This is a genomic window from Chitinophaga sp. HK235, assembly GCF_018255755.1.
GTDB lineage: Bacteria > Bacteroidota > Bacteroidia > Chitinophagales > Chitinophagaceae > Chitinophaga.
On the sequence record NZ_CP073766.1, the window covers coordinates 1,730,145 to 1,787,815 of the forward strand.

At 49.7% G+C, this 57,671-nt stretch carries 10 protein-coding genes (1 of these 10 only partly in view); 1 reads left to right on the forward strand and 9 read right to left on the reverse strand.

Features of this window, described 5'->3' with window-relative positions; genetic code table 11:
- The 9 genes from KD145_RS05565 to KD145_RS05605 form a co-directional block, all read right to left on the reverse strand.
- Positions 1 to 10,574 carry the 5' portion of a non-ribosomal peptide synthase/polyketide synthase gene (locus KD145_RS05565; RefSeq protein ID WP_212004915.1) on the reverse strand. It extends 7,708 nt beyond the left edge of the window, so 10,574 of the gene's 18,282 nt are visible here — the first part of the coding sequence; the start codon lies at positions 10,572 to 10,574; its stop codon lies beyond the left edge, outside the window.
- Between the two features lie 48 nt (positions 10,575 to 10,622).
- Positions 10,623 to 26,366 (reverse strand): non-ribosomal peptide synthase/polyketide synthase, encoded by a 15,744-nt coding sequence (locus KD145_RS05570; RefSeq protein ID WP_212004916.1) that lies wholly within the window; start codon positions 26,364 to 26,366, stop codon positions 10,623 to 10,625.
- A 46-nt stretch (positions 26,367 to 26,412) separates the two neighbouring features.
- The gene (locus KD145_RS05575) at positions 26,413 to 46,491 is read right to left on the reverse strand and encodes a non-ribosomal peptide synthase/polyketide synthase (RefSeq protein ID WP_212004917.1); all 20,079 of its coding nucleotides are present in this window, start codon (positions 46,489 to 46,491) and stop codon (positions 26,413 to 26,415) included.
- Between the two features lie 61 nt (positions 46,492 to 46,552).
- Complete coding sequence (locus KD145_RS05580; protein ID WP_212004918.1) at positions 46,553 to 49,711, reverse strand: non-ribosomal peptide synthetase; 3,159 nt, start codon at positions 49,709 to 49,711, stop codon at positions 46,553 to 46,555.
- Positions 49,712 to 49,826: 115 nt separating this feature from the next.
- The gene (locus KD145_RS05585) at positions 49,827 to 50,795 is read right to left on the reverse strand and encodes a 2,3-diaminopropionate biosynthesis protein SbnB (RefSeq protein WP_212004919.1); all 969 of its coding nucleotides are present in this window, start codon (positions 50,793 to 50,795) and stop codon (positions 49,827 to 49,829) included.
- Positions 50,796 to 50,822: 27 nt separating this feature from the next.
- Positions 50,823 to 51,791, reverse strand: coding sequence for a pyridoxal-phosphate dependent enzyme (locus KD145_RS05590; protein ID WP_212004920.1), 969 nt, complete (start codon positions 51,789 to 51,791; stop codon positions 50,823 to 50,825).
- Positions 51,792 to 51,925: 134 nt separating this feature from the next.
- Entirely contained in the window at positions 51,926 to 53,551 is a 1,626-nt protein-coding gene (locus KD145_RS05595) for an MBL fold metallo-hydrolase (RefSeq protein ID WP_212004921.1), read from the reverse strand.
- Entirely contained in the window at positions 53,548 to 54,270 is a 723-nt protein-coding gene (locus KD145_RS05600; protein ID WP_212004922.1) for a thioesterase II family protein, read from the reverse strand. Before KD145_RS05600 ends, KD145_RS05595 begins: the two co-directional genes overlap by 4 nt.
- A gap of 282 nt (positions 54,271 to 54,552) precedes the next feature.
- The gene (locus KD145_RS05605; RefSeq protein WP_212004923.1) at positions 54,553 to 55,071 is read right to left on the reverse strand and encodes a UpxY family transcription antiterminator; all 519 of its coding nucleotides are present in this window, start codon (positions 55,069 to 55,071) and stop codon (positions 54,553 to 54,555) included.
- A gap of 744 nt (positions 55,072 to 55,815) precedes the next feature.
- Here KD145_RS05605 and KD145_RS05610 point away from each other — a divergent pair.
- Entirely contained in the window at positions 55,816 to 57,588 is a 1,773-nt protein-coding gene (locus KD145_RS05610) for an ABC transporter ATP-binding protein (protein WP_212004924.1), read from the forward strand.
- The last annotated feature ends 83 nt before the right edge of the window (positions 57,589 to 57,671 follow it).

The following is a 57,671-nucleotide window of genomic DNA, read 5'->3' on the forward strand; positions in this document are numbered from 1 at the left end:
ATCTCACCCAGTTCTATACGGTAACCACGCACTTTCACCTGTTCATCCATCCTGCCGAGATATTCGATGGTACCATCTTCCAGCCAGCGACCCAGGTCACCGGTGCGGTACATCCGGTCTTCCGGTATATCGCTGAACGGATCAGCCACAAACTTGGATGCTGTAAGCTCGGAGCGGTTCAGATAACCAGCAGCCAGACTATCACCGGTCAGACAGATCTCGCCCGGTACTCCTACAGGACAGAGACGGTCTTGCCGGTTGAGGATATATACCCTGGTATTGCTGACAGGGCGGCCAATGACAGGTGTACGGTCTTTATTACCGGCTACCAGTTCATAACTGGTGGCTACCACCGTATTTTCCGTAGGACCGTAGTTGTTGACCACCTTATAGGCCAGCCCGCTGACATCTGTTGCCGGCAGCTGGTCACCACCGGTCAGCAGGTATTGCAGCGGAATAATTTTGTTGGCTGAAGCCTGAATAAATTCCTGTACCTGTGCTGTAGAGATGAATGCATGGGTGATGCCTTCCCTGCGATGCAGGGCTATCAATTCAGGCATCAGCAGGCGGGTATCATCATCCGGCAGGTATACAGAAGCGCCGGCGGCCAGATACGGCCACACTTCCCATCCAAAGGCATCAAAGCCTACACCAGACACCGCGGTAGCCTTGCTATGGAAAGTAACCTTAAATGCTGACTGATGCCAGTGTATCAGGTTATTCAATCCTCTGTGGGGCACCATCACTCCTTTAGGCAGACCAGTAGATCCGGAAGTATAGATCAGGTAAGCCAGATCATTGGGCCGCACCACAGGCAATGTGCCTTCGGGCACATGTTTGTTGATCAGCTCCCGGTCTCCATCCATCCGGACAACAGTCATATTATCCAACACCGGCAGATTACTACCGTGAATGCTGTCGGTGATCATCACCGACGCGCCGGTATCTTCCAGCATATAACGGATACGGGCCAACGGATAAGCCGGATCTACTGGCACATAGGCAGCCCCTGCCTTCATGATAGCCAGCATGGCCAGTATCATTTCCGGCGAGCGGTCCAGGCAAACAGGCACCCAGGTACCTGCTGTCACACCTTTACGCTGAAGGTAATGTGCCAGTTGTGTAGCACGTTCCTGCAATGTTTTATAGGTGAGCGTTGTCTGACCGGAAGCCAGCGCCGTAGCATGCGGGCGCATGGTCACCTGTGTATCAAACAACGATACTATCGTTTCCCTTACAGGATAAGCACTGACAGTATTATTAAATGCTTCCAGCAGATATTTTTCTTCCGCATGGCTCAGCATCCGCAGCTGGCCCACAGCGGTGTCCGGAGCATCGGCCACTGCGCGCAGCAACTGCTCAAAATGCATCAGCATACGGCTGATCGTTTCTTCACTGAACAGGTCTGTACAATATTCAATACTTCCCATCAGACCATCAGCGCCTTCTATCATGGAGCAGCTCAGATCGAAGCGGGAAGTGGTATGCGTCATGTCCTGCTGTTGTAATTCCAGCGGACCGAGTTTCAAAGCTTCTCCTTCTGGTGCGTTCTGTAGTACAAACATCACCTGGAACAGCGGCGTTCTGCTTACATCCCTGTCTTTCACCACTGCGTCCACTACTTTTTCAAAAGGTACTTCCTGGTGCTCATAGGCGCCAAGGGTGGTCTGCTTCACCTGCTGAAGTAAGGTAGTAAAGGAAGGATCATTTGACAGATCACTGCGCAGTGCAAGGGTATTGATAAAGAAGCCTATCAGTCCTTCTGTTTCCTGTCTTGTTCTGCCGGCAATAGGGATACCTATACAGATATCTTCCTGACCACTGTAACGATACAGTAATACCTTGAAGGCCGCCAGCAGCGTCATAAACAAGGTAGTGCCCTGTTGCTGCGACAAAACCTGTAAGGTCGCTGACAACTCACGGTCAAGCCTGAACGAATACATGGCACCTTTCGTGCTTTGTACAGCAGGTCTGGGGTAGTCTGTAGGCAGCTGCAAGGTAGCTGTGCCAGACAGCTTGTTTTTCCAGTAGCCCAGTTTTTCCTGTAATACTTCACCAGAGAGATATTCCCTTTGCCACAGCGCATAATCTGCATACTGGAGTTCCTGTGCAGGCAGGGATGACGTGCGATGTTCCGTATAGGCGGCATACAATTCCACCAGTTCGCGAACGATGATGCTGGTAGACCAGGCATCAGAGGCAATATGGTGCAGATTTACCACGAGTACATATTCATCCTGAGGCAGGATGATCAGGTGTGCGCGCAGCATGTAGTCATGCTGCAGATCAAAAGGCGCATTGATCAACCTGTTGATGTACTCCTGTAAAACGGCTTCATCTCCGGCTATAGGCGTACTGGAAATGATCTGCAGCTTCCAGCTGTCTGCGCTGAGTACGCGTTGCCATGCTTTTTCATCTTCATGTTCTATCACCGTACGCAGCACTTCATGTCTTTCAACAATTGTTTTGAGTGCTGCAGACAATGCCTCTTTGTCCAGCGTACCTTTCAAACGCAGTACAGATGGCACGTGATAATGCACGCTACCTTCCATCCTGTCTATAAACCACAGCCTTTCCTGGCTGAAGGACAGCGGAATACGGGCTGGTTTTTCCCTGCGTACAAGAGCAGGCACCTTCGCCTGCGGCGTACGGCTTATCAGCTGTGCAGCCAGTGCTGCTATAGTGGGATAATCAAATATATCACCGATAGAAACTTCTGCCGCCAGCTCCTTACGGATGGCGGAAATCAGGCGGATGGCCAGCAGGGAATGTCCTCCCAATGCAAAAAAATCATCATACAAACCTACCTGCTCTACTTCCAGCAATACCGACCAGATAGCAGCCAGTTTCTTTTCTGTGGCAGTCACCGGGGCTACATAACCCTGCTGTGTGTCCTGGCTGTCTTCAGGGTCTGGTAAAGCTTTCCGGTCTACCTTTCCATTGGCCATTAACGGGAACGCCTCTACGACAGACCATACAGCAGGATGCATATGGTCCGGCAGTTCCTTTTTGACATATGCCAGCATGGCTTCCTTGTCAAATACGCCGGCAGACAGCACGTAGGCCAGCAGGCGTTTTTCACCATTGCGGTCCGGCCTTGCCAGCACTACTGCCTGGGTGATAAGACCACTTCTCACCAATACATTTTCTATTTCACCCAGCTCCACGCGATATCCGCGGATCTTCACCTGATCATCGGCACGTCCCAGGAACAGGATGTTGCCATCGGGGAGGTATTTTACCAGGTCGCCGGTACGATACAGCAGCGTAGCGGATTCCGGCCGGAAAGGATCGGCCACAAAGCGGGTGCTGGTCAGTGTTTCCTGGTGCAGGTAACCTGCTGCCACTCCATCGCCGCCAATATACAATTCACCCGGAACACCGGCAGGACATAACTTACCGGAGGCAGACACCACGTAGATGCGTGTATTGGAGAATGGTTTTCCAATAGGTATCTGTTGTTCGTAAACAGCACCTGGCTGCACGATATGCATCAGTTTTCCTATAGTCGTTTCCGTTGGCCCGTAGTGGTTGACTACTGTACAGGTGCTTCCGGAGGTACGGATCATTTCTATGACACCAGTATCCAGTGCTTCTCCTCCAAACACCAGCAGCTCACGGGGCAACAGTAAATTACCCGGCAGTGATAAGGCTTTCCAGTGAGAAGGTACAATTTTGATACAGTCTATCGGATGTGCCTTAAAGTAGTTGCTGATCAGTTCAGCATCGTTGATAGCATCTTTTGTAAATACATGTAATGCTCCACCGGTGGCCAGCGCGCCGAAAATAACCGTATTCCCGAGGTCAGTGGCAATGCTGGACAACAATCCAAACGAATGGCAATCTGCCAGCGGCAGCGTATTTTTTAAGCCATATACATAGTCCATCAGGTTCTGATGGGTGACTATCACACCTTTGGGATTGCCGGTACTACCGGAAGTATAGATGACATATACGGGTTGTCCGGGCACATAGTGCCGTGGCAACCTTGTAGCAGGCATGGCTGCTATGGCCTGATCATCTGCATCCAGCGCGATCACCTGCTTTTGTACGTTCAGCGGCAATTTGCCGGTACAAGCCACACTACTCACTATCACACTGGCCTGGGTGTCTGCTATCATATAACTGATTCTCTCTTCCGGGAAATCAGGGTCCACCGGCACATAGGCGCCGCCGGCCTTCAAAATACCCAACAGGCCCACCAGCATGTCTGTAGAACGTTCTATACATAAAGGCACCAGCGTACCGGTGGTAACGCCTTTGCTGCGCAGATAATGCGCCAGGCGGGAAGCCCGGGTATCCAGCTGCTCATAGGTCAGTACAGCCGTGTCGCATCTTATAGCCACCTGTTCAGGCACACGGTCTGCCTGTTGCTCAAAAAGATCAGTAATAGTAGTATGTGCGGGATAATCAACGCTGGCAGTATTCAACAACGACTGTTTTTCCACTGAGGTCAGCAGATCAATGTCTTTCAGCGTAATCGTTTCTTCCACTGCGATCTGATGCAATACCTGTTTAAAATGCCCGGCAATCGCATCCAGATAATGATCATCCAGCAGGGCGGTATTGTAGGCAAACAACAGGCTTGTTTCTGCCGCGATACTGATGATAATCGTCAGCGGATAGTTGGTATGCGGATGTGATTCCACATGGCTTACTTTCAGTTTCCAGTCCTGAGCATTCACCACTTCACTGACAGGATAATTCTGGAAAGTGATAGAAGTATCAAACAGATCTCCCCCTAATCCTGCCCACTGCTGCACCTGGAGCAGGCTGTTGTATTGATATTCCCTGCTTTGCTGCTGGTCTGCCTGCAGCTGCTGCAGCCATGACACGACAGTTTTGCTTTCGGCTATTTCCGCATGCAGTGGCAGTGTATTGATATATAACCCCACTCCACTTTCCACACCGGCCAGGTTTTCAGGACGGCCTGATACTGTGACACCATAGGCTACATTGCGGCGGCCCGTATAGGCATATAACAGGAACGCCCACACGCCCTGCATGAGGGTATTGACCGTAATATGATTTTTTTGCGCGTAGTATGACAGCTGTTGCGTAAAGGCTGCGTCCAGCAACAGTTTTTTGCTGCTGTAGGCACCCACCCCTTTGGTACGGGCTGTAGTAGCGCCGATAAACGGCAGCAGCGTGGCTTCTTCCAGCCCATTCAGATACTGCTTCCAGTATTGTTCCGGCTGTTCATCGCCAAGACGATCCAGATAACGGATATAATCTTCGAAGCGGTCTTCTTTTGCCGGTGGTAACGGACTGCCGGTTACCACTGCTTCATAACCACTCAGCAATCCTTCTACCAGTATAGGCAGTGACCAGCCATCCAGCAGGATATGGTGAGATGTCCATAACATTCTGAAATGATTGTCTTTGAGACGAACCAAAGTCAGACGCATCAGGGGCGCTTCATTAAAATCAAATCCACGACGCAGGTCAGCTGCTTCAAATTTTTTAAACAGGCTGTTTTGTTCTTCCTTAGTATGATGCGAATAATCCAGTATTTCCACCGGCAGCGTTACTTTGTTGTATACGCATTGCACCGGTATGCTAAACTGATCGTAATAAAAGGCTGTGCGGAGAATGGTGTGTTTTTGCAGCAACAGGTCCCAGCTTTTCACAAAAGCTTCTACCTGCAGATCTTCCAGTTCCACTACCATTTGTTCTGTATAGGTACCACCTTCTTCTGCATACAGTCGGTGAAACAACATCCCTTCCTGTAATCCGCTCAGGCGGTACAATCCGCTGATCTGACCACGACGGGGAGCACCATTCCAGGAGGCATCCAGGAAGTTGTCCAGTTCTTCGTTGGAAATAACGGCACCCAACCCATAATCCGCGGGGGTGAAAACAGGTTCCGGTAGGGATGCGCAGTGTACGATCAGTCTTTCCAGATGCGATGCATAACTGGCTGCCAGCTGTGCTATGCTGTTTTCGTTAATATGTTTGCGGCTATAGCTCCAGTCCAGGAATAGTTTCCCTTCCTTTACGAGCCCGGTAATACTCAGCTTCTCGTGTAATGGGTATCCGGCTGCGATATCTTCACCGGAAGATTCCGATGCTCCACTGAAAAATCCGGCTTCATCTTTCAGGTTGTCTGATTGTCCGAGATAGTTAAAAACGATGTCCCATGGATCATTTCCTTGCAAGGCAGGTACTTTGTGGAGATATTTCAGCACACCGAAACCGATACCTTTATCCGTTATTTTACGCAGCTGTTCTTTGATGGATTTCAGTGTATGACCCGCAGGGCTGCCGGTTTCCACTTCCAGCAGTACCGGGAACAGATTGGTAAACCAACCTACAGTACGGCTGGTATCTATGCCTGCTGCAATATCTTCCCTGCCGTGCCCTTCCAGGCCAATCACAACGGAAGACGCACGGTTCCAGTCTGCCAGCGTCAACGCCAGCGCGCAAAGCAGGATATCATTGATTTCGGTATGGTAAGCTTTCGGTGCTTCTTTCAGCAAACGGTGAGTCAGATCAGGTGTCAGGTTGACACTATAATTTCCCATATCCGATGCCGTTACAGGTCCTTCGAATATATGATCGGTTTTCAGCGGCACTTTTTTCTGCATCACTTTTTCCCAGTAAGGCAGCTGTGCCTGTCCGCGCCGGGATTCACCGTATGTTACCAGTGCCTGTTGCCACTGGCGGTAGGAGCTGCTTTTCCTTAATGGCAACTCTTGTCCCTGCAGCAGCTGCTGCAGATCTTCCAATAAGATACGCCAGGACACCGCATCAATAGCCAGGTGATGTATGGCAATAAACAAACGGTTGGCAGCTTCCCCTTCAGGTGTCTGCACCAGTACAGCCCGCACCAGTATACCACTGGTGATATCGAGGCTTGCCTGGAACTCGTTGCAGGTGGCCGTTATAGCAGCCGGTAGCTGTTCCTGCGGAACCGTGCGGAGGTCTGCTACATCCAGCCTGCCTTCATAGGTACCATATTCCTGCTCCCACTGGCCTGCATTGTGATGATAAATAAAACGCAGCGCATCATGGTATGCCACCAGCTTTTTGAGGACCGGCGCCAATGTAGCGACGGTGACGCTTTTATCGATGCCCAGCAACACACTTTGGTTGAAATGGGAGATATCTTCCGATTCAATATTAAAGAACCATTGTTGAATAGGCAACAATCCGCTGGTGCCGGTCAGTACGCCCTGTTCACCGGTTACTGCACTGGCCTGCTTCGCCATCATATGTGCTGCCAGTCCGGCAATATGCTGATGAACAAACAGGTCTCTGGGCTGTAACTCATACCCCGCGTGCCGGAGGCGGCTTACTATCTGTATGGTGATAATGGAGTCACCACCCAGTTCAAAGAAATTATCGTATATACCTACCTGTTGTACGCCCAACAGATCTTTCCAGACACCTGCCAGCACTTCTTCCATCTTATTGCGAGGTGCCACATAAACAGTAGCAGCACTTTGCAACACCGGTTCCGGCAATGCTCTTTTATCAATCTTACCATTGGCAGTCAGCGGTAGTTGGTCCAGTACTGTCAATACAGCCGGCACCATGTATTCAGGCAAACGGCTTTTAATATCTGCCAGTACAGCATCCTTATCGAAGTCATTATCGGCGCCAACATAGGCCACCAGCCGTTTGTGGCCGGCAGCATCTGATTTCACCATCACAATCGCCTGCCTTACTCCTGTATAAGACAGTAACACGCTTTCAATTTCTCCGGGTTCAATGCGGTAACCCCTGATCTTCACCTGATCATCCACACGGCCGAGGTAAACGATATTACCATCCGGCTGCCAGCGCACCCGGTCTCCGGTGCGGTACAACCTGGCTCCAGGAACATCACTGAAAGGATCGGGGATAAATTTTTCTGCGGTCAGTTCAGGCCTGTCGAGGTAACCGAGTGACAGCCCATCACCACCCACATATAGTTCTCCGGCCACGCCCACCGGCACCAGCTGCTGTGCGGCATCCAGTACATAGGCCGTACGATTGTTCAGCGGCACTCCAATGGGTGTACTGGCGGTAAGCCCCTGACTGTTGATATGATAACTTAAAGAGAAGGTAGTGTTTTCCGTAGGGCCGTAGATGTTACTGATGCTGATGTCCGGATAGGCTTGCCGGAAACGCTCCACATGTTTTTCAGACATCTTCTCTCCTCCGGTAAGGATAGCCGAAAGCCTTGCAAACACAGTAACATCCGTATCTACCAGCTGATTAAACCAGCTGGTGGTAATAAACAGCACCGTTACTTCCTTGCTGTACAGTTCCTGTTTGAACACAGCACTGTCCAGCAAACTGTTTTCCGCACTCAATACCAGACGGCCGCCATTCAGCAGCATGCCCCAGTATTCAAAAGTGGTGGCATCAAAAGCCAGCGATCCTGCCGACAAGATCGCATCCGTATTCTTAAGGGAAACATAATTAGGCTGTAATACCAGGCTGGTGATATTCCGGTGGGTGACCAGCACGCCCTTGGGCTTGCCGGTAGAACCGGAAGTATACATCACATATGCCAGGTCCTGCGGCGAAGGCAGGTTATCAGGAGCCGCCACCGGCTGGCCTTCCAGCAATTCGGGCAGTCTGTCTAAAAATACCAGTTCTGTTTCCGGCCTTTCTGCTGTGAACCGCTCATTGAATGCGGTGGTGGTGAGCAACAGATTGCTCCGGCTTTCTTCCAGCATAAAGCTGAGCCTTTCCGCCGGATAAGCCGGATCTAAAGGCATATAAGCCGCACCAGCCTTCAGGACGGCCAGGATGCCTACCATCATTTCCATTGACCGTTCCATACAAACCGGCACCAGACTACCTTTCCGCACACCTTTACCGCGGAGATAATGGGCCAGCTGATTAGAACGTTCATGGAGTGTTGCGTAATGCAACACCTCTTCTCCAAATATCACCGCTACCGCATCCGGCGTTTGCTGTACCTGTGCTGCAAACAATGCAGGCACCGACTGATCATCTGCATAGGCCACAGCGGTATTGTTAAAGTTCGCCAAAGCCTGTTGCCGCTCTTCGTCAGTGAGCAATGGCAGTACACTGATCAGGGTATCCGGCGCCTGTAATATGGCTTTCAATAGCTGCCGGAAATGCCCGATCATCCTGTTGATCGTCTGTTCTTCAAAAAGATCTGTACAGTATTCAAGACTTCCTCTCAGTCCATCGGCGGTTTCCTCCATCACCAGCGACAGGTCAAACTTCGCACTGTCGTTGGTTATTTTTTCTTCAGACAATAACAGCGGCCCGGCATCTCCTTCTTTGGCCGGCGGTGTGTTCTGCAATGCAAATGCAACCTGGAATAACGGGTTTCTGCCCGGATCACGCCCTTTGACCACCGATTCCACTATTTTTTCCAGTGGTATCTGCTGATGATCGTAGGCACTTAAAGTGGTATTTTTTATCTGCCCGAGCAATGCAGTAAAAGTGGGTTGATTACTCAGGTCGCTGCGCAGGGCCAGGGTATTTACGAAAAGACCGATCAGTCCTTCCATTTCAGCCCTTGTTCTGCCAGAGATCGGACTGCCTACACAGATATCTTCCTGTCCGCTGTAGCGGAACAACAATACCTTAAAAGCCGCCAGCAGCGTCATAAACAGCGTCACATCTTCCTGTCGCGACAGCTGCTTTAACTGATCAGACAACTGACCATCTATTGTAAAATGAAGGGTGGCGCCCCTTGTGCTCTGTACCGCAGGTCTTACATAATCCAGCGGCAGCTCCATCGGCGCTACACCTGACAGCTGTTTTTTCCAGTAGTCAAGCTGTTGCTGCAACAAGGCGCCACTCAGATGTTTGCGTTGCCAGATGGCATAATCGGCATATTGTATTTCCAATGGTTGCAGCCGGTGAGTCCTCTTGGATACGTAAGCGTCATACAGTTCCTGTAACTCGCTTACCAGTATGCCGGTAGACCAGCCATCTGAAACGATATGATGTAGTGTTAATACCAGTATATGTACCTCTTCTTTCAGGATGATCAGCTGCGCACGCAACAGATGGTCTTTAGCGAGATCAAACGGAATGGAAACGTAGTTATTGATTGTTTCCTTCAATGCTGCATCATCATTAGCATATGCAGTCCCATCGACCACTGACAGCTGCCACTGGTCTTTTGCCATTACATACTGCCATGGCTTGCCGGCTTCATCACCGGATACACGGATAACCGTTCTCAGAATTTCGTGGCGGTTCACAATCTCCCGCAGTGCCATTTCCAGTGCATTGCGGTCCAGTGTTCCTTCCAACCGGAGGGCTGCGGGCAGATGATATTGTACGCTGCCTTCCAGTTGATCAATAATCCATAGCCGTTCCTGACTGAAGGAAAGCGGCACCGGCGTTCCGGCTGTTCTTCCGGAATCCGCCACGATGGCCGCATCTGTTGCAGCAGCTGTACGCTGATGATGTTGCCTGAAATAAGTGATCAGGTGATGTTTGTTATCCTTCAGCACTTTCAGCAGGTTGCTGTCTATTTTTTTATCCTTGTTAACTTTTACAACCAGGTCGTTTTCATCATAGGATATTTTTACTCCGGAATCCTGGGCCTTTCCCAGCAAGTCAACGATGTCAATTAAATTAAAATCTGACATATACGGCTATTTGATTTAAGTAAGAGATATAAAGGGTCAACGGACATTTTACAGTGTAATCGTTTCAAGATGCTCATCGTCATCTGTGGTGTCTTCCTGATTAACTTTCACGTACCGGGCCAACTGCTCTATGGTAGCCAGCTGGAAGAAAGTCCTGACGGCCACTTCCACCTGGAATTTTTTACGGACAGTTGAAAGCAGGCGGATTACCTGCAGCGAGTGTCCACCCAGCTCAAAGAAGTTGTCCTGCACGCCTATCTTTTCCAATCCCAGCAGATCCTGCCATACTTCCACCAGCAAAGCTTCTGTTTCATTACGGGGAGGGATATACGTTTGTGAAGACAATTCCTGTATGTCTTCCGGTGAAGGCAATGCTTTGCGGTCTACTTTTCCATTGGCTGTCAGCGGTAGTTTATCCAGGGTAATCAGCAGTGAAGGCACCATATATTCGGGCAACCGGCTTTTGAGCAAAGCCTGCACGCTGTCTCTGTCGAAATCGGCGGCAGTCACGACATAACCCACCAGCTGTTTATGGCCTCTCCTATCGGGTCTGGCCACCACTACCGCCTGTTGTATCTGTTCGTGCTGTTGCAGGGCATGTTCTATTTCGCCCAGTTCCACGCGGTAACCGCGGACCTTCACCTGGTCATCGATACGGCCCAGGTACTCCAGGCTTCCATCCGGCAGCCAGCGGCCCAGGTCTCCGGTGCGGTACATCCGTACAGTCATGCCCGTTATAAACGGATCATTGATAAACTTCTCTGCCGTTAGTTCAGGCCGGTTCAGGTACCCTCTGCCTACGCCTACTCCGGAAACACAGATTTCTCCGGGCACTCCCACAGGACACAACTGCATATCTTCACTGGTAACGTATATATTGAGGTTCTGCACCGGATATCCCAGCGGGATATTAGACTGCAGCGGCGTTTCATACATGAAGTAATGACAGATATCATCCGAAGCTTCTGTAGGGCCATAGGCGTTCACCACGGGTATACGGGAATAATGCGGATGCGTAAACCACTGTGCCAGCACTTGCTGAGTGACCGCCTCACCGGTTACCAGTAAGAATTCCAGCTGTTCCAGCCGGGCAGGTATATCTTCCTGCAGCACCGCAGCCAGATAAGAAGGCACCAGCTCCAGGATAGTGACCTGTTGCCGTTCTACAGAAAGGATTAGTTTTTCAGGATTGAGTATTACTTCGTCCGGATACACAATGGTTGTTCCTCCGCAAAGCAGGGCAGAAAACATCTGCCATACCGAAATATCGAAGGTATAGGAAGCCGTATATGCAATGACAGAACGGTGGTTCACACGCAGGTCATGGATCTTTGCATACAGGTGATTTAACATACCCCGGTGTTCAATCAGCACGCCTTTAGGAGTACCGGTAGAACCGGAAGTATAAATGATATAAGCCAGATCTCCCGGTGATGGCGCTATGACCGGAGGTGTCAGCGGCCGGAGATACAATTCGTCTCCCCGGTCGTCCAGTGCTATCACCTGAACGCTGGCGGCCGATTCCATCTTTTGTTTCAGGCGGATATTACTTACTACGATTTCAGCCTGCACATCCTGCAAAAGGAATGCGGTCCTTTCTACCGGATAAGCAGGATCTATTGGCACATAAGCCCCACCTGCCTTCATAATGCCGAGTATACCCACCAGCATCTCCATAGACCTGTCGATACATATCGGCACTGGCATGTCTTTCCTGACGCCCAGATTCTGCAGGTAATTGGCCAGCTGGTTGGATTTCTCTTCCAGCATCCGGTAGGTGAGTTCTTCTGCTTCAAAGATAATGGCAGTAGCATCCGGCATGCGGAAAGCCATCTCCCGGAGGAGTGTTATAATAGTTTTACCCTGCGGGAAATCTGCCTTTTTATGGTTCAGGTCCTGGGTCAGATATTGGTATTCTACTGCCGGCAACATTTCCAGCTGCTGAAGGGTGGCGTTATCATTGCCCGTCATTTGTCTCAGCACCTGTTCAAAATGCCTGGAAATGGCTTGTACATAGGATCCTCCGAGCAGGTCTGCATTATACCGCAGTGTAATACGGATGGTATCAGATACCGCCACGAGTATTTCCAGCGGCAGATTGGTTTGTTCATGTACCGCAACATTCTCTATCTGTACCAGCCACTCCTGTGTTTCCAGCACTTTGCTCACCGGATAGTTTTCATATACCAGCAGGCTGTCAAACCAGTCGCCGGAAATGCCTGTCCAGCGCTGTATGTCGTCCAGTGGTGTATACTGATATTCCCGGCACTGCAGCTGAGAAGCCTGCAATTCCTGCAACCATTCCGCCACGGGCTTTTCCGGTACAATCTGCGCATACAAGGGCAGGGTATTGATATACATACCCACAGCCTGTTCCACGCCCGGCAAACCTTCCGGACGGCCAGACACAGTAGTACCGTAAGCTACATCCCTGCGCCCTGTATAACGGTATAACAGGTAAGCCCATACGCCCTGCATCAGTGTATTGGGTGTGATACGATGGCGTTGTGCAAAGCGGTTGATCTCACTGGTAGTCAAAGTATCCAGCTCGAAGTTTTCCTGGTGATAGGTACCGGTGCCGCTGTTGCGTTCTTCGGTAGCGCCTATAAAAGGCAGCAAAGTGGCTTCTGAAGCCTCTTTCAGGTAATTGCGCCAGAATGTTTCTTCCTCTTCCCTGTCGCGATGTTCGAGGTACCGCACATAATTTTCGTAGCGGTCTTCCTTCACCGCTGGCAGAACAGTTTGTCTGACAACGGACTCGTATATACGCAACAGCCCTTCCAGTATCAATGGCAGTGACCAGCCATCAAAAAGAATATGATGGGAAGTCCATAACATACGGTGGCGGTTTTCATCCAGCCGGACCAGCGTGAGCCTCATCAAAGGTGCTTCCCTGAAATCAAATCCCTTGTTGCGGTCGGCGTTAGCATAAGCCTGCAGTGCCTGCTGTTGTTCCGCTTTTGTCATGTTGCGGTAGTCCAGCAATGTTACCGGCAGCTGTACATCTTTGTATACACATTGTACCGGGATGCTGAATTCATCATAATGGAAGCTGCTCCGCAAGGCGGTATGCCGTTGTAATAACAGGTTCCAGCTTTGTACAAAGGCGGCTTCATTCAGTTGCAACAGATCGCAGGCAAACTGCTCCATATAGGCAGCTGAATTTTCGTCGTACAGTCCGTGGAACAGCATCGCTTCCTGCAAGCCGGTAAGGCGGTACAGTCCATCGATACGGGCACGTCTGGGAATGCCGTTAGGCGCGGCATCCAGGAACTGGTCCAGTTCTTCCACACTGACTTCCTTACTCAATCCAAAATCAGACGGAGTAGGCAATGGGGTTAATAGTGCCACACAATGTTCAATAAGGGCTTCCAGATGAGTGATATAGGCCGCCGCCATTTTTTCGATACCAGCTGCATTAAAGTGTTTGCTACTGTATTTCCAGCGAAGTACCAGCTCATCCTCCTGCACCATACTATCAATGGCTATCTTTTCTGTCACAGGGAAATCCTTTCCGATGGCGCTGCCCGGCGATTCGGCGGCTATCCGCAATACGCCTTCCTGCGCAGTGATGTTACCGGTTTGACCGAGGTAGTTGAATACAACATCCCATGGATCTGTTCCCTGTAAAGCAGTTTCTTTGTTAATATATTTTAATATACCATATCCCAGTCCCTTATCCGGCACGCTCCGCAACTGCTCTTTTACAGATTTTAACAGGGCACTGATGTTATTATGTTTTACATCTAACGTTAACGGATATAGGCTGGTGAACCATCCCACGGTACGGCTGATGTCTGCATCGGCTACTATGGATTCACGCCCATGTCCTTCCAGGCCCACCACTACTTTTGCTGTTTTGTTCCACTCCACTAAAGTAACAGCCAGGGCGGACAGCAGCAGATCATTAATTTCTGTGTGATAGGCTTTGGGGGCTTCCTGTAACAGTCGTCTGGTTTGTCCGGCATTGAGTCGCACCACATGATTCAGTGTATCCGTTACCGTGATAACACCATCAAACTTTTTATCGGTCACCAGCGGCGTATAACTTTCAGCGGCCTCTTTCCAGTAGCCCAGCTGCGTCTGCAGACGGCTTCGCTGGCTGTAGCCGGTGAGTGTGTTATACCACTGGCGGTAGGAATAACTTTTTGGCCCCAGCAGTTCGGCACCTTTTCTGCGGGTATCATTTTTCAGCAGCAGTTCCAGGTCATCCAACAGGATACGCCAGGAAACACCATCTATTGCCAGGTGATGTATCACGATCAGCAATCTGTTGCGCTCTTCCTGGGCAGGTGTCTGGATAAATACGGTACGAACGGTAATGCCCTGTTCTATGTAGAGGCTACGCTGGTAGTGTTCACCCAGTGCGGTAATCTTTTCTGCCAGTGCACTTTGTGCTGTTGTACGCAGGTCTGCTACTTCCAGGATACCTTCGTGTATGCCGTAGGTTTGCTGCCAGCCATTTTCATCATGACTATACACAAAACGTAAAGCGTCGTGATAACGCAACAGTTCTGATACGGCCCATTCCAGCACAGGTATATCGATGCCTTTGTCTACCTCCAGCAGGATGCCCTGATTAAAATGGGTTTCCCCGGCAGTAGTAGCAGTATGATCGAAGTACCATTGCTGAATAGGCAACAAGCCGCTGTTGCCGGTAAGCAAACCTTGCTCACCCTGGCTGGTGGCAGCCTGTTGCTTCGATACCAGCAAAGCCGACAAACCGGCTATCGTCTGATATTTAAACAGGTCTGAAGGATGCAGGTCGTATCCTGCACGCCTTGCCCGGCTTACTACCTGTATGGTGATAATGGAATCACCGCCCAGCTCAAAGAAATTATCGTATATCCCTACCTGTTGTATGCCCAGGAGGCTTTGCCATATGGCGGCGAGCTGTTGTTCTGTTTCATTGGCCGGCGCCACATAAGCTTCACTGGTGAAGACAGTGGTATCCGGCTCCGGCAGTGCCTTTTTGTCCACTTTCCCATTAGGAGTCAGCGGCATGGTGTCCAGTGTGATAAACAGGGAAGGCACCATATATTCCGGGAGACGTTCGCGCAGGAAGGCTGCCACCTCTTCACGGGCGGGCAGCTGCTCTCCGGCGATATACCCAATGAGGCGTTTATTGCCACTGGCGTCTGTTTTCACCAGCGCTACCGCTTCGCGTATATCGGGGTGCTGCAACAATACATTTTCGATTTCACCCAGCTCTATACGATAACCGCGAAGTTTCACCTGGTCGTCTATGCGGCCCAGGTAGGCGATGTTACCGTCCGGCAGCCAGCATGCGAGATCTCCGGTCCTGTATAATCTGGCGTCCTGGCCGGCAAAAGGATCCGCTACAAATTTCTCTGCTGTCAGCGCCGGATTATTGAGGTAACCTTTTGCTACCTGTACCCCACCGATATACAGTTCACCGGCTACACCCAGTGGTACCGGTTGCCCGGCCACATCCAGGATATAGGCGTTTACGTTGGTAAGCGGTTTACCGATGGGCAACATATCCCGTTTTCCGATATCCTGCGGACGGAACAGATACGCAGTAGCCACAACAGTAGTTTCCGTAGGTCCGTATTCGTTATAGAAGTCTACATGCCGGCCCCATTCCATTGCCAGTTGCAGGCTGCAGGCCTCACCACCAGAGACAACCCTTCTCAGGGAGCCATAGTTGCCGGGTGTAATGGAAGAGAGGAAGCCGGGTGTAGTATCAAGGTGTGTAACTTTTTCCTGTTCCAGCAGCTGTTCAAACTGTTGCCTGTCCAGCCTTAGCGCTTCAGGGATCATTACCAGCACGGCTCCGTTTACCAGCGGCAGGAACATCTGTTCTACGGCTGCATCGAAACAATAGTTGGAAAACTGCAATACCCTATCTGTATGATCGATACCAAAATCACGGCTACGATGACTGATAAAATTCACGATGGCTTCGTTGCTGATCACCACTCCTTTGGGCTTGCCGGTAGATCCGGAAGTGTAAATCACATAAGCCGGATCGCAAGCTGTGGCTGACACCAATGCATCAGGCAAATGCTGCAGCTGTCTTTCATCTCTCCATTCGTTGAGCAATATCAGTTCTGTATCGCCCTGCTGGTTAAACAAATGCCGGTGCGCATCGGAGGTAATGATCAGTTTACCCCTGCCCAGATCTTCCAGTATGTGGCTGATACGTTCGGCCGGGTGAAGCGGGTCCAGTGGCACATAAGCGCCGCCAGCCTTCAGGATGCCCAGTATGGCTACCATCATCTCCAGCGAGCGGTCTACACACAAGGGGATCATAGAACCGGCCCCGATACCTTTATGCGCGAGCAGGCATGCCAGCTGGCCGGAACGTTCTTCCAGCTCCTGATAAGTCAGCGCTGCATTTTCAAACACCAGCGCGGTGGCTGCCGGCGTACGCATCGCCTGTTCTGTAAACAGGTCTATCAGTGTTTTACCAGTCAGTTCCGGATGCTCGTTGCGGGTATTGTTAAAAGTAAATAGTAGTTGTTTTTGTTCTTCCTGACCTAACATCGGAATAGCCTGTATCAACATGCCAGGAGCCTCCACAATGCCACGAAGCAGTTGTTCGAAATGCCGTACCATCCTGTCTATCGTATCAGGACTAAACAGGTCCACACAATACTCCACACTTCCGGAAAGGCCGTCGGCACTATCTTCCATGGTGAAGCTAAGATCAAATTGTGTGGTGGCGTATGACAACGGTTCCGCGGACAGCTGCAGTCCTTCCAGTTCCAGCGCCGGTGTGGCGGGCATGTTTTGCAATAAAAACATCACCTGAAACAACGGGCTTCTGCTAAGGTCACGCTCTTTAATAACGGCTTCGACTATCTTTTCAAAAGGTATCTCCTGATGCTGATAGGCGCCCAGTGTTGTTTCCTTAACCTGTTGCAGCAGCGTGGCGAAGGGCTGTTGACCGCTTACATGGCTGCGCAGGGCCAGAGTGTTGATAAAGAAACCCACCAGTACTTCTGTTTCCTGTCTGGTTCTGCCGGCCACCGGACTTCCCACACATACATCTTCCTGTCCGCTGTAGCGGTACAGCAAAACCTTAAATGCGGCGAGTAAGGTCATGAAGAGCGTCACATCCTGTTGACGGGATAATGACCGCAACCGCACTGTCAGCTCCTTATCGAGCCGGAACCAGGTTACAGCGCCGCGGGTGCTCTGCACTGCAGGCCGCGCATGATCAGCAGGCAGCTGCAGCACTTCTGTGCCCTGCAGCTTTTCTTTCCAGTATTCCAGTTGAACGGCCAGCACGTCATCAGACAGATAACGCCGTTGCCAGATAGCATAGTCGGCATATTGCAGCGGCAATAAAGGCAGACTGACTGCTTCATTACGGACAGCTGCTGTATAAAGTGCTACGAGTTCTTTTACAATTACAGCAGAAGACCAGCCATCAGAGGAAATATGATGTACCACCGTTACCAGCAGATGTTCATCTTCTGACAACATGATCAGGTGCGCACGCAGCATATGATCGCGGGACAGATCGAAGGGAGCATGTACTAAAGACTGAACCAGAGACGACAAGGCCAGCGGGTCTTCGCGGAACACCGGTTCATCCGTGATATGCAGCTGCCAGCTGTCTTTATCCTGGATACGTTGCCATGCCTGACCATCGTCCTGTTCTATGACAGTACGTAATATTTCGTGGCGGTTGACAATACCCCGCAGAGCTGCTGTCAGCGCGACTTTGTTGAGCGCGCCTTTCAGCCTTAGTACAACCGGGATATGATACTGCACGCTTCCTTCCAGCTGGTCTATAAACCACAGGCGTTCCTGGCTGAAGGACAGCGGAATTTTTTCCGGCCGCGGCGCCGCTTCTACAGCTGGTAATACGGTGGCCACCTGTTCCTGATGCAGGATATAGTCTGCCAGCAGCGCAACGGAAGGATGTGTAAATACTGATTTTACCGGTAGCTCTATCTGCAGTTGTTTACGCAAAGCAGCTACCAGTCGCATTGATAAGAGAGAGTTTCCTCCCAGTGCGAAAAAGTTATCGTTAACGCCTACACGGGGAATATCCAGTATATGTTCCCAGATACCTGTCAATATCTGTTCTGTTCCATTACGCGGAGCTAGATATTCGCTGGATGCCAGAGCGGCCGCATCAGGATTGGGCAAGGCTTTCCTGTTGACCTTTCCGCTGGCTGTCAGCGGTAATGCAGGCAGCTCCATCAGCAAGGCAGGTATCATATAATCAGGAAGACGGCGTTTTAATCCGTCCATAATGGCTGTACGATCAAAGTCTCCCGCGGGCACCACATATCCAATCAGGCGTTTACTACCATCAGCCGCATCTCTGGCTGTCACCACGGCTTCGCTCACCAACTCACTTTCCAGCAATACACTTTCTATTTCTCCCAGCTCAATTCTATATCCTCTGATCTTCACCTGGTCATCTATCCTGCCGGCATATTCAATGTTACCATCAGGCAGCCAGCGGCACCAGTCGCCGGTTCTGTACAGGCGGGCAGCAGGCGTATGGCTGAACGGATCTTTGACAAATTTTTCCTGAGTAAGTGTATCACGGTTTAAATATCCTCTTGCTACCTGTACCCCGCCGATATGCAGTTCGCCGAAAACGCCTGCTGGCAGAGGGTTACCGGCACTATCCAGGATATAGAGCTGTGTATTGGCCACCGGCTTACCGATGGATACGATATCTGTTTCCCGGAAATCAGCCGGCATATCCCAGCAAGTAACGTCGATGGCTGCCTCCGTAGGTCCGTAAAGGTTATAGAGCCCTGCATGCGGGATTTTTTCCCTGAAGCTGCTCACATGCTGAGGTTTCAGCGCTTCACCACTGCACAATACACGTCTGAGGCCCGGCACGTCGCCCTGTGAAACATTTTCCAGGAAGATGTGCAACATGGAGGGTACAAAATGTATGGTAGTGATATCATAACGGTCAATAGCGGCCTTCAGATAGTCTGTATCCTTTTGTCCGTCGGGCACTGCCATCACCAGTCTGGCGCCGCTTATCAGCGGCCATAACAGTTCCCATACAGATACGTCGAAGCAGAAGGTTGTTTTTTGCAATACTGCATCTTCCTGCGTTAAGGAGAAATACTGTTGTGTCCATAACAAACGGTTCACCACACCGGCATGTTCGTTCATCACGCCTTTGGGTTTACCTGTAGATCCGGAAGTGTAGATCACATAAGCCAGCTGATGGGGATCTATGGCCTGTTGTGGCGGAGTGACCGCATAAGAACGAATCTGTTCCTTTTCTTCATCCAGCAGGATGATACCCCTAGTGCCGGCAGGCAATGCGCCGACGCCGGTTTTATCTGTCAGAATAATATCCGCATGGGTATCAGACAACATGTGCGCAATCCTTTCCTGCGGATAGGCAGGATCTACCGGCACATATGCCCCACCTGCTTTCAGGATACTCCAGATGGCCACGATCATGTCCAGTGAGCGTTCCAGACACACGGGCACCAGTGTTTCCTGTTTTACGCCTTTACTGTTGAGATAATGGGCCAGCTGGTTGGTATATTCATCCAGTTGGCGGTAAGACAAGGCGGTGTCTTCAAAAACGACCGCAATAGCATCGGGTGTTCTGCGGACCTGTGCGGAGAAAAGCTCCACCAGGTTTTTGTATTCCGGCCAGATGACAGCCGTATTATTAAAGGTTAGCAGCCGTTGTTGTTCCAATGGTGTCAGCCATTGTAGTGCGGGCAAAGGTGCAGCGGCATTTTCCAGCATCTGATGCAGGATAGTTTCAAAATGGCCTGCAATCGCCTCCATGTATACATTTGGCAACAGGTGGCTGTTGTAGCTGAAGCGGATATTGATAACCGCACCTGCGCCGATAAGGATCGTTAACGGATAATTGGTTTTTTCCTGTACCGCCACATTCTCTACCTGCAATTGCCAGGACTCGGCTTCAATCACTTTGCTGACCGGATAGTTTTCAAATACCAGCAGGCTGTCGAACAGCTCGCCGGCAAGACCGCTCCAGCGCTGAATGGCATCCAGCCCGGTGTGTTGATACTCCCGGCTTTGCAGCTGGTTGGCCTGCAGCTCCTGTAACCACTGTGCCAGTGGCTTGTCTTCCTGTATAGCCGTATGCAACGGAATGGTGTTGATATACAGGCCCACCCGTTGTTCTATGCCTGGCAAATCTTCCGGACGGCCTGAAACCGTTACACCATAGGAGATGTGTTCATGGCCGGTATAGTGATATAACAGGCACGCCCACACGCCCTGCATGAGGGTATTGATGGTGATATGATGCTGATGGGCGAAGGCAGCTATTTTAGCAGAGACAGCAGTGTCCAGTTGCACCAGATGATCTTTATAATCGCCAGCCTCTTTAGTACGATCAGCGCCTGTTTTGATGAAAGGCAACAGGGTGGCTTCTTCCAGGCCCTGCATGTAGTTACTCCAATAAGCAGCTTCCTGTTCCTGATCCTGTTTATCGAGGTAGCGGATAAAGTCCTCATAGCGGTCTTCCGGCACAGCAGGCATTACTTCGCCTTTAACAGCCGCCTCATAGGCCCGTAGCAGCTCCTCTACCAATACCGGAACAGACCAGCCATCAAACAGTATATGATGGAAAGTCCACAACAAACGGTAGTTATCATCTTTCAGACGGATAAGGGCAATGCGCATGAGCGGCGCCACCTTAAAATCAAATGCTTTGCGGCCATCAGCCAGCATAAAATCCTGTATCGCTTGTTGTTGGCGGGTTTCATCCATCTGGCTGTAGTCCAGTATTTCCAGTGGAAGTGACACTTCCCTGAAAACGCCCTGCAATGGGACAGCTGCTTCATCACTGAAGAAAGCTGTACGCAGGATGCTGTGTTGCCGGATCAGATGTTCCCATGCAGTACGGAAAGCAGCCGGTTGTAATGACAACAGGTCGCACGCGAACTGTTCGATGTACGCACCGGAAGTTTTGTCGTACAGACTGTGAAACAGCATACCTTCCTGTAATGCGCTCAGGCGGTACAATCCGGAGATCTGTTCACGCCGGGACGGGCCGGTGTGGACAGCATCCAGAAAGGTATCCAATTCATTATTGGAGACAATACCATTCAGACCATAATCTGAAGGGGTGAAAACCGGTGTCTCCAATGCAGCACAATGAGCTGTCAGTGTTTGCAGCTGTGCCATATAATCTGCGGCCAGGGCCTGTATCTGTTGTTCTTCAAAATGTCTGGTACTGAAAGTCCAGACCAGCACCAGCGCTCCATCCCGCACGATACTGTTGAGGGCTATTTTCTCCTGCATCACATACTCCTCACCTGCTCCGGCGCCGGATGATTCGTTCACCAGGCTTAAGAAGCCCTGTTGTTTCACTACATGGTCTGATTGTCCCAGGTAGTTGAACACAATATCCCAGGGATCTTTCCCTTGCAGGGAGGTAGATTTAGCCAGATGTTTGAGCACACCGAAGCCGATACCTTTATCCGGTACGGACCGCAACTGTTCTTTCACAGATTTGATAATCTCTCCCGGAGCATTGCTGCCATTGGTTTCCAACAGCACCGGATACAAACTGGTAAACCATCCCACGGTGCGGCTTATGTCCATTCCGCCGATATCCTGGCGGCCGTGGCTTTCCAGTCCTATACAAACGCGGCCGGCCTGGTTCCATTTGGTAACCGCCAATGCCAGTGCACTTAATAAGATATCATTGATTTCGGTATGATAAGCCCTGGGAGCTTCCTGCAGCAGCTGCTGTGTGAAAGTAGCGTCCAGCCTTGTTTCCAGGCTACTGAAATCTGCAATGAAAACAGGGCCATCAAAAGTTTTGGTGGTGCGTATACGCTGCTCCAGGCCCGCGGCCACTGTTTTTTCCCAGTAAGGCAGCTGGCTGGTGAGGCGGCGTTGTCCGGCATAGGCCGTCAGTGCTTCCACCCATTGACGATAGGAGTTTCCTTTATCGAGCGATATGGTGATGGTTTCTTCCGCCACAGCCTGTTTTAGCAACACTTCCAGGTCTTCCGCCAGGATGCGCCAGGATACACCATCTACAGCCAGGTGATGTACTACGATCAGCAACCTGTTGGCGGCTACCGTATCGGCTGTTTGCAGTAAAACCGCCCGCATCAGCATCCCTTTTGTAATATCGAGGCTGCGATGTACCTCACGGCTATACGCAGCGATCTGCTCCGCCAGGTCTGTTGCAGCCACTTCACGCATATCCTTTATTTCCAGGCCTGCTTCATAAGTACCATAGGTCTGATGCCAGCCCTGATCATCTTTATGATAAACAAAACGCAGTGCATCATGATAGCGGACCAGCACTTTGATAGCTGCAGCAAGATGTGCCGGTGTAACATTTTTTTCAACCCCCAATAAAGCACTCTGATTAAAATGACCAGCAGCGCCGGCGTTGGTATCAAAAAACCATTGCTGTACCGGTAACAGGCCACAATCGCCTGTCAGCAAGCCTTGTTCGCCGGTAGTCCCCTGCTCCTTTTGTTCTGCCATCAGCACTTCAAGACGCTCAATCGTCTGATGCGTAAACAGATCACGGGGATGCAGTTTGTATCCGGCCCTTCTTGCCCTGCTTACCACCTGTATGGTAATGATGGAATCGCCACCCAGCTCAAAGAAATTATCGTATATGCCTACCCGTTCTATGCCCAGCAGATCCTGCCAGATCTGCGCCATATCACGTCCTGCCCTGCTTTTGGGTGCTACATAGGTATGGGAGGACAGCCCTGTCATATCCGGCTCCGGCAGCGCCTTTTTATCAATTTTACCATTAGCCGTCACCGGTAGTTTTTCCATCGGTACCAGCAGTGAAGGCACCATGTACTCCGGTAATTTTTCCTTCAGATAAGCCAGCATACCATCGCGGTCAAACGTATCGGCAGGTACTATATATGCAAACAGTCTTTTAACGCCCTTATCATCTATTCTTACCACTACCGCACCCTGACTCACCAGCTCACAAGCCAGCAACACATTCTCCACCTCGCCCGGTTCTACCCGGAAACCACGGATCTTCACCTGATCATCCACACGGCCCAGGTAAGCGATGGTACCATCCGGCTGCCAGCGTGCCCGGTCACCAGTGCGGTACAACCTCGAGCCTGGCACTTCACTGAAAGGATTAGGGACAAATTTTTCTGCGGTCAGTTCAGGCCGGTCAAGATACCCGAGTGCCAGCCCATCGCCGCCTACATACAGTTCTCCGGCCACGCCCACCGGCACCAGCTGCTGAGCCGCGTCCAGCACATAAGCAGTACGGTTGTTCAGCGGAATACCAATGGGTATATTGGTTGTAAACTCCCGGTTGTTGATAATACAACATACAGAGAAGGTGGTATTTTCCGTAGGGCCGTAGCCGTTAATAATGTTGATGTCCGGATAAGTTTGCCGGAACCGCTCTACATGTTTTTCAGATAACTTCTCTCCTCCTACAAGGATAGCGGAAAGCTTTGCAAACACGGTAATGTCCGTATCCACCAGCTGATTGAACCAACTGGAAGTCATAAACATCGCCGTTATTTCCTTACTATACAGTTCACGTTTGAACACAGCACTATCGAGCAGGCTGTTTTCCGCACTCAATACCAGACGGCCACCATTCAACAGCGCACCCCAATATTCAAAGGTGGTGGCATCAAAGGCCAGCGAGCCTGCAGACAGGATTCTATCCGTATTCTTCAGGGAAACATAATTAGGCTGTAATACCAGACTACTTATATTCCGGTGGGTGACCAGCACGCCCTTGGGCTTGCCGGTAGAACCGGAAGTATACATCACATAGGCCAGGTCTTCCGGAGAAGGTGGATTAGCAAGATCTTCCATGGGCTGACCATTCAGCAATTCCGGCAGCAGGTCTAAAAATACCAGTTCTGTTTCCGGCCTTTCTGTTGTAAACCGTTCATTGAATGCCGTAGTGGTCAGCAACAGGTGACTCCTGCTTTCGTCCAGCATGAAGTTAAGCCGCTCTGCCGGATATGCCGGTTCCAAAGGCATATAGGCAGCACCAGCCTTCAGAATGGCCAGGATGCCTGTCATCATTTCCAGCGACCGTTCCATACAAACCGGCACCAGACTGCCTTTCTGTACGCCTTTACTACGGAGATAATGGGCCAGCTGATTTGAACGCTCGTGAAGCGCACCGTAATGCAGTATCGTTTCTCCAAACATCACCGCTACTGCATCCGGCGTTTGCTGTGCCTGTGCCGCAAACAATGCCGGCACCGACTGGTCGTCGGCATAGGCAACAGCAGTATTGTTGAAGTCTGTTAAAGCCTGATGCCGCTCTTCAGCAGTAAGCAATGGCAACACACTGATCAACGTATCAGGCGCCTCTAATATGGTACTCAGCAGCTGCCGGAAATGTCCGATCATCCTGCTGATGGTCTGTTCATTAAAAAGATCGGTGCAGTATTCCATCCTTCCGGTAAAGCCTGATTCGCTCTCTTCCATAGAGCAGGTCAGGTCAAACTTAGCCGTGGTATGTTCTGTGAGGACATAGGAAAACGTAACGCCGTCCAGTTCCAGTTCCGGCGATGCCGGCGCATTCTGCAGGGCAAACATCACCTGAAACAGCGGGTTTCTTGTCAGATCTCTTTCTTTTACCACCGCCTCTACAATCTTTTCAAAAGGAAGTTCTTGATGATCGTAGGCTGCCAGGGTAGTTTGTTTTATCTGTTGCAGCAGGGTGTTAAACGCAGGTTGCCCGCTCATATCACTGCGTAGTGCCAGTGAGTTGATAAAGAAGCCTATCAGGTTTTCTACCTCTTTCCTTGTTCTTCCCGCCACCGGCGTACCTACACAGATATCCTCCTGCCCGGTGTAACGGTACAGCAGCACTTTAAATGCAGCCAGCAAAGTCATAAATACAGTAACACCTTCCTGTTTTGAAAAGGCTTTTACCTTTTCTGATATATCACGGTCAAGGTTAAACGAAACGATGGCGCCACGATTACTTTGCACCGCAGGCCGGGGATAGTCCGCAGGCAGTTCCAGCGCCGCTGTATCAGACAGTTTTCCCTTCCAGTATTGCAGCTGCGCTTCCAGTGTTTTACCGGATAAGTATTTCCGTTGCCACAGGGCATAGTCGGCATACTGTATATGCATCACCGGTAGTTCCGGTTTCACTCCTTTCACCAGCGCATGATACAGCTCAACCAGTTCTCTGACGATAATACCGGTGGACCATCCGTCTGCGGCAATATGGTGCAATACCACTACCAGCAAATATTCATCTGTGCCAGGAGCTATGAGATGCGCCCGCAACATATGATCCGTTGAGAGGTCAAATGGTTTGTCGATGATAGCTTGTATAGCGACGGGCAGTGCAGCGGGATCGTTATAATAGTCAGGAGTGGTCACCACATCCAGGTCCCAGGCATCTTTGCTGAGCACCAGCTGGGTGGCAACACCGCTGGTTTCCCGGAAGACGGTACGCAACACTTCATGTCTGTTGACGATTTCTCTCAGTGCATCGCGGAGGGCTGTTGCCTGCAGATCCCCCTTCAACTTCAGCACTATCGGTATATGGTATTTCACGCTGCCTTCCAGCTGATCGATGAACCACAAACGTTCCTGGCTATACGACAAACGGATACCTGAAGCTGCGGTGGCAGCACCGGCGATGATCTGTTCTTCATCTCCGGCGCCTGCCTGGTGCAACAATGCTTTTATTTCCTCCCGGTGCAGTTTTATCTCTTCCAGAAGTTCCGGCGCTATGCCGGCATTTTTGGGTGTTTTGAATTTAATTTTACCATCTTCCAGAAAAAGCATTACTCCATTCTCTCTCGCCTTCGTCACTACTGCTATCGCTTTATTGAAGTTAACCTCAATCATATGTTATTATTAAAATAGCCTGTAAAAAGTTGGATGATATCGCAGCCTACAGCTCATGTACATCATATGCTTCGCTGTCGTCGGTGGTGGCCGATGTAAGGGCCTGGACATATTCAGACAACGCTGCTATATTTTTATACTCAAACAATTTGCTGACCTGGATGCTGACGGAGAGCTTCCGTTTCATATAAGACACTACCCTTACTGCCAGCAGTGAGTCACCACCCAGCTCAAAGAAGTCGTCGTACATGCCTACCCGTGGTACTTCCAGCAGTTCCTGCCAGATGTCTGCCAGCGCGCTTTCCATGTCATTGCGCGGAGCTATGAATTCTCCCTTCTTCATTATCTCATCCGGGTCTGGCAGGGCACGGCGGTCTATTTTACCGCTGGCGGTCACCGGCAGCTGGTCCATTTCTATGAGCAGGGATGGTACCATGTATTCCGGCAGTTTTTCTTTCAGGTATTCGAGAATACCGTCTTTGTCAAACGTACCCTGTGGCACCACATAACCTACCAGACGTTTATTGTCTGCACCATCTGCTCTGGCCAGTACTACGGCTTCGTTTACCAGGCCGCATTCCAGCAACACAGTTTCAATTTCACCCAGTTCTATCCTGTAGCCGCGGATCTTCACCTGATGATCGATACGGCCGATGTATTCGATGTTACCATCGGGCAGCCATCTGGCAGTGTCACCAGTACGATACAGGCGGTTTCCGGGGATTATGCTGAAAGGATGAGGAATAAATTTCTCTGCGGTGAGTGCTTCTCTGTGGAGATAACCGCGGGCAAGACCAGGGCCGCCGATACACATTTCACCGGCAACACCCACAGGGCACAGTCCCATATGGCGATCCAATATGAATACGCCTACGTTGGCAATAGGTTTGCCGATGACTACCACATTATCTTCCAGCACAGGCTTGTCTGTGAGCGTGGTACATACCGTGTTTTCCGTAGGTCCGTAGGCGTTAACCACACGGATACCTTTTGCCTGCAGGTATTTGGCATCTTCTCTGTTGAGAGGTTCCCCGGCGGATACGATCGTTTTCACAGGCCCCAACACATCTTTGATAATATGCTGGTAGGATGGCGGCAATGTCACCAGTTCCACCTGCTGGGTATTGACCAGTTCTGCAAAACTATCGGCAGACAACAGGTCCTCCTTGCGGGGCAGCACCAGTATACCACCACTCAGCAACGTGTTAAAGATTTCATAGCAGGAAGCATCAAAACCAAAAGAAGCAAACTGCAGTGATCTCATGCCTGGTTTCAGCCACAGGGCGTCCCGCTGGCTCAGCGCCAGGTTCACCACACCATAGTGCTCCAGCATCACCCCTTTGGGTTTGCCGGTAGAACCGGAAGTAAAGATCACATAGGCCAGATCATCCGGCTGTGGCGGATTTTCAGGATCTATGGCAGGATAGCGCTGTATGGTTTCCCATTCATCATCTACCACAATGATCTTCGCATCCGGACGAACAGCACTGAGCTTATCACTGCAGGCAATGCTGCTGACCATTACTTTTGCGCCGGTATCTTCCAGCATATAACTGATACGCTCTGCCGGATACTCAGGATCTACGGGCACATAAGCCGCTCCTGCCTTCAGGATAGCTAAAATGCTGATGATCATTTCCAGCGAACGTTCCAGGCATACCGGTACCAGTGTACCATTGCTGACGCCTTTTTTGCGGAGATAATGCGCCAGTTGTGCTGAGCGCTCATCCAGCGTTTTATAACTCAGCTGATGCGTGGTAAACACCAGCGCGGTGGCTTCCGGCTGTAATGCTACCTGGGCTTTCAGCTGATCGATGATTGTTTTTCCTGTTGGGTAATCTGTAGCCGTGTCGTTAAAATCGTACAGCAGTTCTTTTTCTTCCGCAGCATTCAACATCGGTATGGTTCCTACAGATACAGCGGGTGCTGCTATAATGGAACGTAACAGCTGTTCGAAATGCTGTATCATCCGGCGGATGGTAGCTTCCTTAAACAGGTCCACACAGTATTCCACACAACCCACCATACCACTGGCTGTTTCTTCCAGGGTGAAGTTCAGGTCTACCTTGGTTTTGGTATAAGGTATTTCCTCATGTGTAAACTGTATGTTGCCCAGGCGCAGCTCCGGTACCGGTGGTACGTTCTGCAATACAAATACCGACTGGAACAACGGTGTACGACTTACATCCCTGTCTTTCACTACTGCATCCACAATCTTTTCAAAGGGTACTTCCTGATGTGCAAAGGCTCCCAGGGTGGTTTCCTTTATCTGTTGCAGGAAAGCGGTGAATGCAGGGTTGTTGCTCAAATCAGCACGCAGGGCAATGGTATTGATAAAGAAGCCGATGAGTCCTTCTGTTTCCTGTTGTGTTCTGCCTGCTACCGGTGTACCTACACAGATATCATCCTGCCCGCTGTAGCGATACAACAATACCTTGAAGGCGGCCAGCATAGTCATAAACAGGGTCACGCCTTCCTGTCTGGACAGTGTATGTATCTGATCTGTCAGTTGTTTGTCGAGTGTAAACCAGCTTCTGGCACCGCGGGTACTTTGAACAGCCGGACGGATATAATCTGTAGGTAACTGTAACGGTGCTACGTCATTCAGTTTATTTTTCCAGTATGCCAACTGTTGTTCCAGCACATCACCAAACAGATAATTACGCTGCCAGAGGGCATAATCGGCGTATTGTACCTGCATGGGCTTTAACTGCGGCGTGCGGTCTTCCAGGGCAGCGGCATACAGCTCTATCAGCTCTTCTACGAGGATCACGGTAGACCAGCCGTCTGAAGCGATATGGTGAAGGATGGCTACCAGCACATATTCTTCTTCTGAAAGCGTAATCAGGTGCACACGCAGCATATGATCTTTCTGCAGATCAAACGGAAGGCTGATCAACCGGTCTATTTCAGTGTGCAGGGACACAGTATCCTGTTTCCAGGGAGTGCCATCGATGATATCCATCTTCCAGTCCCATGCTTCTTTTACACGCTGGAAGGCTTGTCCGTCTTCCTGTTCCATCACCGTCCGTAAAATCTCATGGCGGGCAACGACGGTTTGCAGCGCATTGGCCAGTGCCGTTTTGTCCAGCACACCTTTCAGCCTTAACACAGTAGGTACGTGATAGTGCACGCTGCCTTCCATCTGATCGATGAACCACAAACGTTCCTGGCTAAACGAAAGCGGTACCCTTGCAGGCCTTTCCTTATGAAGGATTGCCGGTACTGCTGTCCGGACATTACTCTTGTCCAGATGTGCGGCCAGTGTTTTAACAGTAGGATAATCAAACACGTCACCGATCACTACTTCCGCTGTCAGCTCCTTACGGATGGCTGAGATAAGACGGATCGCCAGCAGGGAGTGTCCGCCCAGGACGAAGAAGTCATCATGCAACCCTACGTTTTCTACCTCCAGCAAGGCTGCCCAGATAGCAGTCAGCTTTATTTCTGTCTGTGTTACGGGTGCTTCATATTTATCAGTCTGCACAGCAGTGGCTTCAGGATCAGGCAATGCTTTGCGGTCTGTTTTACCATTGGCCAGCAGCGGGAAGTGATCCAGTACTATGAGCGAAGACGGATGCATATATTCAGGCAATTCCTTCCTGATATATTCCATTACACCTTCTTTATCCAGCTCTCCTTCCGGCACGATATAAGCCACCAGTCGCTTGTCGCCTGCGGTATCTGCTTTTACCAGCACAACTGCCTGGCTGATCAGCTCACAGGCTGCCAATACTGCTTCGATCTCTCCCGGCTCTACCCTGTACCCTCTGATCTTCACCTGATCATCGATACGGCCCATGAAGAGTATATTACCGTCCGGCAGGTATTTCACCAGGTCTCCGGTCCGGTACAAACGTTCTGTTGTATCCGGCTGGAAAGGATCGGCAATAAATTTTGACTGGGTAAGTGTTTCATTATTGAGATATCCTACGGCCACACCGGTCCCTCCGATCCACAGTTCGCCCGGAACACCTGTGGGACATAGTTTCCCGGAAGGGCTCACCACATACACGCTGGTATTGGAGAATGGCCTGCCAATAGGTACGGTTTTGTCGTATACGTAATTGTCTTTTACTACATGCAGTAGTTTTCCTATAGTCGTTTCCGTTGGTCCGTAGTGGTTAACCACCACACAACCGGTGCCTGCAGCACGGATGCTTTCTATCACACCTGCGTCCAGCGCCTCCCCTCCGAAGATGAGCAGTTTACCTGGCAGCAGCAGATGATCGCCGGAGCTGAGTGCCTTCCAGTGAGAAGGTACTATCTTGATACAATCTACCGGGTGTTTGTGCAGATATTGATGGATGATATCGGGGTCGTTGATAGCATCTTTAGAGAACAGATGCAGTGCACCACCGGTAAGCAAAGAACCGAAGATCACAGTATTACCCAGGTCGGTAGCGATGCTTGACAACAAACCGAAAGAACGACATTCTTCCAGCGGCGTTGCCTGCTTCAGTCCAAACGTATAGTCTACCAGGTTACGATGGGTGACCATTACGCCTTTAGGCTGTCCGGTACTACCGGAAGTATAGATCACATAAGCTACCTGGCCGGGATGATGCGGCAGTTGTAAACGTTCAGTGTGCTGATGATTCAGCTGATCACTGTCCAGTTGTATGATATGCAGCTCCGGGTGCTGAGGTAATCCACCAGCACAGGCTTTGCTACTCACCACTACACCCGCAGCGGTATCCTTTAACATATAGGCGATTCTCTCTGCCGGGAAATCCGGATCTATGGGCACATAGGCGGCACCTGCCTTCAGGATACCCAGCATGCCCACCATCATATGCAGCGAACGTTCTATGTACAATGGTACCATATCACCAGGACGTACCCCATGATCCAGCAGGTAACGGGCCAGCTGATTGGCGCGTTCTTCCAGCTGCTGGTAGCTAAGCACTCCTTCTTCATATACAACAGCTACCTCTTGCGGTACACGGTCGGCCTGTGCTTCAAACAGCGTGGTGACCGTAGCCCTATCAGGATAAGGCACTGTAAGGGTATTCAGCAGCGTCTTTTTCTCTGCCGGTGTTATCATCTCCAGCGAGGCCACTGTAGCAGTTCCGAGTGTGATGATCTGTTCCAGTACACGGCGGAAATGAGTCGCGATCATCTCAATAAACGGCTCCTGCAACATACCGCTGTTGTAGCTGAACAACAGGCTTGTTTCTGCAGCAATACCAATAATGATCGTCAGGGGATAGTTGGTATGTGGATGTATTTCCAGATTACTGATTCGCAACTGCCAGTCTTTCGCAGACAGCACTTCATTGACAGGATAATTCTGGAAAGTGATGGAGCTATCGAACAGATCACCGGTAATACCGGACCATTGCTGCACATCATTCAGACCTGCATACTGGAACTCGCGGCTCTTCAGCTGTCCTGCCTGCAGTTCCTGCAGCCAGGATACGATACCCCTGGTTTCTTCTATTCTTGTATGAAGTGGAAGTGTATTGATATAAAGCCCTACCCTTTGCTCAACGCCTGGCAGATCTTCCGGTCTTCCGGACACGGTAACACCATAGGTGATTTCCTGGCGGCCGGTATACCGGTATAACAGGTACGCCCACACGCCTTCCATCAACGTACTGGTGGTGATATGATGCTGCTGGGCAAAAGCCGCCAGCTGACGGGTAGCTGCTTCGTCGAGCGCAATACGTTTTTCCTTGTATACCCCGCTGCCTTTGGTCCTGGTAGAAACAGCATCGATAAATGGCATTAGCGTTCCTTCAGTAGCGCCTTCCAGGTATTTTTTCCAGAAGGAAGCCATTTGTTCTTTATCCAGCTTTTCGGTGTAACGGATATAATCTTCGAAGAGATCTACCGTTACGGGTGGCAGCTCTCTGCCGGATACTATCAATTCATAGGTATTGAGCAAACTGTCTACCAGCACTGGTAATGACCATCCGTCCAACAGCATGTGGTGCGAGGTCCACAGGAGGCGGTAGTTATTTTCGTGCAGGCGTAGCAGTGATATCCGTGTCAATGGAGCCTCGCGGAAATCGAATCCCTGACGCAGGTCTTCAGCCTTGAAAGCCTCAAAAGCGGCTTCCTGTTCAGCTGCATTGAGATGGGTATAGTCCAGTATGGTCACTGGTATTTCCACCTGCTGATATACACATTGTACCGGTATGCTGAATTCATCATAATAGAATGCGCTGCGCAGAATGCTGTATTGTTCAAGCAAACGGTTCCAGCTCTGGATGAAGGACTGTGGTTGCAGGTTTTCCAGATCACATATAAACTGTTCGATGTAGGTTCCGCTTTCCCCGTCATACAAACTATGGAAAAGCATACCTGCCTGCAATCCGCTCAGCGGATATAAACCAGCCACCTGTTTACGTCTGGCGATGCCCTGATAAGGTGTGTCCAGGAAACGGTCCAGCTCTTCCATGCTGATATCCTGTCCCAGGCCATAGTCAGATGGTGTGGCGATTGTTTCGGGTTGCGCTGTACAGTGACTGATGAGTGTTTCCAGCTGTGTGATATACTCAGTGGCCAGCTGTTGGATAGTAGCGGCATTGTAATGCAGGCTGCTGTATTTCCATTGTACTACCAGCTCACCTCCCTGTACCATGCAGTCTACTCCTATCTTCTCATTTACTTTCAGTTCCGGAGATGCGGAAGATCCGGAAGGTTCATGGGCGATGCCCAGGTAACTACCGGACTGCATGATATTATCTGCCTGTCCGAGATAGTTGAACACTACATCCCATGGATCGTTGCCCTGTAAGGCCGCTACTTTGTTGATATATTTCAGTACACCATAACCGATCCCTTTATCTGCCACTTTACGCAACTGCTCTTTCACTGTTTTCAGCAGGGTGCCGGGCTGTCCTGCTGCTGTTGCAGGCAGGAACACCGGGTAAAGGCTGGTAAACCAACCTACGGTACGGCTGGTGTCTACACCTGTTGTGATATCCTCACGACCATGGCCTTCCAGGCCGATGACCATACTGGTGGATCTGTTCCAGGCAGATAATACCTGTGTTAATGCAGCCAGGAGCACATCATTTACTTCGGTATGATAAGCATGTGATGCACGTTGCAGCAGTTGCTGGGTTTGTGGCTGTCCCAGCCGTACATCCAGTGTACGTATATCCGATATCGTTATATTTTCTGACGATGTTTTTTCTGTACGCAGCGGGATATAATGTTCCCTGATTTTTTCCCAGTAGGACTGTTGTTTCTGCAGACGTGCTGTTTCACCATACCTGGCGAGTGCCTGTTGCCATTGGCGGTAGGAACTGCCCTTAGGCATGGAAAGGGCTGCGGCGCCTTGCTGCAGCAGCAGTTCCAGGTCTTCCAGCAGAATACGCCAGGACACGCCGTCTATGGCCAGGTGATGCACTACCATCAACAGTCTGTTATGTGTTTCGGATGCCGGCGTTTGCATCAGCACAGCTCTTACCAGGATGCCGCTTTCTATGCTAAGCGTGGCCTGATAGTAGTTGCTCAGTTCAAGCATACGGTCTGCCAGCTGTGTTGCCGGAATGGCCTGCAGGTCTTCCGCTGTCAGCATTCCTTCATAAGTGCCATAAACCTGTTCCCATGCGGTGCCGGTATGCGTATACTTAAACCGTAACGTATCGTGGTAAGCCAACAATTGTTTGATAGCGGCCGACAAATCGGCAGCAGTTACTTTTTTATTAATTGTCAGTAAGACACTCTGGTTGAAATAAGGAGCATCGGTACCTGCTGTTTCAAAATACCATTGCTGGATGGGCAACATGCCGCTGGCACCGGCCAGCAGTCCCTGTTCACCTGTCAGGGTATCTTTTTTCCGTGACAGCACTTCTGTTGCCAGCGCAGCAATATGCTGGTGTGTAAAGAGGTCGCGTGGCTGGAACTCCAGGCCGGCACGTCTCGCACGGCTGACTACCTGTATGGAAATGATGGAGTCACCACCTGATTCAAAGAAATTATCGTAAACGCCTACACGGGGCAGGTTGAGTAATTGTTGCCATATATCCGCAAGGATACGTTCTGTTTCGTTGCGTGGTGCTACAAAAGTATCAGACAACAGCGCGGCTGCATCGGGATCCGGCAATGCCTTGCGGTTTACCTTTCCGCTGCCGGTCAGTGGTATGGCTTCCAGCGGGGAGATAAAGGATGGTACCATATATTCCGGCAATCTGCCTTTCAGGAAAGACACGATACTATCCTTGTCAAAGGTTCCGTTGGGCACTACATATGCGATCAGGCGCTTATGTCCGTTGGCATCTTCCCTTACTATCACGGCGGCATCACTTACCAGTGAGGAGTCCAGCAGAGCGTTTTCTATTTCGCCCGGTTCCACACGGAAACCACGGATCTTCACCTGGTCGTCTATCCTGCCCAGGTATTCAATGTTACCATCGGGCAGCCAGCGGCAGAGGTCACCGGTGCGGTACATCGTAGCTCCCGGCTGCTTGCTGAAGTGATCAGCCACAAATTTTTCCGCTGTCAATGCGGCTCTGTTCCAATACCCTCTGGCCACCTGTATACCTGCAATATGCAGTTCTCCCGCAACGCCCGGAGGTAATAAATGGCCGGACTTATCCAGGATATACAACTGTGTATTAGCCAGCGGCAAACCAATAGGCACTACTTCCACTGCTGCTGTACGCGGTGCATGCCAGCAGGTTACTTCTATAGCTGCTTCCGTAGGTCCGTATAAGTTAAACAGCTCCACATGCGGCAACTTCTCCCTTATCCCCAACACCTGCTGTGGTTTTAAGGCCTCACCACTGCACAGCACCCGTTGCAGCGAACTGCAGGCACCGGTAGTGATGTTTTCCAGGAAAACGTTTAACATGGAAGGAACAAAGTGTATGGTGGTAATACCATAACGATCTATCGCTTCCAGCAGGTAATCTGTATCTTTCTGCCCTTCCGGCCTTGCAAATACCAGCTTGGCACCGGCAATCAAAGGCCAGAACAGTTCCCATACAGATACGTCGAAAGAGAAAGTTGTTTTCTGTAAAACGGCATCTCCGCTGTTCAGGCATATGTTCTCCTGTGCCCACTGCAGCCTGTTTACAACACCTTTGTGTTCATTCATCACACCTTTAGGCATACCGGTAGAGCCGGAGGTATAGATCACATAAGCCAGCTGATGGGGCTTCACGGCCGTTTTCAACGGAGCGGTATAAGTACGGATGGTTTCCCATTCCTCATCGAGTTTTACCACTGCAATTTTTGTGGCAGGCAGCAAAACAGCCGAAGCGCTGTCACTCACCAGTATGTTGGCCCTGGTATCTTCCAGCATATACTGGATACGTTCTTCCGGATAATGAGGGTCTACCGGCACATAAGCACCGCCAGCCCTGAGAATACCCAGGATAGCCACCATCATGGAGTTGGAACGTTCCAGGAATACGGGCACCAGTGTTTCACTGTCTACACCCTGTGCCTGCAGATAAGCGGCCAGCTGTGCAGAGCGTTCTTCCAGCTCACGATAGGTCAGTGATTCGTTTTCAAATACAACGGCTGTAGCTTCCGGTGTACGGGCAGCCTGCTCTGTAAAGAGGCTGACCAGTGTTTTATCCGCCGGATAAGCCGCTGTAGTATTGTTAAATGTTTCGAGTAATTGATTTTCAGATGCTGTCAGCCAGCTGATATCGCTGATGATGTTATTGCCTGGTGTCAGTACCTGCAGCAACACCTGTTTGAAATGTCCTGCAATAGCCTCGGCATAGCCTGTTGGCAATATCGCTGCGTTATAGTTGAAGCGGATGCTGATTTCTTCAGCCGCCTCGATGATAATATCCAGGGGGTAGTTAGTCTGTTCGTGTACCGAAACGTTTGCTACCTGTAGCTGCCATTTATCAGAGGAAACGGCTTTACTTACCGGATAGTTTTCAAATACCAGCAGACTGTCAAACAGATCTCCTGAAATACCGGCTCCGCGCTGGATAGCGTCTAACCCTGTATACTGGTATTCCCTGCTTTCCAGTTGACCGGCCTGTATTTCCTGCAGCCAGGCAGCGATGCGGTTGTTTTCATTCACCACCGTATGCAGCGGAAGTGTATTGATATACAGCCCTACACGCTGTTCTACGCCCAGCAGGTCTTCCGGACGACCGGATACTGTAACGCCGTAGGTCACTTCATCACGGCCGGTATAGCGGGATAACAGGTACGCCCACACGCCCTGCATGATGGTATTGACCGTCACCCGTTGTTGCTGTGCATACCGGGTAACATCGGCTGTGGTATCCTTGTCGAGCAGCAAGGCGATGGCTTTATAAACGCCTGCCCCCTTGGTACGTTCGGCGGCAGCACGGATAAACGGCAACAACGTTCCTTCATTTACATCTCTGAGATAGGTCTGCCAGTAAGCAGCCGCCTTGCCTTTGTCCTGTTTTTCTACATAACGGATAAAATCGCTGTAATGATCTTTTTCGTATATGCCTGTCTGTTTGCCGGTAACCAGCAATTCATAAGTATTCAGCAAACCTTCCAGCAGCACGCTCAGTGACCAGCCGTCAAACAGGATATGATGGAATGTCCATAACATCCGGTAGCGGTTTTCCGTCAGTTGTATCAGCGCCACCCGCATTAAAGGTACTTCCCGGAAATCGATGCCCCGTTCCTGATCGGCTGCCTCAAAGGCTTTCAACGCCTGTTGTTGCGCCGCTTCATCCATGCCGCGATAATCCAGCACGGTAAACGGCATCGTTGCCTCCAGATAAGCGCATTGCAGCGGAACACTGAAATCATCATAATAAAAACCACTTCTCAGCACACTGTAACGGCGGAGCAGGTGGTCCCAGCTCTGTTGCAGGGCCTTGATATTCGGATTGACCAGATCACATCCCAGCTGTTCTATGTAAGCAGCATTGTGTTTATCGTAGAGACCATGGAACAACAAACCTTCCTGTAAGCCGCTGAGGCGATACAGTCCTTCCACCTGAGCCTGACGTGGGGTACCTCTGAAAGAGGCCTCCATAAAGGCATCCAGCTCAGGCACCGTAATAGCCTTGCCCAGCCCGAAATCAGCAGGTGTGAAGACAGACACCGGCCTGGAAATACAATGACTGATCAGCGCTTCCAGCTGTGTGAGGTACAAGGCTGCCAGTTCAGCTATCTCAGCAGCCTCAAAATGATGTGTACTATATCCCCATTCCAGCACCAGCTCTCCATGCTGTATGATACTGTTGACAGATATTTTTTCCTTCACGGGATAATCAGGTGCCATGGCTACTCCCGGCAGCTCTTCTGCCTTGCGGATATGTCCTTCCTCATTCACCGTCCTATCTGATTGCCCGAGGTAGTTGAACACAATGTCCCATGGATCCTGCCCTTGCAGGGAAGGGATTTTATGAAGATATTTTAACACCCCGAAACCAATTCCCCTGTCAGGTACCTGGCGGAGCTGTTCTTTTACGGATTTAAGCGTCGCTCCTTCCCCTCTGGCAGCACCGGTTTCCAGCAACACAGGGTAAAGGCTGGTGAACCATCCTACCGTATGGGTGGTATCAATGCCCGGCGCAATGTCTTCGCGGCCATGACCTTCCAGCCCGATAACAACATCCCTGCCTCCGTTCCAGGTATTCACAGCCTGTGCCAGCGCACACAACAGGATATCATTGATTTCTGTATGGTAAGCCCGTGGCGCTTCGTGTAACAATGCACTTGTTTGCGCAGCACTTAATCTCACCTCCTGTTTACGTATATCCTGCATCGTTATAACCCGGTGGTTGTTACGCAGCCTGTTCAGCGGCTGATAACGGGCTACCATCTGTTCCCAGTAACCTACCTGGTCAGACAATAACGCCTTGCTGCCATATCCGACCAGCGCTTCGTGCCACTGACGGATGGAAGTGCCCTTGGTTCCCAGCACGTTGTCTACATCTGCAGTATCATTCTTCAGCAACAGTTCCAGGTCTTCCACCAGAATACGCCAGGAAACGCCATCTACCGCCAGGTGGTGAACAGCCAGCAGCAGGCGGTTATGCGCTTCTCGTGGAGGTGTCAGTAACAGCGTGGCCTGTAATAACTTACCCCTGGTAATATCAAGGCTACGATGCGCAGCATCCGCGTAGCTGATAATTGTTGCGGGCAGCGCGGAAACCATCACCGGGCGAAGATCTGCCACTTCCAGTTCAACTTTCGGAACACCATATTGTTGTGTCCATCCGGATGCTTCCTGCTGATATACAAAACGGAGTGCATCATGATAACGCACCAAAGCGGCTACAGCCCTGGCAATGGCGTCAGAAGTAATGGTTTTATCTATCTCCAGTAAAATACCCTGGTTAAAATGTGAGACGGAAGGTGGGTTGGATTCAAAATACCATTGCTGAATGGGCAACAGTCCGCTGCTACCAGTGAGCACACCCTGCTCGCCGGCAGACTGGGCCTGCTGTTGAGCGGATAACATAGCAGACAGTCCTCCGATGGTCTGATGAGCAAACAGATCACGTGGATGCAACTGATACCCCGCTCTTCTGGCACGGCTTACCACCTGTATAGTGATAATGGAATCTCCGCCCAGTTCAAAGAAGTTGTCGTGTATCCCTACCCGTTCTACACCCAGCAGATCTTTCCAGATACCAGCCAGTGTACGTTCTATCTCATTCTGCGGAGCAATGTATTCATTGGTCAGCGTAGTCCCGGCATCTGTATCCGGTAATGCTTTTTTGTCTACTTTACCATTGCTGGTGAGTGGCAGCTTGTCCAGCTCCACCAGAATAGCCGGCACCATATAATCCGGCAGCTGATCTTTCAGATAGGCCAGGATGGCTGCTCTGTCATAAGTACCATTTGGCACTACATATCCTACCAGCCTTTTGTTTCCTTTAGGATCGGCTTTTGCCAATACTACGGCCTGGCTTACCAGCTCACATTTGGTCATCACACTTTCAATCTCTCCCAGCTCTATACGGAAACCGCGGATCTTCACCTGATCATCGATACGGCCCAGGTATTCAATAGAACCGTCCGGCAGCCAGCGTCCCAGGTCACCGGTTTTATACATACGGGCATTCTGCACCGTGCTGAATGGATCCGCCACAAAGCGTTGCGCGGTCAGCTCTTCACGGTTGAGATAACCTCTGGCCAGCCCAGCGCCGCCTACATGCAGCTCTCCGGCTACACCGGCCGGTGTCAGCCCTCCATAAGGGTCCAGGATGTAAAGGCTCAGCGTAGGAATCGGCACACCTATCACACTACCACTTTCTGCATGGTGCAGTCCTATCGGCTGATAGGTCACGTGCACCGTGGTTTCGGTGATACCATACATATTGATCAGGCGGCAATTACTATACTGTTGCAGCCATGGCTGTAGTTTACCCGGATTCAGCGCTTCACCGCCAAAGATCACATAACGCACCGGCACCTCTTTCGCCACGCCTGTCAGGTAGTCCTGCAGCACGTAAAAAGCAGAAGGTGTCTGGTTAAGTATGGTTACGCCTTCTTTTATCAACAGCTCCCCGAAGGATATCGCATCCTGCGCAGTCTTTTTGGGCACTATCACTACGCGGCCGCCGTAGAACAAAGCTCCGTACATTTCCCATACAGAGAAGTCAAAGCAGAAGGAATGGAACATAGTCCATACATCCCGTTCATTAAAATCATACAAGGGTGCATCTGTTTCAAACAGCCGTACCACATTCCGGTGCTCTATCAGCACCCCTTTAGGTTTGCCGGTAGAACCGGAGGTATAAATAACATAAGCCAGATTGGAAGGCGTCAGGGCTGTTTCAGGCGCCGTAGTCTTATGCGCCGCAGTTGTCCGCAGCTTTTTATCCGCTGCTATCACGGTAACGCCTCTACGGCTGATTTTCAGTTTCTCTTTACAGGTGCTGCTGGTAACGATCACTTTGGCCGCAGTATCTTCCAGCATAAAGCTGATACGATCTTCCGGATAATCAGGATCTATGGGCACGTAGGCTCCACCAGCCTTTAAGATACCCAGTATCCCGATGATCATCTCCAGTGATCTTTCAATACAAATAGGCACCAGCGTATCTTCCTGTACCCCTTTGCTTCTGAGATGATGTCCCAGCTGATTGGAGCGCTCATGGAGCTCACGGTAGGTCAGCACCTTATCATCGATAGATACGGCTACGGCATCGGGCGTACGAAGTGCCTGTGCCACCAGCAGGTCTACAATGGTTTTGTCTTTGGGATATCCTACAGACACTGCATTGAATGATTCCAGCAGCTGCTCCCGCTCTCCTTTAGCCAGCATCGGCAATAATCCAATATGCTGATCAGGTGTTAACACAATACCCCGCAGCAGCTGTTCGAAGTGTTCCCACAAACGGGCCACTGTTTGCCCGTCAAACAGGTCAGCACAGTATTCTACGTTTACATCCAGTCCGGTACGGGTTTCCACTGCGGAAAAACTCATGTCAAACTGAGCGGTGGTATGTTCAATAATTTCTTCTTTTAAGGATACCTCACCCAGACTGATAGAAGGCACATCAGGTGTATTCTGCAGACCGAAGACCACCTGGAATAAAGGACTTCTGCTCAGGTCTCTGCTGGTAACCACTTCATCCACCACTTTTTCGAACGGCACTTCCTGATGCTCGTAGGCAGCCAGCGTGGTTTCCTTCACCTGCTGCAGCAGCGACGTGAAAGTCGGATTATTACCCAGATCACTGCGTAAGGCCAGCGTATTCACAAAGAAGCCTATCAGCCCTTCTACCTCCTGCTGTATCCTTCCGGCCACAGGTGTACCTACACAGATATCATCCTGGCCGCTATAGCGGTGCAGCAATACTTTGAAAGCAGACAATAAGGTCATGAACAATGTCACATCTTCGCGCTGGCTCAGCTGTTTCAATTGTTCCTTCAGAATGTTATCGATTTTGAAGGTGGCCAGGCTGCCCTTTCTGCTCTGTACCACAGGTCTTGTTCTGTCTGTGGGCAGATTGAGTGGAGCCACGCCACGCAGTTTGTCTTTCCAGTATATTGTCCTGGATGCCAGCACTTCGGGTGTGAGCCAGTCGCGCTGCCATACGGCAAAGTCGGCGTACTGCAGTTCCAGCTCCGGCAGCGAAGCGGGGCTACCCTGCAGGAAAGCTTCGTAAAAGGTTGCCAGCTCTTTCACCAGAACAGACACAGACCAGCCATCAGAAGCAATATGGTGCATCACCAGCACCAGTATATATTCATCCTGTCCGCCCTCCATCAGGTGGGCACGCAGCATATGATCGGCAGAAAGATCGAATGGGGTATTGATAACAGACAGCACATGGGCATGTAGTGTAGCCGTGTCCGTTGTACGGAGGTCCCACACGGATTCTTCCAGTTGCCAGTTGTTTTTGTCCAGCACCTGCTGATAGGCAGTTCCGTTTTTCTCGCGGATCACGGTCCTCAACACTTCATGTCTGTTGACCAGCTCCTGCAGAGCCCCGGCAAGTGCCTGTTTGTTGAGCTGCCCTTTTAATCTCAGGGCCAGCGGCATATGGTAAGCGAGGGTCCCTTCCAGTTCATCGAGGAACCACAAACGTTCCTGGCTAAACGATAATGGAATGAGGGCAGGGCGCCGGCCGGTCATCACCGGTGGCAGCAGACTGCTTCTGTCCTGCTGATCAAGGTAAGCAGCCAGTTGTGCGATGGTAGGATACAGGAAGAAGTCTCTTACGTTCAGCTCTGCCTGCATCTCTTTGCGGATCGCAGACACCGCACGGGTGGCCAGCAGGGAGTGTCCGCCGGATTCGAAGAAGTTGTCCCGTACGCCGATGGTATCAACACGGAGCAGGTCCAGCCATATTTTGGCCAGCTGCTGTTCTGTGGGCGTTACCGGCGCCTGATAGTTGATCCGGCTTTTACGTTGCATATCATCCCTGACACTCAGAAACCGGCGGTCGGTTTTTCCGTTGGCTGTCAGCGGTAACTGTTGCAGTGCGATAAAGTCGGAGGGAATCATATATTCAGGCAACAGCTCCGACATGGCATCCCGGATATCCCGCTGCAACAAGGCGCAGATATCGGGGAATAAGGGGATGCTGGTTTTAGCCGCTGCTGTATGGGTACGTTGAGCCACAACAGGTGCCACCACCCCATCAAAGGAATGCTGCTCCAGCACCAGATCGATCTTCAACGGATCTTCGTTGAGCAACAAACGATAACGATAACCCTTGGCCCTGGCCAGTGTCAGGATTTCCTGTACCATGGCTGTTTCCTGGTCGGGTGCGGCACTGGCAGCAATCAGTTCTTTCACATTATCTGCCGCTCTGCCGCGTATGGCTTGTTCCTGCAGGCGTTCTCTCCATAAGCGTGGGTTAGGCACATCCCTGAGTGCAATGATGTCTGTTCCTTTGGCCAGTTCAATCAGGATATCACCTTTATCATCCAGCGCATCCCAGGACTGCCAGTCAGGGCGCAGCACCTCTTTCTCCCTGCCTACATGAACAATCACCGTATAACGGTATAGGCTCAGCTCATTGCCATAATCGCCCTGTTTCCACTGAATATCTACATGGGTGATTTCAGGGAAGCGGGAACTGAGTTCATAGAAGTAAGCCGGTGCAAAACAAAGCTCTTCTTCCTTCAGCACTTCCTGGTCTACCTGCCAGTTAAATTCACGAATACCGGTTTTGTCCTGCAGCTTGTCCAGTTGCAGGCGACGTTTAAAGGAAGGCAACAGGCGCAGATCACGGACGTCACCGATGATGATGGTGCCCTGGCCTTTCAGGAGCGTAACACATTTGGCTAATACATCCGTCATGTATTGTTCTCCCGGGAAATATTGTACGATGGAGTTCAGAATGATGGTATCAATCGATTCATGCTCTTCCAGTGTTACGTCGTGTGCAGCGCATAATTTAAGCGTGGTTTCGGGATATACGCGTTCTTTTTTGTCAATTCTCCGTTGCATCTGGGCCATCGACACACTGGAAAAATCGGTACCGATATACCGCTCTATATGGCCGGCCAGCTGATAATAGATCAACCCCGTACCACTGCCTATTTCCAGCACCCGCTTCGGTTTCTCTCCCAATATCACCGCAGTGATGTCCTGCAGCCATTTGGCCATCAGTTCGGATGCGATGGCTCCGCCGGTGAAGCTGTCGTTCCAGCCGGTGATGTTAAACTCTTCATCCAGATCGGGGATCTCATCGGCTTTTACATAGGCTGTTTCATACAGCTCTTTCCAGGTTTCTACCTGCTGCAGGTATAACAGGGATTCTTTTTTTCGTATAGCCGTGAGGTCGGGTACGTAATAACCTGCCAGTCTCTTTTCGGTTGCTGATAAATGTTTTACCACTACGGCGCCGGAGGTCACTTCGTCCAGGCTGTTCAGCACTTTTTCTATTTCACCGGGTTCAATACGGTAACCGCGTATTTTAACCTGGTCGTCTATACGACCCAGGTATTCCACGTTACCATCCGGCAGCCAGCGGGCGCGGTCGCCGGTACGGTATAAACGGGCGTCGGGTAATTTGCTGAAGGTGTCTTTTACAAACTTCTCTGCTGTCAGCTCCGGCTGATGAAGGTAGCCTGCAGAAACGCCGGCACCGCCCACATACAGTTCCCCAGCGACGCCGATAGGCGCCGGATTACCGAATGTATCCAGCACATACGCTGTTCTGTTACCCAGCGGACGACCAATAGGAATGCTTCTGCCAGCCGTCAGCTCTCTGATGGTATAGGTAAGTGAGAAAGTCGTATTTTCCGTAGGTCCGTAACCGTTAATAACGGTGATATCAGGCCATGCTGCGCGGAAGCGGCGTATATGTTCTTCGGACAGCTTCTCACCACCGGCCATCACTACAGCAAGGCCTTCAAACAAACGAATATCATCATCCACCAACTGGTTGAACCAGCTGGCAGTAAACCACATTTTTGTAATATGCCTGTTACGGATCTCTTCCTTTAACAGATTATTGTCCAGGAAATGATTCTGCGGGCATAATACCAGATGGCCGCCATTGAGCAACATACCCCAGTATTCGATAGTAGTAGCGTCAAAAGACGGAGAACCGGTAGACAAGAGCACATCGCCGGGGCCTAATGGCACAAAATTGCCGCCGGTGGCCAGGCTTACCACATTACGATGCATCACCAGTGTACCCTTGGGTTTACCGGTAGAACCGGAAGTATACATTACATAAGCCGGTGATGTGGGTGTGATATCAGTTACCACCGGGATGGCCGGCATGTTTCCGAGTGCCTCCCCGATGCTGTCAGTACAAAGTAATACAGCATCCGGTGCAATGTCCAGCAGCAAAGCCTTATAGGTACTGCTGGTAATGATGCGGTTACCGCCGGTGTCCTGCAACATAAAGCTGATACGCTCTTTCGGATATTCCGGATCTATCGGCACAAATACAGCACCGGCCTTTAATATGGCGAGGATGCTGACAATCAGTTCCGCAGAGCGATCGAGGCATACCGGTACAAACATGCCCGGGCGAACACCCAGGCTTTTGAGATACTGCGCCAGCCTGTTAGACTGGTCTTCCAGTGCGCTGTAGGTTAACTGCTGACTGCCAAAAGACAGGGCCATAGCGGCCGGTGTCTTTTGTACCTGTTCATCAAACAAATCAGTAATTGTTTTCTCAGCCGGATAAGCGACTGCAGTATCATTGAACCCATATACCAGGGTATGTCTTTCTGCTTCGCTTAAAATATTCAATGTACCGATATGCGAAGCCGGTGCTGCCACTACGGCTTTCAACAGTTCCAGGTAGTGGTCCACCATCCGCTGCATAGTGCCTTCGCTGAAAAGGTCTTCACAATATTCCAGGTCCACTTTAATACCTTCCGGTTTTTCTTCGAGTGACCAGAACTGGTCGAACAGGCTGGTAATATGTTTCACCGGTTCGCGGGCAATGGTGGCTTCTCCCAGCTTCAGATCCGGCATATGCGGTGCGTTCTGCAATACAAAGATCACCGGGAAAAGTGGGTTCTTACTGATATCCCGCTCTCCTCCCATCATCTCCACCACCTTTTCAAAAGGAGCTTCCTGATGGTCATAGGCATCGAGCAATGTATTTTTTACCTGGTCCAGGAATGTTACAAAGGTAGGGTTGCCACTGAGGTCACTTCTAAGTGCCACGGTATTAACAAAAAAGCCAATCAGCTTTTCGATATCAATCTGCATTCTTCCGGCGACAGCACCACCCACACAAACATCTTCCACGCCGCTGTAGCGGTATAACAGTACTTTAAAAGCCGCCAGCAGTGTCATATAGAGGGTCACGTCCTGCTGATGTGAAAGTGTTCTCAGCTGGGTAGTCAGTTCTTCGTCGATGTTAAAGGTGATCATGGCACCCCGGGTACTTTTTATCAGGGAGCGGTCACCATCTGTAGGCAGTTCCAGCAAGGTGGTGTCTGACAGCTTCTTTTTCCAATAGGCCAGTTTTTTATCCAGCAACGTGCCGCTGAGGTATTTACGTTGCCATAGTGCGTAATCAGCATATTGCACACCTAAAGGCTCTATCGTATCTGCGAGGCGGCCGGCATATATCCGGTACCATTTCACCATTTCATTAATCAGTATCGACAAAGACCAGCCGTCTGCGGCAATATGGTGAATCACCACCACCAGCATATGCTCTTCAGGTGCCAGGCGTACCAGATGTACACGGAAGGTATGGTCGTGTGCGAGGTCAAAAGGAATGTTGAACAGGGTGGTAATATAAGCATGCAGCTGTACTGTATCCTCCTTATAGCGGTCATCATCTGTAAGGCCCATATGCCAACTGTCTGGCTCCAGCACCTGCTGATAGGGGTTGCCATCTTCCTGCAATATCACTGTACGCAATACTTCATGACGATTCACAATGGTCTGGAAGGTGCGTTCAAGGGAAGCAGTGTCCAGTTTTCCGGTGATCCTGAAAGCACCGCGCATGTGGTATTGCACGCTTCCCTGCAGCTGATCGATAAACCACAAACGTTCCTGGCTAAACGACAATGGAATCTGCCCATTGTAGGTGCTGGCAACCGGTGTGATTTCATCTGTAAAAACCGGCTCAGTACCCTGCTGCTTCAGGTATTCTATGAGGTGGAATTTATATTGCTTTAATTTTTTCAGAAATGATTCATCTATCTCTCTGTCTTCCTGAATATCCAGTAAAAGATTATCATCTTCAAAAGATATAGTGACACCACTTTCATTAGCCTGCTGCAACAGGGCTGCAATATCACTAAAGTTTAAACTGGGCATTGTGCTAAGATTTAATTGAAAAATGCGAGATTAATTTTCATAGATAGTTGTACGACGAGGATCACAATACGATCCTCTTTTCTTTTCTGGAGGAGAGCTGCGCTGCCACATGTTTGGCCAGTGTAGCAATCGTTACCAGGTTAAACAGTTCCCTGACAGTGATGGTGAGGCCAAACTGCGACTGTAGCGCTGCGGCCAGGCGCATCATCAGCAGGGAATGCATTCCCAGCTCCGGTAGTTTATCGTGTATGCTTATCTGTTGTATTTCGAGTAAAGAGCAACAAATGGCGGCTACTTTTTCTTCTGTAGCATTCCGGGGGGCCACATATTCCTGTGGTTGCAGGGAGCGTCCATCCGGCGCGGGCAGTGCTTTTTTATCAATTTTTCCGTTGGCTGTCAGCGGAATATTTTCCAGCGGTATCAGCACTGCCGGCACCATATACTCCGGTAGTTTGCCCTGCAGGAAACCGAGTATGGCCTCTCTGTCAAATTCACCGCATGGCACTACATAACCTACCAGTTGTGTATTGTCGCCTTCTGTTTTGATGACCACCGCTTCGTTGACCGCCGGGCATTTCACCAGTACATGTTCTATTTCTCCCAGTTCAATACGGTATCCGCGGATTTTGATCTGGTCGTCCAGGCGGCCGAGGTATTCGATAGTGCCATCGGGCAGCCATCTGCCGAGATCTCCGGTGCGGTACATCCTTTCTTCGAATGTTGTTTCAAAAGGATTGACCACAAATTTCTCTGCTGTCAGCTCCGGTCGGTTGAGGTAACCACGGGACACACCAGGACCTGCCACACAGATTTCTCCGGGTGTTCCCATCGGCATCAGTTCCAGCGAAGGGCCTGTGATATAAATCCGCATGTTCTGTATAGGTTTACCCAAAGGCACATTGACCTGTTCGGGCGCCTCATACATAAAGTGGTGACAAATATCATCGGAAGCTTCCGTAGGGCCGTAAGCGTTAACCACCGGAATCCTCGCAAATGCAGGATGGGCAAACCATTGCTGTAAGGTATGCGCGCTCACCGCTTCACCCGTAACCAGTAAATATTCCAGATGACTAAGGGTAACCCCGTTGTTTTCTTTCAACAACGCGGCCAGATAGGAAGGCACCAGCTCCAGCACAGTGACCATATGACGGTCTACTGTCCGGATAAAGGCCGTGGGGTTGTAAATGAGATGGTCGGGATAAATAATGGTAGTGCCGCCGCAGGCTAAAGCGGCCAGCATCTGCCATACGGAAATATCAAAAGTATAGGGAGCAGTAAAGGCTACTATTGAATATTGATGGATACTGAGATCATTTATTTTGGCAAACAGGTGGTTCAGCATGCCTTTATGTTCTACCATCACCCCTTTGGGCCTGCCCGTAGATCCGGAGGTATAGATCATATAAGCCAGATCATCGGGTGCTGGCGTGCCGGCGACCGGATGTACCGGTTCGTTACTGAAAATATCCGGAATATTATCGAGCAGGATCACACTTACCGCCATATCGCGCGGGATATTTCTTTTGCCGTAACTGCTGCTGATCATAACATAAGCACCGGTATCTTCCAGCAGGTAGCGGATCCTTTCCTCCGGATATTCAGGATCTATTGGTACATAGGCTGCTCCGGCCTTCATGATGCCCAGGATGGCCACCAGCATATTCACCGAACGTTCTATACATACAGGCACCAGCTTATTGGCCTTCACTCCCCTGCGTTGCAGATAATGCGCCAGCTGGTTGGAACGTTCGTGCAGGGCACGATAGGTGAGTTTCATCCCTTCAAACATTACCGCTATGGCGTCAGGAGAACGTTCTGCCTGTTCTGCCAGCAGCGTAATCACTGAAGTATGTTCCGGCGGGTTGATGCGGAAGTTGTTGTTAAAGCCATATAACAGGGCTTTTTCAGCATCCGGCAAAATATCGATATCATCAATATTGGCCTCCAGGGAATCAGGGAACTGTTGCAATATGTGCAATAGCCGTTCCCGTAACAACGTAATTTCTGCAGCGTTAAAATATTGTAACTGATAATATATCCTCAGCTCTATGGGCTGTTCTTCATTGTAATCAAACCAGGCCACTTCCAGCGGGAAAGGCATAAATCCACTGGCCACCGTATAGTTGGTGGCTTCTATTTCCCCGCCGAAGTCCGGCTTACAATTCATGGTGGCATTATTCACGATCACCTCCAGCAGATAATCTTCTGCGGTGTTCACTTTCAGTTGCCTTACGAGATCGCCCAGCAGATAGTTCTGGTAACGGTAGTCTTCCCGCTGTGCAGCGGAGATCTGACGGATCAGGTCTATCAGTTTCGTTCCCGGTGTGTAGGTACCTTTAAAAGGAATAATACCGGTAAACATGCCGGCGATACTACGCAGTTGTTTATTTCTCCGTTTATGCAGCGGCATTCCGAAATGATAATCAGTACGGCCATATATCCTGGAAAAATAGATGATAAAAGCCGCGATGGTCAGCTGTTGCAGACCGGCTTTTGTTTTTTCCTGCAATGTTTCCAGCAATCGCTGGATATGTTGCGGCACCTCAATAATCTGGGCTTCGCTGCGTTGATCATGTCCAACGGCATTTTGTGATTTTTTTTGCAGCAGCGGCGCAGGTCTGGCAGGAATTTTATTTTTCCAGTAAATACCTTCTTTCTGATAATCTTCGTTATTATAGGCAGCAGCAGCCCTGATGGCTTCTTCTACATAAGAAGGAAAGTTAAAGGATGAAGGAGTACCCGTCACCAGTGATTTATACTTTGCAGCGATATACTGGAACAGGACAGAGATACCATACCCATCAGACACCAGGTGGTGGCATTTGAAAATATAGATATGGAGTGTATCTGTAACCCTGATCAGGTAATGCTGATAAGGAGGTTCTTCCTTATTGACAGCTATCGCTATATTGAACTGTTCACGCATCCATTCCAGCACGTTATCCAGGCCTTCTGCGCTGAAGTCAAGCTCCGACAGGTGTTCCCGGTAATCCTCTTCCAGATACGCATGGTCCACATGGCCGCTGAGATCAAACCGTAGCTTAAATGCATCAAACACACCCGGAATAGAAATGATAGCTTCCCTGAATTTTTCCTTGTCAAGATGACCTGTCAGTTTAATATAGCCACCATCGTTATTCTGCGGGCTGTCCGGATGAATCACCTGATCCATATAAACATCATGCTGCGAAGGGTGCAGCGGAACTATTTGCAGTGACATATTGTTATATTATGCTTGTTTAATTGGTACAGCACATGCGTGGTCCAGGTGCTGAAAATTGGATATGACCATTGATATCGGTGGGGTTAACAATGCTCCTGTTAGAATTGGGGGATCAGTCCGGCATCACCATGCCCACATTTCTTTTGCGTGCTTCCTGATAATAATGGCCACCAACGGCAATATCATACACGGCCATTCCCATGGGATTAAACATTACGATGCTGTCTCCCTTGTCCTGTAAAGCGTCTTTACAGACTACATCTGCGATAGACAACGTATCACTTTTCTCCAGTCCCATGATCTTGTGCATATTTTCGATGTCTGTATTTTGTCTGCACACTTCATCCCAATCGTCTACCACCATTACGTCCATGTGGCTCACCATCTCCACTTTATAATCGCGCAGCGAAACATTCAGTTGCAGCGAAGATTTTACCGGCGGGAGGTTTACATAGGGAGCTGATGATACGGTACAGGTGATGAAGATATCAGCCACGGTATAACAGTCCTGCCAGGAGTCGGCCACTACTATCTTGTTTTTCAGTGCAGGATCTACATCTGTCAGATCAACCCCGTTGATATCATACAATAAAATCCTGTTTGCACGATCGCCCAGAATAGCAGTGACCATTTTCAGATGCATTCTACCGATGGGACCAAAGCCGATAATACCCACGGTAAATTGCTGATCTTCCTTCCTGGAGGAGAGATATTTTTTAAGTATTACGCCGGAAACTGCGGCTGTACGGATGCCGCTGATAGTAGCTGTATTGATCACACACAACGGTATTCCTGAGTCATGTTCATTCAGGATGGTGACAGAGTGCGCTCTTAACTTTTTCTGATAGATATTATCGGGGAAACTGGCAATCCATTTGATACCTGCCAGTGGCGCCTGGCCGCCGATGTAGGCCGGCATGGCAATGATCCTGTTTTTGGGATCACCATAACGCAGATAGGGTTTTATCGGCTGTGAAAAATCATTCTGATGCAGTGCAGCCGTGGCACCACTGATAACATTTGTCAGTTCCTCCCAGTCAATTCCTATTTCACGGATATGATCAGCATTAAGATAGAGCATATTAATTTTTTAAATTTTAAAATTTTTTTATTGTGCGATAGATGCAGATTCCAATTTGTTGGCCAGTTGTGTTGCCCATTCCTTGTTGTAAATAGTATCAAGGTATGAATGGCCTTTGTCAGGAAATATCAGCAGTGAATTGGGTGTGGTTGTATAGGAAATATCCTTGAAATAGTTTTTAGCGGCCAGGTAAACAGCGCCGGAGGAAGCACCTGCAAAGATCACCTGCTCATTGAGCAATTCCAGACAGCCTTTGATGATATCTGTTTGTGAGAGGATCACCACATCATCGATCAGGGCGTTTTTAATAATAGGCGGAACCTGGCTGGCGCCGATGCCGGAGATATATCGTTTTACAGGTGGTGCGTTAAAAATCACGGAACCTTCTACATCTACTCCTACGATCTTAATGTCCGGTCTTTTTTCCTTGATACTTTTGGAGATGCCTGTGATAGCGCCACTGGAGCTAACCGCTACGAATATGTAGTCAATCGGCTTGGGGCATGCCAGGATCTCATTTGTTAAACCATAGTATCCTTTATAGTTGTTGGGATCACCGTACTGATCAGCGATAAATGAGTTGTTAATGGTGGCGTGCATCTTGTTGACGGTATCAATACGGGTAAGCAGATAACCACCGGTGTGGTCACGCTCCGTAATTTTCACCACCTTGTAAGCAAGGAGATTCAACAGGTTTTCGTATGCTGCATTGATATTGGGATCAATGACAGGAATAAATTTCAGGTCCAGCATTTTACAGATGGAAGCCACGGCGATGGCCAGGTTACCGGAGCTGGAAGCGATAATCGTGGTATCCTGGTTAATATGTCCGGCTTTGATGCCATTGTAGATAATGCTGTAACCCGCGCGGTCTTTTGAACTGCCGGAGAAATTGTTGTATTCAAGCTTAGCCCATAAGGGAGTATCTGTGTTCCGAAGAGAAATGAGGGGGGTATTACCTATAAAGGCAGACAGGTTTTCAAGCTGTTGTAGCATAAGTTATATTTTGAAGTAAAAACTGGGGGATACCTGCATCCGGGGTGTGGATGCAGGTATAACGAAATGGTTATCTGAATTTATTTCAGCGAAATCATAACAAGTGAAAACAAACAATCAGAAAAAGGCCGGCACTAATCCAACTCAGCAATCAGTACTTCCTTCCTTTCATATAATAGTTCTTTTTCTCCATAGAGGCGTTCGGCGATGATACCTCTGGCCTCACATTCCTTCACCAGTTTATTGGACTGTATGATGGGGTTGGATTCGTCGGTGTATTTGATACTGCTGATAAATTCGAGCCAGGGTTCCATACCCATGGCATATACGTAGGCCTCTTTAGGGTTGAAGATATTCACCAGCGCCATGCCTTTGGCACAGTCAGAACCGGCCAGCCTGCGGCTGCCATCCTGGTCGCGGGTGATCTTTTTGGTCAGCAGCGGTCCATACAGCCAGGTGAGCGGAGCACCATCACATTCCATACCCAGGAACATTACGTCCACATCACCAATTGCGCTATGGATATGTTTGTACAGGGCAGATTCCACAATCCTGGAATCGGCCAGGAACAACAGCTTAAAGCCACTGATCTCTACCAGGTAACAGGATTTGGTGAGGATATTGAGATCACTGTGTTCACCGGTAAAGGGCAGACCGGTGATAGTAGTGTCTACAAATTTAATGGTCTCCATTTCATCCACGGCTACCACATTGGTAAATCCGATATTATCAAACATCAGTTTCAGGTCCGGGTCTTCCAGTTTACCACTGTTGGTGCGGGGAACGATCAGGTTTTTGATTTTATGACGCAGCGGCAGTAATGTTTCAAACAGGATGTGGTCCTGGTGGTTGTGAGTGATCAGTACATAGTCGATCACATCTGGCAGGTCGGCATCAGAGAAATGTTCGATATCTGTTTCGTAGCCATAGTAGCTGATCAGCGGGTCTACCAGGATGCTTACATCTTTTGTTTCAACGAGTATGCAGGCATGTCCGAAGTAACGCATGCGGATTTTGTCGCCGGTATACTTTTTATAAGACGGTGGTGGTGTTTCTGTGAAGAGTGTTTCAAACAGTGGTTCCTGTTCAGGTGTGATGCCCAGGATCTGTTTGATTTCAGACAGTGGTCTTCCCGTTCTCTTCATGCGGCTTATTTCATCGATGCCGGGATGATCGAAGGGGATGTCGAGGTGCAGCACATCCGGTTCGTTGAGCCGTGGTGTGCTCAAGCAGAACGGACGGTGGTCGTTGTCGGTAATCCACAAGGCGATGCTCTGGGCACTTTTATTATAGAATTCGCTTCTGTACAGCAGCGATTCAAAGAAGCGGAAATCTGCGTTGTTGTTGCGATCGTAATACAGTTCCACGTAACCTTTCAGGATGTCCGGCACAAGACCATAAGCATTTTCCAGTCCGAAACCTTTACACTCTGCCAGCAGGATCTTGTCCAGTTCTTTCGCTGCGTTGGCAAATTCGATAACTCTTTTCTGGCGTTTCAGGATATCTTCTTTCAGGGCTTTTACCTCGTCTACCCTACCGCCGTTAAAGTCCATAAAGGGGCCTCCTTTCATCTTCGGATTTAGCACTGCTTCAGCATGAATAGCAGGATCGTCCAGATAAGAATCCATGATAGTCAGGTGGCGTGCAATGGTATTCATCGCTGCAGTGGCAGGCGATATCAGATGACTCCAGGCATACCACCGGTCATACAGCGGCTCCAGTACTACGTTAGGCTTGAGGTATACTTTTGTTTCGCTCATAATTGATATGATTTGTGATGAACAAGTAATTTCTTGGCGATGATTCCGACTATTTCGTACGGATATTTAAAGATGAAAAAGTGGTGACCAGGCATCCGTCTGAAGTCCACGGGCACGATGGTTTCCTTTTGCCAGAGCTGGATATCTTCCGGTTTCATCTCTTCCCTGGTGCCGGTAATAACGGTGATAGGTATATTTAAAGGAGAATTGGAAGCATGGGCATAGTTTTCCGAGACTTTAAAATCCGCTCTCAGAATCGGTTCTATAAAATCCAGTAATTCATCATTCTGAAGAATTTCATCCGGGCTTCCATTCAGGTTTCTGATTTCTTCGATGAATGATCTTTTATCGAGCAGATGTCTTTTTTTCTCTGTGCGCGACAGCGCCCCAGGGCCGGAAGTGCCGGTGATAAAGAGATGTAACGGAGGTGTTCTTCTTTTTTCAAGGATCTTCCGGGTGAGCAGGTAAGACATCAGCCCTCCCATACTATGGCCGTAGATGGCGTATGCAGACCTGTCGAGCTTATCGGCTATCTGCAGGTAAAGGTCATTCACGAGCTGGTTAACATCTTCTTTTAATGGTTCCCCCATACGTGTACCTCTGCCGGGGTACTCAAGCGGAATAATGTTTAAAAATGAAGGCAGGTGCTCTTCATACAACCGGTAAGAATACTTGCTCCCACCAGCAAAAGGCAGACAGAAAAGATTAATTTTCTCCATAGGATCAAATTTTCCACGCATGACAGCGTTTAGTTATAGACAAAATATTCCTGTTCCGGACCGCGTTCTCCGGTACCAGATTAATAAAAGTCCGCTTGCCTAAATCTTCCGCCATTTACGGAAGAATTTCCGCAAGTAATTCTTTGTTACGGGAAAGTACAGGCTGATAAATACCACGGGCAGAAGGGGGGCTCCATGCTGTGTTTAGGATGTGCCAGGGTTTTCCAATGTATGACCGAACAATTCAAAGGCTAAGCATTACAATGGCGAGGTAGCTTAAACTTATGCTGAAATTGAATCGAGATATTCACTAGATACCGCCACCAGAATATTCTTCTGCAACATATTGACTCTTACCAGGATTTTCTGTTGTCCCTTTATTTCTACCACCTCACAGATCAAACCACATAAAATCCCGTCTTTGATCATCAGTTGCTTTCCGGGTTGAAAGTAATCATCCGAGACCTCAATGTCCATATCACTTACCTGTTGTGTTACCAACCGGATACTGTGGATAACATCTTCTTTTACCTTGACCACCTCCTTTCCTGTTCTGACATAATAAAGTACGGCCTCCAGGCTGAGTACCTTATAGTAAGTTTCCAGATCCTCCAGATATATAAAGAGATAGGATGGAAACAAAGGTGAATCAATGTACTTTTTTCGATCCTTCCACACGCGAAGCATTCTGGCTGTCGGCAAAAAGTTAACAATGTCTAAAGCTGACAAAAAACCGGCAACTTTTTTTTCGTGTCGGGGCTTGGTATATACCACATACCAGCCAGTTATCTGAACGCTCATTTAGGGTATTTTCTAAAGGATACTTATTGTATAAAAAAAAGACATAGGCGATCCGTTAAGTCTATGTATCCATCCCCCCTGAAAAATGCATCCATTCTTCAGGAGCGAACAAAGCTGTCGCTATTGTGAATCCATATTCTTCACATCACTTGAAAAAAATAAAGTAGCTTATTGTTTAATGACTCATTTAAAGTTAACACATAGATCCAAATAGGTTGTTCAGAGAATTTTCCGGATAGTATTGGCTGTGCTCAACCCTTTGTTTTAGTCATTGAAAACATTAAAGGAAATTCGATTATTTGAGGGTCCGTTAACTACTTTTTTTATCGTTACATACAATAATTAACACTTCTATCGTCCTTATTAGCGATTCGAATTTAGCAAACATATTTTATTCAGCAAAAAAAATTATCAGGTCACGGTGAAGCCAGAACGAAAATAAAACCACCTCTACTGCTATGATAAATCAGCCGGAATCTGAATTCAGCAGCAGTAAACAGGAAGGACTGCATACCACACTGCATCGTAATCGCTGGCTGCCGTTAACAATCATTTAATACAAACAGCACACTTACAAACCTTTGACTATAAAAACCATTTTTTTCATTGTAGTAAAGCGATTTATCTTTAACTTTCCGCCCGTTGCTAAATCTTATGCATCCATACATTTGTGTCATAAGCCATGTAGAAACCGCATTGCCAACAACCGTGTTAAACCCTTTTGTATCATTCCAATATTTATCAATGACCACTCCCTCAACAACTGCTGCCGCCAACAAAAATACTGCAGCCAATCCGAAGCAGGCACTTCGTTTGTTTAAATACATGAAGCCCTACCGCATCTCTTTCGCTGCAGGCATGCTACTCCTGCTGATATCCAGTCTGGCCGGACTACTATTCCCCGACCTGCTGGGACGACTCGTCAATGCAGGCAAACAGCAGCCTGGATCAGAGCCCATCCATCTGATTGGCATTTATTTAATAGGAATCCTAATCATCCAATCTGCCAGCGCATTTTTCAGAACAATACTTTTTGTAAAGGTTTCAGAGAAATCACTGGCCTCCCTGCGACAGACCATCTACAATCATCTGATACAACTGCCGATGAATTTTTTCCTTCACCGGCGGGTGGGAGAGCTCAACAGCAGAATATCTGCAGACATCACACTGCTGCAGGAAACTTTCACCACTACCCTCGCAGAATTTATACGACAGCTGATCATCGTTGTTGGCGGCATCGCTTTCCTGATGCTGACCTCAGCACAACTCACGGTTTTTATGCTGGCCATCTTACCGGTGATGGTGATCATCGCAGTCATATTCGGACGCTTCATCCGGCACTTCTCTAAAAAGGTGCAGGATCAGGTAGCTGCTTCAGGTACCATTGTAGAAGAAACACTGCAAGGCATCTTCAGCGTAAAAGCCTTTGCCAATGAGTTTATGGAAATGGACCGTTACCGTGAAAAAACAGATGCAGCCGCCTCTATCGGTATCCAGAACGGAAAATACCGTGCAGCCCTCTCCTCTTTTGTGATACTGGGTATCTTCGGCGCCCTGGTGGCAGTCATCTGGAGAGGAGCTGTTATCGGCCTCGACAGCGGTCATCTGTTTTCATTTGTATTATACTCTCTTTTCATCGGCAGCTCCATCGGCGGCCTGGCAGACGTATATACCGCCCTGCAGAAAAGTTTCGGCGCCACAGAAAATCTGCTCGCCATCCTCGATGAACCCGCAGAGCCCCTGGCACCCGTAACCAGCATCGCCCCTGAACATGTCCTGCAGGGTAATATCCGTTTCAAAAACGTATCCTTCCGTTACCCCGGCCGGGAAGATGTGCCCGTACTCTCCGACATATCCTTCGATGCATGGGCCGATCAGAAAATAGCACTGATAGGACCCAGCGGTGCCGGCAAAAGCACCATCGTATCCTTACTGTTACGCATATACGATCCTACGAGCGGCCATATCTTCTTCGACAACGGAGAAAGTCATCAGTACCCATTATCAGCACTCCGCTCCCAGATCGCTACCGTACCACAGGACGTATTCCTCTTCGGCGGCACCATCGGCGAAAATATCGCCTATGGAAAACCCAATGCCACCGAAGAAGAAATCATCATGGCCGCCAAAAAAGCCAACGCCTGGGAATTTATCCAGCGGCTGCCACAAGGCCTCCAGACGATCGTAGGTGAACGCGGCCTTCAACTCTCCGGCGGACAACGCCAGCGCGTAGCCATCGCCAGAGCCGTTTTAAAAGAGCCCCGCATACTGATCCTCGACGAAGCTACTTCCGCTCTCGATGCCGAATCAGAAAGACTCGTACAGGATGCCCTCAACAAACTCATGGTAGGCCGTACCTCCATCGTCATCGCCCATCGCCTGTCTACCATCCGTCAGGCAGATAAAATCATCGTTATCGATAAAGGAACGATTGTAGAAGAAGGTACCCATGAAGAACTGATCAATAATCATTACGGGCTGTATAAAAACCTGTGTGAGATGCAGTTTATACAATAGGCGATAAACATATTTTACAATAGCAAAAGCCTGCAGATCATCCTGCAGGCTTTTTTATGCAAGCGCATTCACAACATCCGGAC

Excerpts from the sequence above, each read along its gene's own strand:
- KD145_RS05570 (WP_212004916.1), bottom strand. The coding sequence starts at position 26,366 with ATGATTGAGGTTAACTTCAATAAAGCGATAGCAGTAGTGACGAAGGCG.
- KD145_RS05575 (WP_212004917.1), bottom strand. The coding sequence starts at position 46,491 with ATGCCCAGTTTAAACTTTAGTGATATTGCAGCCCTGTTGCAGCAGGCT.
- KD145_RS05580 (WP_212004918.1), bottom strand. The coding sequence starts at position 49,711 with ATGTCACTGCAAATAGTTCCGCTGCACCCTTCGCAGCATGATGTTTAT.
- KD145_RS05585 (WP_212004919.1), bottom strand. The coding sequence starts at position 50,795 with ATGCTCTATCTTAATGCTGATCATATCCGTGAAATAGGAATTGACTGG.
- KD145_RS05590 (WP_212004920.1), bottom strand. The coding sequence starts at position 51,791 with ATGCTACAACAGCTTGAAAACCTGTCTGCCTTTATAGGTAATACCCCC.
- KD145_RS05595 (WP_212004921.1), bottom strand. The coding sequence starts at position 53,551 with ATGAGCGAAACAAAAGTATACCTCAAGCCTAACGTAGTACTGGAGCCG.
- KD145_RS05600 (WP_212004922.1), bottom strand. The coding sequence starts at position 54,270 with ATGGAGAAAATTAATCTTTTCTGTCTGCCTTTTGCTGGTGGGAGCAAG.
- KD145_RS05605 (WP_212004923.1), bottom strand. The coding sequence starts at position 55,071 with ATGAGCGTTCAGATAACTGGCTGGTATGTGGTATATACCAAGCCCCGA.
- KD145_RS05610 (WP_212004924.1), top strand. The coding sequence starts at position 55,816 with ATGACCACTCCCTCAACAACTGCTGCCGCCAACAAAAATACTGCAGCC.